Annotated in this window: 56 protein-coding genes and 1 tRNA gene (1 of these 57 only partly in view); 33 read left to right on the top strand and 24 right to left on the bottom strand. The window is 69.3% G+C overall.

Translation table 11 applies throughout. The features are described 5' to 3' along the window. The 4 genes in view from VM306_RS04815 to VM306_RS04800 are tightly spaced (at most 48 nt apart) and all read right to left on the bottom strand, a layout consistent with a single transcriptional unit that may run on beyond the window. On the bottom strand, positions 1-693 hold the 5' portion of the coding sequence (locus VM306_RS04815) for a nucleotidyltransferase domain-containing protein (RefSeq protein WP_325511277.1). It extends 291 nt beyond the left edge of the window; 693 of the gene's 984 nt are visible here — the first part of the coding sequence; it begins with the start codon at positions 691-693; the stop codon falls past the left edge of the window. A 48-nt stretch (positions 694-741) separates the two neighbouring features. After that, positions 742-1,899, bottom strand: a complete 1,158-nt coding sequence (locus VM306_RS04810; protein ID WP_325511275.1) for a GNAT family N-acetyltransferase — start codon at positions 1,897-1,899, stop codon at positions 742-744. 10 nt (positions 1,900-1,909) lie between these two features. Continuing rightward, on the bottom strand, positions 1,910-2,725 hold the full coding sequence (locus tag VM306_RS04805) for a 3-hydroxyacyl-CoA dehydrogenase family protein (RefSeq protein WP_325511273.1): 816 nt from the start codon (positions 2,723-2,725) through the stop codon (positions 1,910-1,912). After that, complete coding sequence (locus VM306_RS04800) at positions 2,722-3,039, bottom strand: EthD family reductase (protein WP_325511271.1); 318 nt, start codon at positions 3,037-3,039, stop codon at positions 2,722-2,724. Before VM306_RS04800 ends, VM306_RS04805 begins: the two co-directional genes overlap by 4 nt. Positions 3,040-3,113: 74 nt before the next feature. On the opposite strand from VM306_RS04800, the gene VM306_RS04795 reads away from it, so the two are divergent. Beyond that, positions 3,114-3,779, top strand: a complete 666-nt coding sequence (locus tag VM306_RS04795) for a histidine phosphatase family protein (protein WP_325511269.1) — start codon at positions 3,114-3,116, stop codon at positions 3,777-3,779. Here VM306_RS04795 and rpmF read toward each other — a convergent pair. From rpmF to VM306_RS04780, 3 genes are read right to left on the bottom strand one after another with little or no spacing between them, the layout of a single operon-like run. Further along, the gene (rpmF, locus tag VM306_RS04790; RefSeq protein ID WP_045311875.1) at positions 3,758-3,919 is read right to left on the bottom strand and encodes a 50S ribosomal protein L32; all 162 of its coding nucleotides are present in this window, start codon (positions 3,917-3,919) and stop codon (positions 3,758-3,760) included. The genes VM306_RS04795 and rpmF overlap by 22 nt on opposite strands. Beyond that, entirely contained in the window at positions 3,919-4,170 is a 252-nt protein-coding gene (locus tag VM306_RS04785) for a type B 50S ribosomal protein L31 (RefSeq protein ID WP_325511266.1), read from the bottom strand. The genes rpmF and VM306_RS04785 overlap by 1 nt, the downstream gene beginning before the upstream one ends. Beyond that, complete coding sequence (locus VM306_RS04780; protein WP_325511264.1) at positions 4,167-5,051, bottom strand: GTP-binding protein; 885 nt, start codon at positions 5,049-5,051, stop codon at positions 4,167-4,169. Before VM306_RS04780 ends, VM306_RS04785 begins: the two co-directional genes overlap by 4 nt. A 24-nt stretch (positions 5,052-5,075) precedes the next feature. On the opposite strand from VM306_RS04780, the gene rpmB reads away from it, so the two are divergent. Genes rpmB through rpsR form a run of 3 tightly spaced genes read left to right on the top strand, consistent with a single transcriptional unit; the run spans position 5,076 to position 5,767 of the window. Continuing rightward, positions 5,076-5,330 (top strand): 50S ribosomal protein L28, encoded by a 255-nt coding sequence (gene rpmB, locus VM306_RS04775; RefSeq protein ID WP_325511262.1) that lies wholly within the window; start codon positions 5,076-5,078, stop codon positions 5,328-5,330. After that, on the top strand, positions 5,330-5,497 hold the full coding sequence (gene rpmG / locus VM306_RS04770; RefSeq protein ID WP_325511260.1) for a 50S ribosomal protein L33: 168 nt from the start codon (positions 5,330-5,332) through the stop codon (positions 5,495-5,497). The genes rpmB and rpmG overlap by 1 nt, the downstream gene beginning before the upstream one ends. Before the next feature lie 39 nt (positions 5,498-5,536). Beyond that, positions 5,537-5,767: a 30S ribosomal protein S18 gene (rpsR, locus tag VM306_RS04765; RefSeq protein WP_325511258.1), complete on the top strand. Its 231-nt coding sequence runs from the start codon at positions 5,537-5,539 to the stop codon at positions 5,765-5,767. Here rpsR and VM306_RS04760 read toward each other — a convergent pair. After that, the gene (locus tag VM306_RS04760; RefSeq protein ID WP_325511256.1) at positions 5,715-6,071 is read right to left on the bottom strand and encodes a hypothetical protein; all 357 of its coding nucleotides are present in this window, start codon (positions 6,069-6,071) and stop codon (positions 5,715-5,717) included. The two genes, rpsR and VM306_RS04760, sit on opposite strands and share 53 nt — an antisense overlap. An 84-nt stretch (positions 6,072-6,155) precedes the next feature. Here VM306_RS04760 and bluB point away from each other — a divergent pair, with 84 nt between their 5' ends. The 3 genes from bluB to VM306_RS04745 all read left to right on the top strand — a co-directional run bounded on the left by bluB (position 6,156) and on the right by VM306_RS04745 (position 9,131). Next, entirely contained in the window at positions 6,156-6,782 is a 627-nt protein-coding gene (gene bluB / locus VM306_RS04755) for a 5,6-dimethylbenzimidazole synthase (RefSeq protein WP_325511254.1), read from the top strand. A 9-nt stretch (positions 6,783-6,791) separates the two neighbouring features. Next, positions 6,792-7,544 (top strand): glycosyltransferase, encoded by a 753-nt coding sequence (locus VM306_RS04750; protein ID WP_325511252.1) that lies wholly within the window; start codon positions 6,792-6,794, stop codon positions 7,542-7,544. An 87-nt stretch (positions 7,545-7,631) separates the two neighbouring features. Next, on the top strand, positions 7,632-9,131 hold the full coding sequence (locus VM306_RS04745; RefSeq protein WP_325511250.1) for a diguanylate cyclase: 1,500 nt from the start codon (positions 7,632-7,634) through the stop codon (positions 9,129-9,131). A gap of 19 nt (positions 9,132-9,150) precedes the next feature. Here VM306_RS04745 and VM306_RS04740 read toward each other — a convergent pair whose 3' ends face one another. Beyond that, entirely contained in the window at positions 9,151-9,798 is a 648-nt protein-coding gene (locus tag VM306_RS04740) for a response regulator (protein WP_030467690.1), read from the bottom strand. A gap of 439 nt (positions 9,799-10,237) precedes the next feature. On the opposite strand from VM306_RS04740, the gene VM306_RS04735 reads away from it, so the two are divergent. Beyond that, positions 10,238-13,438 carry a penicillin acylase family protein gene (locus VM306_RS04735; RefSeq protein ID WP_325511246.1) on the top strand — a complete coding sequence of 1,067 codons (3,201 nt, stop codon included), beginning with the start codon at positions 10,238-10,240 and terminating at the stop codon, positions 13,436-13,438. Positions 13,439-13,493: 55 nt separating this feature from the next. Here VM306_RS04735 and VM306_RS04730 read toward each other — a convergent pair whose 3' ends face one another. Beyond that, a complete protein-coding gene (locus tag VM306_RS04730; protein WP_325511244.1) occupies positions 13,494-14,231 on the bottom strand; it encodes an FkbM family methyltransferase in 738 nt (245 codons plus the stop codon). 10 nt (positions 14,232-14,241) lie between these two features. Beyond that, positions 14,242-15,087, bottom strand: coding sequence for a hypothetical protein (locus VM306_RS04725; protein ID WP_325511242.1), 846 nt, complete (start codon positions 15,085-15,087; stop codon positions 14,242-14,244). 184 nt (positions 15,088-15,271) lie between these two features. Here VM306_RS04725 and VM306_RS04720 point away from each other — a divergent pair. Further along, positions 15,272-15,347 (top strand) — tRNA-Arg (locus VM306_RS04720). 125 nt (positions 15,348-15,472) lie between these two features. On the opposite strand, the gene VM306_RS04715 is transcribed toward VM306_RS04720, so the two are convergent. Further along, positions 15,473-16,420: a hypothetical protein gene (locus tag VM306_RS04715; protein WP_325511240.1), complete on the bottom strand. Its 948-nt coding sequence runs from the start codon at positions 16,418-16,420 to the stop codon at positions 15,473-15,475. A 309-nt stretch (positions 16,421-16,729) separates the two neighbouring features. Between VM306_RS04715 and VM306_RS04710 the strand changes: the two genes are divergently transcribed. Together VM306_RS04710 and VM306_RS04705 are read left to right on the top strand one after the other, a co-directional pair. Continuing rightward, a complete protein-coding gene (locus tag VM306_RS04710) occupies positions 16,730-17,221 on the top strand; it encodes a SigE family RNA polymerase sigma factor (protein WP_325511238.1) in 492 nt (163 codons plus the stop codon). Beyond that, positions 17,218-17,967 carry a hypothetical protein gene (locus VM306_RS04705; RefSeq protein ID WP_325511236.1) on the top strand — a complete coding sequence of 250 codons (750 nt, stop codon included), beginning with the start codon at positions 17,218-17,220 and terminating at the stop codon, positions 17,965-17,967. Before VM306_RS04710 ends, VM306_RS04705 begins: the two co-directional genes overlap by 4 nt. Before the next feature lie 54 nt (positions 17,968-18,021). Here VM306_RS04705 and VM306_RS04700 read toward each other — a convergent pair whose 3' ends face one another. Beyond that, positions 18,022-18,501 (bottom strand): hypothetical protein, encoded by a 480-nt coding sequence (locus VM306_RS04700; RefSeq protein ID WP_325511234.1) that lies wholly within the window; start codon positions 18,499-18,501, stop codon positions 18,022-18,024. Between the two features lie 183 nt (positions 18,502-18,684). On the opposite strand from VM306_RS04700, the gene VM306_RS04695 reads away from it, so the two are divergent. The 3 genes from VM306_RS04695 (at position 18,685) to VM306_RS04685 (ending at position 24,131) form a co-directional block, all read left to right on the top strand. Further along, positions 18,685-19,518, top strand: coding sequence for an LCP family protein (locus tag VM306_RS04695; RefSeq protein ID WP_325511232.1), 834 nt, complete (start codon positions 18,685-18,687; stop codon positions 19,516-19,518). A 251-nt stretch (positions 19,519-19,769) separates the two neighbouring features. Next, positions 19,770-23,582 carry a hypothetical protein gene (locus tag VM306_RS04690; RefSeq protein ID WP_325511230.1) on the top strand — a complete coding sequence of 1,271 codons (3,813 nt, stop codon included), beginning with the start codon at positions 19,770-19,772 and terminating at the stop codon, positions 23,580-23,582. A gap of 51 nt (positions 23,583-23,633) precedes the next feature. Then, positions 23,634-24,131, top strand: a complete 498-nt coding sequence (locus tag VM306_RS04685) for a DUF2165 domain-containing protein (protein ID WP_325511228.1) — start codon at positions 23,634-23,636, stop codon at positions 24,129-24,131. Here VM306_RS04685 and VM306_RS04680 read toward each other — a convergent pair. The 3 genes from VM306_RS04680 to VM306_RS04670 all read right to left on the bottom strand — a co-directional run bounded on the left by VM306_RS04680 (position 24,106) and on the right by VM306_RS04670 (position 30,056). Next, a complete protein-coding gene (locus tag VM306_RS04680; RefSeq protein ID WP_325511226.1) occupies positions 24,106-25,794 on the bottom strand; it encodes a diguanylate cyclase domain-containing protein in 1,689 nt (562 codons plus the stop codon). The genes VM306_RS04685 and VM306_RS04680 overlap by 26 nt on opposite strands. A 723-nt stretch (positions 25,795-26,517) precedes the next feature. Further along, a complete protein-coding gene (locus tag VM306_RS04675; protein ID WP_325511224.1) occupies positions 26,518-28,839 on the bottom strand; it encodes a helix-turn-helix transcriptional regulator in 2,322 nt (773 codons plus the stop codon). A gap of 2 nt (positions 28,840-28,841) precedes the next feature. Further along, positions 28,842-30,056 (bottom strand): Hsp70 family protein, encoded by a 1,215-nt coding sequence (locus VM306_RS04670; protein ID WP_325511221.1) that lies wholly within the window; start codon positions 30,054-30,056, stop codon positions 28,842-28,844. A gap of 218 nt (positions 30,057-30,274) precedes the next feature. Between VM306_RS04670 and VM306_RS04665 the strand changes: the two genes are divergently transcribed. From VM306_RS04665 to VM306_RS04650, 4 genes are all read left to right on the top strand, one after another. Then, a complete protein-coding gene (locus VM306_RS04665; RefSeq protein ID WP_325511219.1) occupies positions 30,275-31,183 on the top strand; it encodes an IniB N-terminal domain-containing protein in 909 nt (302 codons plus the stop codon). Positions 31,184-31,374: 191 nt separating this feature from the next. Further along, on the top strand, positions 31,375-33,180 hold the full coding sequence (locus VM306_RS04660; RefSeq protein WP_325511323.1) for a dynamin family protein: 1,806 nt from the start codon (positions 31,375-31,377) through the stop codon (positions 33,178-33,180). Continuing rightward, a complete protein-coding gene (locus tag VM306_RS04655; protein ID WP_325511217.1) occupies positions 33,177-34,571 on the top strand; it encodes a hypothetical protein in 1,395 nt (464 codons plus the stop codon). Before VM306_RS04660 ends, VM306_RS04655 begins: the two co-directional genes overlap by 4 nt. Positions 34,572-34,663: 92 nt before the next feature. Continuing rightward, entirely contained in the window at positions 34,664-35,941 is a 1,278-nt protein-coding gene (locus VM306_RS04650) for a PhzF family phenazine biosynthesis isomerase (protein WP_325511215.1), read from the top strand. Here VM306_RS04650 and VM306_RS04645 read toward each other — a convergent pair. Next, positions 35,931-36,362: a nitroreductase family deazaflavin-dependent oxidoreductase gene (locus VM306_RS04645; protein WP_325511213.1), complete on the bottom strand. Its 432-nt coding sequence runs from the start codon at positions 36,360-36,362 to the stop codon at positions 35,931-35,933. The genes VM306_RS04650 and VM306_RS04645 overlap by 11 nt on opposite strands. A 182-nt stretch (positions 36,363-36,544) precedes the next feature. Between VM306_RS04645 and VM306_RS04640 the strand changes: the two genes are divergently transcribed. Further along, positions 36,545-37,495, top strand: coding sequence for a LysR family transcriptional regulator (locus VM306_RS04640; RefSeq protein ID WP_325511211.1), 951 nt, complete (start codon positions 36,545-36,547; stop codon positions 37,493-37,495). Between the two features lie 48 nt (positions 37,496-37,543). Here VM306_RS04640 and VM306_RS04635 read toward each other — a convergent pair whose 3' ends face one another. Beyond that, a complete protein-coding gene (locus VM306_RS04635) occupies positions 37,544-38,302 on the bottom strand; it encodes an NmrA family NAD(P)-binding protein (RefSeq protein ID WP_325511209.1) in 759 nt (252 codons plus the stop codon). A gap of 107 nt (positions 38,303-38,409) precedes the next feature. On the opposite strand from VM306_RS04635, the gene VM306_RS04630 reads away from it, so the two are divergent. The 10 genes from VM306_RS04630 to VM306_RS04585 all read left to right on the top strand — a co-directional run bounded on the left by VM306_RS04630 (position 38,410) and on the right by VM306_RS04585 (position 46,976). Continuing rightward, on the top strand, positions 38,410-38,724 hold the full coding sequence (locus VM306_RS04630) for a helix-turn-helix domain-containing protein (RefSeq protein ID WP_325511207.1): 315 nt from the start codon (positions 38,410-38,412) through the stop codon (positions 38,722-38,724). A gap of 355 nt (positions 38,725-39,079) precedes the next feature. After that, positions 39,080-39,937, top strand: coding sequence for a gamma-glutamylcyclotransferase (locus tag VM306_RS04625; protein WP_325511204.1), 858 nt, complete (start codon positions 39,080-39,082; stop codon positions 39,935-39,937). A gap of 66 nt (positions 39,938-40,003) precedes the next feature. Next, the gene (locus VM306_RS04620; protein ID WP_325511202.1) at positions 40,004-40,594 is read left to right on the top strand and encodes a DUF4232 domain-containing protein; all 591 of its coding nucleotides are present in this window, start codon (positions 40,004-40,006) and stop codon (positions 40,592-40,594) included. Positions 40,595-40,731: 137 nt separating this feature from the next. Next, positions 40,732-41,163, top strand: coding sequence for a hypothetical protein (locus VM306_RS04615; protein WP_325511200.1), 432 nt, complete (start codon positions 40,732-40,734; stop codon positions 41,161-41,163). 240 nt (positions 41,164-41,403) lie between these two features. Next, the gene (locus tag VM306_RS04610; RefSeq protein ID WP_053731857.1) at positions 41,404-41,664 is read left to right on the top strand and encodes a hypothetical protein; all 261 of its coding nucleotides are present in this window, start codon (positions 41,404-41,406) and stop codon (positions 41,662-41,664) included. Further along, entirely contained in the window at positions 41,664-41,915 is a 252-nt protein-coding gene (locus tag VM306_RS04605; RefSeq protein ID WP_325511197.1) for a hypothetical protein, read from the top strand. Before VM306_RS04610 ends, VM306_RS04605 begins: the two co-directional genes overlap by 1 nt. Next, positions 41,915-44,731, top strand: a complete 2,817-nt coding sequence (locus VM306_RS04600; RefSeq protein WP_325511195.1) for an FtsK/SpoIIIE domain-containing protein — start codon at positions 41,915-41,917, stop codon at positions 44,729-44,731. Before VM306_RS04605 ends, VM306_RS04600 begins: the two co-directional genes overlap by 1 nt. Then, a complete protein-coding gene (locus tag VM306_RS04595; RefSeq protein ID WP_325511193.1) occupies positions 44,731-45,174 on the top strand; it encodes a hypothetical protein in 444 nt (147 codons plus the stop codon). Before VM306_RS04600 ends, VM306_RS04595 begins: the two co-directional genes overlap by 1 nt. After that, on the top strand, positions 45,175-45,888 hold the full coding sequence (locus VM306_RS04590) for a GNAT family N-acetyltransferase (protein ID WP_325511191.1): 714 nt from the start codon (positions 45,175-45,177) through the stop codon (positions 45,886-45,888). It abuts the gene before it with no gap. A gap of 80 nt (positions 45,889-45,968) precedes the next feature. Beyond that, positions 45,969-46,976, top strand: a complete 1,008-nt coding sequence (locus VM306_RS04585) for an NADP-dependent oxidoreductase (protein WP_325511189.1) — start codon at positions 45,969-45,971, stop codon at positions 46,974-46,976. Between the two features lie 99 nt (positions 46,977-47,075). Here VM306_RS04585 and VM306_RS04580 read toward each other — a convergent pair whose 3' ends face one another. Next, positions 47,076-48,638: an FAD-binding oxidoreductase gene (locus VM306_RS04580; RefSeq protein ID WP_325511187.1), complete on the bottom strand. Its 1,563-nt coding sequence runs from the start codon at positions 48,636-48,638 to the stop codon at positions 47,076-47,078. Between VM306_RS04580 and VM306_RS04575 the strand changes: the two genes are divergently transcribed. Both VM306_RS04575 and VM306_RS04570 read left to right on the top strand, forming a co-directional pair. Then, positions 48,637-49,212 carry a TetR/AcrR family transcriptional regulator gene (locus tag VM306_RS04575; RefSeq protein WP_325511184.1) on the top strand — a complete coding sequence of 192 codons (576 nt, stop codon included), beginning with the start codon at positions 48,637-48,639 and terminating at the stop codon, positions 49,210-49,212. The genes VM306_RS04580 and VM306_RS04575 overlap by 2 nt on opposite strands. Next, on the top strand, positions 49,209-50,594 hold the full coding sequence (locus tag VM306_RS04570) for a glycerol-3-phosphate dehydrogenase/oxidase (protein ID WP_325511182.1): 1,386 nt from the start codon (positions 49,209-49,211) through the stop codon (positions 50,592-50,594). The genes VM306_RS04575 and VM306_RS04570 overlap by 4 nt, the downstream gene beginning before the upstream one ends. Before the next feature lie 53 nt (positions 50,595-50,647). Here the strand turns inward: VM306_RS04570 and VM306_RS04565 are convergent, their stop codons facing one another. From VM306_RS04565 to VM306_RS04555, 3 genes are read right to left on the bottom strand one after another with little or no spacing between them, the layout of a single operon-like run. Next, positions 50,648-52,348: a hypothetical protein gene (locus tag VM306_RS04565; RefSeq protein ID WP_325511180.1), complete on the bottom strand. Its 1,701-nt coding sequence runs from the start codon at positions 52,346-52,348 to the stop codon at positions 50,648-50,650. Further along, entirely contained in the window at positions 52,345-52,659 is a 315-nt protein-coding gene (locus tag VM306_RS04560) for a hypothetical protein (protein WP_325511178.1), read from the bottom strand. The genes VM306_RS04565 and VM306_RS04560 overlap by 4 nt, the downstream gene beginning before the upstream one ends. 19 nt (positions 52,660-52,678) lie before the next feature. Further along, positions 52,679-53,131 (bottom strand): YbaB/EbfC family nucleoid-associated protein, encoded by a 453-nt coding sequence (locus tag VM306_RS04555; RefSeq protein ID WP_325511176.1) that lies wholly within the window; start codon positions 53,129-53,131, stop codon positions 52,679-52,681. 129 nt (positions 53,132-53,260) lie between these two features. On the opposite strand from VM306_RS04555, the gene VM306_RS04550 reads away from it, so the two are divergent. Both VM306_RS04550 and VM306_RS04545 read left to right on the top strand, forming a co-directional pair. Beyond that, positions 53,261-54,169, top strand: a complete 909-nt coding sequence (locus VM306_RS04550; RefSeq protein WP_325511174.1) for an ATP-binding cassette domain-containing protein — start codon at positions 53,261-53,263, stop codon at positions 54,167-54,169. Continuing rightward, complete coding sequence (locus VM306_RS04545) at positions 54,166-55,347, top strand: ABC transporter permease (protein WP_325511172.1); 1,182 nt, start codon at positions 54,166-54,168, stop codon at positions 55,345-55,347. Before VM306_RS04550 ends, VM306_RS04545 begins: the two co-directional genes overlap by 4 nt. Here VM306_RS04545 and VM306_RS04540 read toward each other — a convergent pair. Further along, positions 55,337-56,578: a deoxyribodipyrimidine photo-lyase gene (locus VM306_RS04540; RefSeq protein ID WP_325511170.1), complete on the bottom strand. Its 1,242-nt coding sequence runs from the start codon at positions 56,576-56,578 to the stop codon at positions 55,337-55,339. The two genes, VM306_RS04545 and VM306_RS04540, sit on opposite strands and share 11 nt — an antisense overlap. A gap of 68 nt (positions 56,579-56,646) precedes the next feature. Next, a partial coding sequence (locus VM306_RS04535) for a citrate/2-methylcitrate synthase (RefSeq protein WP_325511321.1) occupies positions 56,647-56,802 on the bottom strand: 156 nt, incomplete at its 5' end.

The raw sequence follows: 56,802 nt of genomic DNA, 5'->3' as shown, positions 1-56,802 counted from the left end.
CAGGTCCGTGGTGCCGTACCTGCGGTCTTCCAGCTCGGTGACCGTCGCGAGTGGAGGGCCGGCGTCGAGCAGAGCGCGCGCCTCGGCACGCATGCGCTGGCCCGTGCCGTCGGCGTCGAGCATGAGAAAACCCTCGGCGCACATGTGCAGTAACGGAGGGCGCCGGTCCTTGGTGTCACGGGCGACGAAGTCCCAGAACGACTCGACCGTGTGGCAGAACAGCTCGACCGGCCAGCCGCGGTGCACCAGCGTCTCCCGGAACGCACCGGGCAGGTCGTCGACGATCACGACCATGTCGAGGTCCGAGTTCGCCGTGTAGGTGCCGGCCGCGACGCTGCCGCCGAGGAACGCCGCCCGCGCGAGCGGATACCGCTCGTCGAGCACGTCGCGCGCGGCCTGGACGGGGTCCTTGTCCCAGTCCAGCGGCTGCCCGGTGACGTAGTAGTCCTGGTCGGGGTCGAGCGGGCCGAGCACCTGCTCGACGCTGCGCCATGCCTCGGGCACGACCTGGTGCAGGTCGACGAGCCAGGGGTTGTCCTCGGCGTCGAAGTACGGCCTGATCTGGTCGAACTCGGCGCGCGAGATCTCCCGCACGCTGACCGGCGGCCCGCTGTGCCGCCTCGCGTAACCCTTGAGGCGCCACCCGATGTTGTCGCCGTAGGCATGCCTGACGTCGTCCTGGTCCCCCGCCACGCCCTCATTGTTACTCGACGAGGCCGCCGGGGTGAACAGCAAAGCGGGTCAGAAGAAGTCAGCGAGCCGCGGGACCCCCGCCGCGCCGACGAGCTGGTCGAGCACCACCGCGTCGGCCGGGTCGCCCTCCAGCAGGCCCGCGCGCCGCAGCGCGTGCGTGTTCTGCGCACCGGAGAACCACGGTCCGAGCGCTCGCGCGTGCAACCGGACAGCACCCGTGCCACCGGGCTCGACGCGCACCGAGCCGTCCTCCACGACGAGGCGTCGAGGACCCGCGTGCCACGGCGCGTGCTCGTCGACGACCTCCAGGTCGACGGCGGCGTTCGCGAGGCGGGGCCAGCCCCTGGCGGCCACCGCGGCGGGCAGGTCGACGACGCGCAGCATCCACGTGGCGGTCCACACGGAGTGGCGCAACGGGGTGCCGGCGAGCAGGTCCACCGTGGCGGGGTCGGTGATCCGCAGGTCGACCGCTTCGAGCGTGCCCGCCCAGGACGCCAGCGACGCCAGGAGGGTCAGCTGGGCCTCGGCGTCGACGGCGACCAGGTCGTGGACCTTGAGCCGGCCCATGTCCCCGCCGGGCTCGCGCGTCGCCGTCAGGTATCCGCGCAGGCCGTTCGGGCCGGGCAGGACGCTCACCAGGTCCATCTCGAGGACCTTCTCGACGGTGATCCTCGGCGGACGGCGGTCGGCCATGCCGTCGATCGTCCGCGCCACCTCGAGGTAGCAGTCGTGCAGCGCGCTGAGATCGCTCTCACGCGCGGGGCGCGACGGAATCCGTTCGGTGGGCTTCGGGACCGACAGCAGCCGGTCCATCGGCAGCTCGACCCACTCGAGGACGCCGGAGCGTTCCCAGCCACGTCCCCGGTACAGCGCCGGCACGGTCGCGTAGAGGACCGAGATCGCCTGTCCGTGCTCGCGCATGGCGGCCAGCGCGGCGTCGAGCAGCGCGCTCGCCACGCCACGGCCTCGCGAGGCGCCGTCGACGGCGACACCGCCGATCCCGCCCATCGGGACCGCGGCGCCGCCGTAGAACTGCGCGTACTCGCCGATGCCGAGCACACCGGCGATCCGGCCGTCGAGCTCGGCCACCAGACCGCGCGTGCCCGGCCTCATCAGCCGCTCCGGGCGATCGGTCGAGTTGAACGCGACGCGGCGCAGCCGGAACACGGCTTCGAGGTCGTCTTCGGTGTACTCCCTGATGTGCACGGCCCACTACCTACCAGGTGAAGAAGCCCTGACCCGACTTCTTCCCGAGCTCGCCGCGGGCGACCTTGTCCCGCAGCAGGGCGGGCGGGGAGAAGCGCGGCCCCAGCTCGGCGGCCAGGTGTTCGGCGATCGCGAGGCGGACGTCGAGCCCGACCAGGTCGGTGAGCTCCAGCGGGCCCATCGGCCAGCGGTAGCCCAGCTTCATGCCGGTGTCGATGTCCGCGGCGGAGGCGACGTCTTCCTCCAGCATGCGGATCGCCTCCATGCCCACGGCGACGCCCAGCCGGGACGTCGCGAAGCCGGGCGAGTCGCGCACCTCGATGACCGTCTTGCCCAGCTCTTCCGCCCACGTCCGCGCCTTGGCGACGTTCGCGGGGTCGACGCCCTCGTGGTGGACGAGCTCGACGAGCTGCTGCACCGGGACGGGGTTGAAGAAGTGCATGCCCAGCACGCGTTCGCCGGGAAGGCCGGCGGCGATCTCGGCGATCGAGAGCGACGACGTGTTGGACGCGAGAACCGCCCGCGGGCACCTCGCCGCCGCGTCGCCCAGCACCTCCTGCTTGAGCGGCACGTTCTCCGGCACGGCCTCGACGACCAGCTCCGCGTCCGCCGGCAGCTCACCGGTGCTCAGGTTCGCGAATACAGCACCGGCGTCGGCGAGCTTGCCCTTCTCCTGCGCCTTGTCGAGCGAGCGCCTGACGGCGAGCCTGCCCTGTTCGGCGCGCTCGGCGTCCGCCTCCGCCAGCGTGACCTCGTGGCCGCCCGCGAGCAGCACGTGGACGATGCCCGCGCCCATCGTGCCGCCGCCGATGACGACGGCCTTCACGCCACGACCTCGGCGCTGAACATCGCGACCAGCTCCATCCCGCCGATCTCGGCGAGGTTCGCGCCCGACGTGGCCCACTCCGGGGACTGGATGGCGGCCTTGAACGACGCCTCGGACTCGAAGTACATCTCCGCGACGAGGTGCGGTTCGGTCTCGCCGAGGAACCCCGCGAGGAACACCTGCTGCACCCTGGCGACCTCGGCGCGCACCAGTCCGGGAACCGAGTTCACGATCGGCAGGTGCGACTCGAAGTACTTCCTGTCGAAGCCCTCGGGGTCCGCCGGCCTCTTGTACAGCACGATGTACTTGATCATGTGACACCATCCTCCTCGACTCGCCGAGCACTGTAACGCCCCGGGCACTCGCGGAGCTGGGGCACGATGGTGAGGTGCGGATCATCCTGCTGCGCCACGGACAGAGCCTCGGCAACGTCGACGAGCTCGCCTACTGCCGCATCCCCGACCACGCCCTCCCGCTCACCGAGACGGGCGAACGGCAGGCCGTGGCGGCCGGCGCCACGATCAGGTCGCTCGTCGGCGACGGCCCGGTCGCGGCCTACGTGTCGCCGTACCGGCGGACGCAGCGCACGTTCGAGCTGCTCGGGATCTCCGCCGAGCGGATCGTCACCGAACCGCGGGTGCGCGAGCAGGACTGGGGAAACCTGCAGGACCCGGTGCAGCAGGAGGTGCTCAAGCACCAGCGGCACGCGTTCGGCCACTTCTTCTTCCGGCTGCCCAACGGCGAGTCGGGCGCGGACGTGGACGACCGCGTGGCGGCGTTCCTCGACGGGCTGGAGGTGCGGCTGCACAACGACCCGGCACACCCCAAGACGGTGCTGGTCGTGTCGCACGGCCTGACGATCAGACTGTTGTGCCGCAGGCTCTTCGGGTGGAGCATCGAGCTGTTCGAGTCACTGTCCAACCCGGACACGTGCGAGAACCGCGTGCTCGACCACGACGGCACGGGGTGGAGGCTGGACCGCCCCTTCGACCAGTGGCGCGACTCACCGGACGGAGCGGTCCAGCTCGCCCCTCAGAGAAGCCCGCGCTTGTAGGCCGCGACCAGACGGCGGGGCACGAGCAGCTCCTTGCCGTCGAGCGTCCGCACGCGCACGAGGTCCGGCGCGGTGGCCTTCCACTGCGAACGCCGGTGGCGCGTGTTGGAGCGCGACGTCCTGCGCTTCGGGACGGCCATCAGCGCTCCCGCTTTCCGTAGCGGCGGTTGAACTTCTCGACCCGGCCCGCGGTGTCGACGAGGCGTTGCGTGCCCGTCCAGAACGGGTGCGAGTCGGCGGTGATGTCGACGACCAGCAGCGGGTAGGAGTTGCCGTCCTCCCACTCGACCGTCTTCGCGGAGGTGGCGGTCGACCGGGTCAGGAACGTCCTGCCGGTGGACGCGTCCTGGAAGACGACGGGGTGGTAGTCGGGGTGGATTCCTGGCTTCACATCTCCAGCTTTCGGATCGAGTCCACGAAGGACAGTTCGTCGTCGGTGAGCAGCGCGCCGGCGAAAGCAGCCGTGATGTCGCCCGGCTCCCCCAGCGTGATCGCCACGATCTGCGTGGTCCTGCCGTCACGCGGCCCGCCGGGGCCGACGTGCAGCCCGCCTCCCGCGGACTCCAGGCGCAGCACGGCATCCGGCTCGTCGGCGACCCAGAGCCGTCCGCGCGACCGCACCACCGTGCCGTCGAGCAACGAGTCGAGCGCGTCGTTCAGCCGCACGGGGTGGAACGGCCGGTCGGCCGTGAAAACCGCTGTCGAGACACCGCTTTCAGGCGTGAGCGGCACCAGCCGCGGCCTCGCGCTCCTGCTCACGACCACCGCGTCCGGCGTGCAGCGGTGCGCGCCGGGAGCCAGCCGGTCGAGCACGGCGAGCGTGCGTTCGTCGGCATCCCCTTGCAGCACCAGCACGTCCGCGGCCTCGGCCTGCGCGACGACGACCTGCGCCACCGTCCGCTGGTCGCTGACCATCGACGCGTCGCCCAGGGCGTCGTCCAGCCAGCTCGCCGCGTCCAGCACGGTGATCACGCACTCGACGTCGACGCCGAGGTTGCGGCGCACCGCGTCCGGTTCCAGCAACGGGTCCAGGTGCAGCACGACCGTGTGGCCCCGGAAGGTGCCGAGCAGCTCGCGCAGGTCCTCCCGCACCGTGCAGGACACGCAGCCGTGCAGCAGCTCGACGTCGGTCGCGATGCCGTCGACCCACCGCCGCACGTGCGTTTCCGCGGCTATGTGGCGCACCAGCACCGATCCGGGCCGGTCACGCCACACCCGCACGGCGACGTCGTGGTCCGCCAGCCCCGCCACCATGACGACAACGGTTTCCATGTGGGGTACCGTAGATGAAAACGAATGTCGTTTCAATCTGGAGGTGCTGTGCGCTGCCAGCTGACGGGCCGTGAGCCCGGCTTCGGCAACCGCGTCTCGCATTCGCAACGCAAGACGCGGCGCCGGTGGAACCCGAACGTCCAGCGCAAGCGGTACTGGGTGCCGTCGCTGAACCGCTTCGTGGTGCTCACCCTGTCCACCAAGGGGATCAAGACCGTCGACAAGCTGGGCGTCGAGGCCGTCGTCGCCCGGCTCCGCGCGCAGGGGGTGAAGGTCTGATGGCCAAGGGCAACGACGTGCGGCCGATCATCAAGATGAGGTCGACCGCCGGCACCGGCTACACCTACGTGACCCGCAAGAACCGCCGCAACGACCCGGACCGCATGGTGCTGCGCAAGTACGACCCGGTGGCGCGCAGGCACGTCGACTTCAAGGAGGAGCGCTGACGTGGCGCCGACGTCGTCGAAGCAGAGGGCGAGCTGGTGATGCGGGAGCGCAACCCGGTGAAGCGCAGGCAGAATTTGCTCGCGAAGGAAGGCGTGACCGCCGTCGACTGGAAGGACGTCACGCTGCTGCGCAAGTTCGTCTCGGACCGGGGCAAGATCCGGTCCCGCCGCGTGACCGGCCTGACGCCGCAGCAGCAGCGCCAGGTCGCCACGGCGATCAAGAACGCGCGGGAGATGGCTTTGCTGCCGTACCCGTCACAAGGGCGATGACGCGGATCGCCGTGCTGGCCACGAACGCCAGCACGGCGAGCTGCACCAGCAACGCGAGCACCCAGGTCGTGTGTTCGTCGACGGTGAGGTCGCCGCGAACACCGACCAGGAAGGTCGCGTAGAGGCCCCAGCACTGCACCGCGACGAGGCCCGCTCCGACGATCGTCGTGCGCAGCGACACGGCCATGACGACGGCGGCGAGCAGGAGGAGTGCGAGCAGCGGCCAGGAGCCGGTGAACGTGGTCACGCCGACTCCGGCACCGAACCCGAGCGCGGAGCCGTAACCACCTCTCATTCTTCTCATCCGATCGGTCTATCCCCTCAGGTGAGATCAGCGCCACCTCTTCAGCGTCAAGTTGGTGCTTTCGAGTGAGGCACGATCGGTCGAATGAACCTGTACGAAGTGGTGCACCGGCGCAGGGACACGCGTGCCGAGTTCACCGGTGCGGAAATCCCGCCCGACGTGCTGCGACGAGTGCTCACGGCGGCGCACGCGGCACCGAGCGTCGGCCTTTCCCAGCCGTGGGACTTCGTGCTGGTGCGTGATGAATCGATTCGGCGCGCGTTCCGCGACCACGTTCAGGCGGAACGCAGCGTGTTCTCCGCCCAGCTCGACTCCGAACGCGCGGAGGTGTTCTCCCGCATCAAGGTCGAGGGCGTCATGGAGTCGTCCCTCGGCGTCGTCGTCACCTACGACCCGGACCGCGGCTCGCCGGCGGTGCTCGGCCGGCACGCGATCGCGGACGCGGGCCTGTACTCCGTGTGCCTAGCGATCCAGAACCTGTGGCTGGCGGCCACGGAGGAGGGTCTCGGCGTCGGCTGGGTGAGCTTCTACCGGGAGGACGTGCTGCGCCGCCTGCTCGACATCCCCACGAGAATCCGGCCGGTGGCGTGGCTGTGCGTGGGACCGGTCCGCTCCCTTCCGGACACTCCTGATCTGGAACGTCACGGCTGGCGCAACCGCATGCCACTCGAGGACGTTGTTCACTACGACACCTTCGGCCGACGAAACTGAAACATCGAGATGCGAACTATCTCCGTCGTGACGCCCGTCCATCCGCCGCACATGCGTTTCCTGCGGGAGGCGTACGAATCTTTGCGCGCGCAAGAACTTCCACGGGGGTGGCGCTGGGAGTGGCTGATCCAGCACGACGGAGAAGCGTCGTCGGAACTGTTCTCCGATGACGAGCGGGTCGGTTTTTCGTCGTCTTCGCCTTCGGGGCCGGCGGGTGCCAGGAACATGGCGCTCGCCCGGTCGACGGGGGAGCTCGTCCGGAACCTGGACGCGGACGACCTGCTGCTGGACGGCGCCCTGACCAGGGACGTCGAGGTGCTGCTCGCGCACGCCGACGTCGGCTGGACGACGTCGGCGGCACGTGACCTCCTCCCCACCGGGGAGGTCGTCTCGTGGGAATTCGACGACCCCGCCGAAGGTGTTCTCGAACCCGGCTGGATGCTCGACGCTTTCATCGCCGATGAATGGCGGTTGCCGGTCGTCCCGGGCTCGTTGTGCGTCCGCAGAGATCTTCTTTTGGCGCTCGGGGGGTGGATGGCGCTGCCGTCTTCCGAGGACACGGGCCTGTTGATGGCGCTTCAAACCGTGTCGCGCGGGTACTTCACCGCGACACCGAGCATGCTTTACCGCAAGCACGGCGTGCAGCAAACGTCGGGGCACGTTCACAACGACCCCGTTGACAAGGAGCTGCGCTACGGAATGATCGTCGATCGAGCCCAGGCGCTGCGCAACCTGTTGGCGCAACCGACTACCCCTCGGTGACGTCCTGCACCACCATCGGTACGGGGCGCTACCGGGCCGGTAGCCTGTGCAGGCCGCTCGGCGAGTCGGAACGGAGTCGATGAACGAGTGGAGCAGCGTGATCCGCTGGTAGCGGGCGAGGTACCGCAGCTGGACCAGGAGGTCCGCGCGTTGCTCAACGCCGGCCGCCTGCCGGAGGCGAACAGTCTTTTCGACGAGGTGGTCACCAAGGTGTCCCCCGGCGTCGACCGCTGGGTCCGTTCGGCCGTGCTGGTCAACCGAGCCATGCTGGCGTGGCGCCTCGGGCGCATCCCGCTCGCCCTGGAACTGGCGGCGGAGGGCTGGACGGATCTCGACGCCGACCGGACGGACAGCCCCGCCGTGGCCCAGACGATGGGCACGCTCGCCTATCTGATGGAGGGCATCGGCAACCGCAGGGCCGCGCTCGAGATGCTCCGGCTGTCGGTGCAGGTCGCGCGGCGCGCGGGTCACAGCGACACGCTGGCCCTCTGCCTGCAGCGCCTCGGTGGTTCGCTGAACTTCCGCGCGTGCGCCGGGCATCCCGCCGCCGCGCCGGCGATCTTCGAGGAAGCGTTGGCGTACCTCGACGAGGGCCTGGGCATCGTCAAGGACGAGAGAAACCGGCGCGCGCTCCTCGGCGCGTACGGACGGTCGCTCGCCGGCGTCGGCCAGTTGGACAAGGCCGAGGAGACCGGCGAGGAGACCCTGCGGCTGTCACGGGACGCCGACGACCTGTGGGGGGTCTCGGTCGGAAACTGGGTGCTCGCCGTCGTGCACCGCGAGCAGGGCATCCTCGACGAGGCACGCACGTTCGCGGCCCGTGCGGTGACGAATGCCGAACGCATCAACGACACGTCGCTGCTGCTGCGGTTCTCCACGGAGCTCGCGGACATCTGCCACGCACTGGACGACTCGGTGGGTGAGGCCGTGGCGTTGCGCAGGTCCATGCAGGCCGCGCGCACGGCCACGGAGACGTTGCAGGAGGGCCTCGGCCAGGCGCTGGAGCAGCGCCGGGTGGCCGTGCAGGCTCAACGGCTCGCGGTGGCGGCGCAGGAGGCCGCGGCGCGCGACCCGTTGACGGGCCTCGCGAACCGGCTCGGTCTCGAACGCGCCGCCGCGGCGTTGCTCGAGTCGACGGCGGCGCGCGGCAAGGTGCCGTGGCTGGTGCTGGTGGACGTCGACTGGTTCAAGAACGTCAACGACGACGCCGGGCACGCGACGGGCGACGCGGCGTTGCGCGAGATCGCGGCGTTGCTGCGGCGCGAGTGCCGGGCGGACGACCTGGTGGCGCGCTGGGCCGGTGACGAGTTCGTGGTGCTGCTCGGCGACACCGGACCGAACATGGACGTGGGCCCGAACGTGGCGGAGCGGATCCGCGCGGCCGTCGACGGGCACGACTGGACGATGGTGCTGGGCGCGGTCCGCCGCCCGACGGTGAGCATCGGTGTCGCGGCGGGACCGGCCAAGCTGGACCAGCTGTTCGCGGCCGCGGACATGGCGCTCTACCGCGCCAAGCGCCACGGCCGGAACAGGGTCGAGGTCGAGCCATCCGTGAACGAGGTCCCCGAGACCGTGGCGGGTACCTGAGGGTTTTTCTCCGGGCTTCCTAGGCGATCAGGCCACCGCGGTAGGCCACCAGCGCGGCCTGCACGCGGTTGACCGCGCCGATCTTGCCCAGCACGGACGAGACGTAGCCCTTCACCGTCGCCTCCGACAGGTGCAGGGTGCCGCCGATCTCCGCGTTGGACATGCCCTGGCCGATCAGCACGAGCACCTCGCGCTCCCGTTCGGACAGGCTTTGCAGCAGCCGGCGTGCCGGCTCCGCCATCCGTTCGCCGTCGGCCACGGCCGCGAGGACGCGTGCCGCGACTCCCGGGTCGAGCACAGCACCACCGCGCGCGAGGTCGCGCACGGCCTTGACCAGCTGTTCCGGCTCGGTGTCCTTGAGCAGGAAGCCCGCCGCCCCGAGCCGCAGCGCTTCCGAGACGTACTCGTCGACGTCGAACGTGGTCAGGATGCAGACCCTCGGCGGATCGGGCAGGGTCCGCAGCCTCCGCAGTGCCACGAGCCCGTCCGAGGTGCGCATCCGGATGTCGAGCAGGACCACGTGAGGACGGTGCTGGCGTGCCAGGTCGGCTACCAGGTGCCCGTCATCGCATTCGGCGACGACCTCGATGTCCCCGACGCTGCTCAGGATCATGCGAAGGCCGGAACGGACGAGGTCCTCGTCGTCGGCCAGCAGAACCTTGATCACGACGCCTCCCGCATTGGCGTTCCGCGCTCCCACATGTTCGTGATCTTCGCGTACAGACGCCGAAGCTCACGTTAATTCTCAGTTATCTCATCATGTGGTAACGGATTTTCGAGATCGGCGCGGACGTTCACAGTTACCGGAATTGGCCGCTGACTTCGCTGCGTAAGCACACCACCAGGAGTTGTGGGTGGATGACGGAACTCTGCGTGACCAAACGCGGATATCTCACTGGATGGAATGTGCGACCAGAAACACGGATACACGCCGGGTAATCCGATTCAGAACTTCTGAGTAGTTGTCGTTTTGATCCAGATGGTCTTCTAGAACGATACAGATGCTCGCGCGGGCGGCAGTAAACGCGAAGCTCTTTCGCAATAGCGGCAGCGGAAAGTAACGTGCGTCACAACAGCCCTGCCCTGCACGGAGAGGAGCTTCGCGCATGCGGAGAGCCAACCCGGTGACGTCCCTGCTGGCCACCGCCGCCGTCACCGCCTCCCTTCTGATCGTCCCGTCCGCGGCCCAGGCCTCGGAGCCGCGCGCGGCCGCGTTCGCCGCCGACGACTACTGCCTCGGCCAGTGCGGCGACGTCCTGCCGCCCGGCAACAACGGCAACGCGACCCTGGCCGAGATCCTCACCCACAAGGTGCTGGGCACGAGGCCCGCGCACTCGGCCGACCAGCTGGGCAAGTACGACGCCCTGGTCGCCGGGTACAGCGGTCTCACCAACGACCAGCTCGCGAACTTCTTCAACGACGCGTCGTTCGGCGTGGCGTCCGACCAGGTCGAGAGCACCGTGAAGCCGCGCGCCGACGTGACGATCGTGCGCGACAAGAAGATCGGCATGCCGCACATCACCGGCACCACGCGGTCCGGGACGATGTTCGGCGCCGGCTTCGCGGCCGCGCAGGACCGCCTGTGGCTGATGGACCTGTTCCGCCACCTCGGCCGCGGCCAGCTCTCCGGCTTCGCCGGCGGCGCGCCGTCGAACCGCGTGCTGGAGCAGAGCTTCTACAACCAGATCCCGTACACCGAGGCGGACCTGCAGAAGCAGATCGAGACCGCGGCGGTGAGGGGCGGCGAGCGCGGGCGTCAGGCCGTGGCCGACGTCGACGACTACATCTCCGGGATCAACGCCTACATCACCCAGTCCGTCTCGGCGCGGAACTTCCCCGGCGAGTACGTGCTGACCGGGCACGCCGACGCGATCACGAACTGGAACGACATCCAGCCGTTCAAGGCGACCGACATGGTGGCGATCGCGTCCGTGGTCGGCGGCCTGTTCGGTGCCGGTGGCGGTGGCGAGGTGCAGTCGGCGCTGGTGAAGCTGGCCGCGCAGAACAAGTACGGCGCCACCGTCGGTGAGCAGGTCTGGAAGGCGTTCCGGGCGCAGAACGACCCCGAGGCCGTACTGACCCTCCACAACGGACAGTCGTTCCCGTACTCGGCCTCGCCCGCGTCACCCCAGGGCGTGGCGTTGCCCGACTCCGGCAGCATCACGCCGGAGCGGATGGTCTACGACGAGGTCGGCGGCACCGGCACCGCCGTCGCCGTTCCCGCTCCTGATGACGTGGCTCGTGCGCGCGGGATCTTCGAGGACGGCGTCCTGCCCGCGGACCTGTTGAACAAGAAGCACGGCATGTCGAACGCGCTGGCGGTGTCCGGCGCTCACACGGACTCCGGCAACCCGATCGCCGTGTGGGGACCGCAGACCGGCTACTTCGCGCCGCAGCTGCTGATGCTGCAAGAACTCAGCGGTCCTGGCGTGCGTTCACGCGGTGTCGCGTTCGCGGGCGTCTCGATGTACGTGCAGCTCGGCCGTGGCGTCGACTACTCGTGGAGCGCGACCTCGTCGGCCCAGGACATCATCGACACCTACGCCGTCGAACTGTGCAACGCCGACGGTTCTCCCGCCACGAAGGCCTCCACGTCGTACGTGTTCCACGGAGCGTGCTTGCCGATGGAACGGCTGGAGCGCAAGAACGCGTGGAAGCCGACCGTCGCGGACGGCACACCCGCGGGTTCGTACACGTTGGTGATGTGGCGGACGAAGTACGGCCTCGTCTCCAGCCGAGCGACGGTCGGCGGCAAGGTCATCGCGTACACGGCGCTGCGCTCGACCTACATGCACGAGGTCGACTCGATCATCGGGTTCCAGGAGCTCAACGACCCCGGCGCGATCCGTTCGGCGTCGGACTTCCAGCGGGCGGCCGACAAGATCGGGTACGCGTTCAACTGGTTCTACGCCGACTCCCGCGACACCGCGTACTTCAACTCGGGCCTGAACCCGGTGCGCAGGTCCACTGTGGATCCGAACCTGCCGACGTGGGGCCGTGCGGAGTACGAGTGGGTCGACTGGAACGGCGACGAGAACACGTCCGCCGTGATGCCGTTCGCCGCCCACCCGAACTCGATCAACCAGGACTACTACATCTCGTGGAACAACAAGCAGGCCCGTGACTTCACGTTCGGCGGCTTCGGCCACAGCTCGGTGCACCGCGGCGACCTGCTGGACAAGCGCGTGCGGGCGTTGATCTCGTCCGGCCAGAAGGTCACGCGCGCGTCGCTGACCCGCGCGATGGCCGAGGCCGCCGTGGCCGACCTGCGGGCCCAGGAGGTGCTGCCCGAGCTGCTGCGGGTGGTGGAGTCGGCGCCTGTCGACGCGTCCCTGGCGCCGGTCGTGCAGAAGCTGAAGGACTGGCAGCGCTCGGGTTCGTTGCGCAAGGAGACCGCGAAGGGCAGCAAGACCTACGCGCACGCCGACGCGATTCGGATTCTGGATGCCTGGTGGCCGCTGCTCGTCGAGGCGCAGTTCAGAACATCACTGGGCGATGGTTTGTACGGCGCGCTGGTGAACGCGGTGCAGGTCGACGAGGCCCCGTCCGACACGCACGGTGCCGCGCCGCACAAGGGTTCCTCGTTCCAGTACGGCTGGTGGGGTTACGTGGACAAGGACCTGCGCCAGGTCCTCGGCGACCCGGTCCAGGGCGCCTTCCCGCAGACCTACTGCGGCGGTGGCACTCTGTCCGGTTGCCGCACGGCGCTCGTGGGTTCGTTGCAGCAGGCCGCGGCCAAGCCCGCCAACCAGGTCTACCCCGGTGACGCGGACTGCGCCGCCGGCGACCAGTGGTGCGCGGACACGATCATCCACCGCGCCATGGGCGGCATCACCCAGGACAAGATCCACTGGCAGAACCGCCCGACGTACCAGCAGGTCGTGCAGTTCCCGTCCCGCAGGGGCCAGAACATCACCAACCTGGCGTCGTCCGCCAAGGCCACCGCGTCGTCGCACGAAACGGGCTGGAACACCCTCCCGCCGTCGCACGTGCTCGACTCGGACCCCTCGTCCCGCTGGGCCAGCGATTGGAACGACGACCAATGGATCCAGGTCGATCTTGGCTCTGCGCAACGGATCGGTCGCGCTGTGTTGCGCTGGGAGTCGGCGTTCGGAAGTGGTTACCGCATCGAACTTTCCAATGACGGAACGAACTGGCGCAACGTTTTCATGACAAGTGGTGGCGATGGCGGCGACGATGTCGTAGCGTTCACGCCACAGGACGCGAGATACCTCCGGATGACGGGTACCCACCGGGCCACCCGCTACGGGTACTCCCTGTACGAGCTTGAGGTCTACGGTTCGTAGGCCTTCGAGATGAGGACGCCGATCCACCCCCAGGGGTCGGCGTCCTCTACTTTCATCACGCCCTGAACAGGTAGTTCCTGATCTCGTCGCCGATGGCGCGCGTGGGCACCCACTCCCCGCCGTGCCAGGTGCTCATCCGGTACCCGCGCTCGGTCAGGAAGTCGGCCACGTCCTTGGCCTGGTACCCGAACCGCGCGACGTGCCGTTCCTCGATCTCCAGCAGGAACGCGGGCTTGAGGCGTTCGATGGTCCCCTTGGCCCCCTCGAGCACCCGCAGCTCGGCCCCCTCGACGTCGGCCTTGACGAAGTCGAGCCGCCCGATCCCGTTCTCCTCGACGAAGTGGTCGAGCGTGTCGGTCTTCACCACCACGTCCAGGTGCTGGTCGAACTCGTCGTTGGACCCCAGCCCGTCGGCCCCCGCCGTGAGGAACGACCGCCCAGTGACGGGGTTCCCGTGCCGCACGGGGACGCTCATGACCTCCCGCCCGGACTCCTCGGTGCCGAGCGCCACGGAGTGCCGGCGGATGTTCCGCCCCTCCCGAGGCCGCAGGAGATAAGAGAGGGTCGGGTGCGCGAACACCAGGGGCTCGACGCTGTGCACAGTCCCTTGTGGACCGATAAGCCGGGACAGGGTGACCGTGTAGAGCCCCAGCGCGGCCCCCACGTCGACACAGACGTCCCCAGGTTTGACGACCTTGCGGAGCCCGAGGAGCTCCGCCTCGGCATAGGGCGTGAGCCGGGCAAGAGCCCGCAACCCGGCAACCACCGCGGCACTGCGAAGTTCGGTCAACACCCGAGCCAGCCTAGACGTGCCCGTTCGTGTGCTGACCATTCACGTGCTGTTCGCCGGCGGGCAGCCCGACCTGATCGGCGAACTCAGCCGCCACCCGCGACCCCCCGTACACGCTCAGGGCCTTGGCCAGGTGCTGCCGCAGATCGTTCCGATGCGCGTCCTCCAACTCGGGCAGGGCCCGCTCGACACTGCTGACCAGCGACTCGGCCCAGTGCGTCGAAGGCTGCCGTTGGGCGATCTGCACGAGCTCAGCCAGGTGACTCGACAGCTTCACGGCCTCCTCGACCTGGTACCCGTTGCGCTGCAACCACCAGATGGTGGCCGTGCCGACGTCCGTCAGCACCTCGTCCCGCAGGTACCGGATCTCAGCCCGTTCGACGTCCCGCTCGGCGAGCTTGAACGTGGAGTTCCGCAACAGCTCGATGTGCTTGCGAGCCATCTCGAGGTCGTCGTCCTGAACGCTGACCTTGACACTCTCAGCCCGAGCCCAGATGTGAGTGCCGGGCACCTGCCGTTCGACGGCGAGTTCATCCCCCAACTGCACCTGCAGGGCAGCGTGGTGCACCAGCATCGCCTTGCCGCTGATCTCCTTGGCCCGCTGCAGGACGTGGTGGATGGCAGCGCTCTTGGGCGAGTTGTGCCTTAGACCAGTAGCCAGGTCAAGCCGCCAGACGACCGTCATCTTCAGCTGGAAGTCGAGCCCGTACACCGCACTGACCAGCGGCGTCTCGAACTCCTGCTGATGGCTGCTGGACGGCGGCACGAACGTGAAGTCGTCCTTGGGCGCCCGTCGCCGCCACCAAGCCTTGACGGAGCCGAGCGGTCCAGGACGGAAGTCGGGCCAGGGTCTGCTCACGCCCTCTGCGTACCTGACGTTTCTTCACAACTGAAGGTGCTCTCGCTCACTTCCCTCCAACGGCGGCACACCTGTCGTTCGGTTCCTCACGGTGCGTGAGCACCGCGCCCGTTCTTGGTGCTCCGGCGCTTGATGGGGGCACTGGTCAACTCGGTGGCGGCGCCCCGGTAGACTGCTGTCGCCAGCCCTAGTAGCTCAGGGGATAGAGCATCGGTTTCCTAAACCGTGTGTCGCAGGTTCGAATCCTGCCTGGGGCACCACCTTTCGCCGGGTGAAATCAGGGCCTGACATGCTGAAACGCTGTCAGGCCCTGATCTTTTCGGTCAGTCACCGCCAGCGAGGATCTACCCTTGATCGACCGGCCCCGACTGGTGCTGTCACCCGGTCAGGGGGCGCAGTCCTTGTCTACCAGGCCCCTCGGAGCGCCGTTGGCCGGATAAGTCTGAAGCTCGTAGTTGTCGCCCCTGCCGTACCGGGAATCGTACGGATACCTGCCGTCGGCAATGCACAGCCGACCCGAAACCCGGAACGGCTGACCGCCGTCGTTGACCAGCATCTCCTTGATCTGGTCACCGATCTGGTAAGCGACAACCAGGTCGTACTCGTAAGCGTGCTTGTAGGCACGTGCGGTGATGACGACCTCGCTGGTCTCGCCGTTGGCCAGGTTGATGGTGTGACCGGGGAAGTAGGGACCACCCGGCTGCCTTTCCGCGGGGAGTCCCACCGACTCCCGCATGACCGGGAACGGCTCGTCCAGGAGCAGCAACACCTCGGTCGAACTCTCCTCGCCCTGGGTGCCGGTGGCCACGCTCGTCCCCCGCGGCACATCCCGTTTGTTTCGGATGACCGGTCGGATGTCGATCACTCGAACGGCGTGGTCGGCGGGCCCCTCCAGGTGGAGGCGGATGAGATGCTCCTTCTCCGGGAACGCGCCGGGAGTGGTGCGCACCCGTTTGATCAGCGCGGGTTGGGTGAGGCCCCTCGGCTTCGACAGCTCGGCGCGCAGTTCGGGGTCGGGGAAGTCGGGCGAGTCGCTGACGTAAGCCCAGGGACCCCGGTCGTTGACGGAGAGGTCGGCGGTCACACGGAGCTCCTGCGGCGGCGTCCCGACCCTCGTGGTGGTCGGCTGTGCCGAACCTGATTGGCCAGCCGCTGCCTGGGTCGGCTCCGCAGGACTCGGACCAGGCTTCTCGGGAGCCAACACGACCAGGGCGACCAGTAGCAGGAACACCGCCATCACCGCACTGCCGTACGCCCACAGCGCCGCGCGGTTGTCGTTCCCCAGGTGCACGTTGCCGTGGATGTCGCGAACCTGCAGAACAGTGCCGCTCACATCATCGGACTGCACCTCGTTGGACGACCCCAGCTGATCGCCTTCTTGGTCATTCCGCCCCATCCCTCACCCCTGGAACGAGGTTAGCGATCCGTCTCGTCACCAGGTCTGAGTCCGAGCTGAATCACCCGATCAGCACTCCGATCGCCGAGTCGGCGTTCAGCGGCGGACCACGTCCGGAGCAGCGCCAGGCACTTGATTCACTTCGCCGGAGGCCACTTCGAGTTGAGAGACCGGATGCAACGTTGGGAGTCACTTCTTCATTAGGGGTGGGAAATCGAGGTCGAGCAAGACGATCGGGAGTTGCCGGTGGAGTTCGCTGAGTACGTGGCAAGGCAGCGTCCCGCGTTGATGCGGTTCGCCACGGTCCTGACCTGCCGGACGTGGCTGGCCGAGGAACTGGTGAGCGACGTGTTGGGCCGGGCGTTCGAGCGCTGGGAACGGATCTCGGGGATGGACGAGCCGCACGCCTACGTGCGGCGGATGATCGTCAACGAGTACCTGGGGTGGCGCAGGAGGCTGACCCGCACTTCCCCGCGCGCCCAGGTCGAGCCGGCGGTGATCCCCGACGGCGCGGACGAGAGGGCCGAGCGGGACGCGATGATCCGCCGCCTCGCCGACCTGCCCAGGAAGCAGCGCGCGGCTGTGGTCCTGCGCTACTACACAGGGCTGTCCGACAAGGAGATCGCCGCGCAGCTGGGGTGCCGGGAACCGACCGTGCGCAGCCAGATCCATCGCGCCCTCAGAGCTCTGCGCATCGACCTCACCGCCAGCGCCCCCCACTTCCAGGAGACCTCATGAGTGACCTGCGCACCCTTCACGACGCCTTCGCCGAGTTGGATCGGCGCGCCGACGCCGCGGCCGCGTGCAGGGCCCCGGTCGTGCGGCGGCGCAGGACCGTGCGGCTGGTACCCGTTGCTGCCACCGTCGTCGCGGTGGCAGGCCTGGTCACGGGTGTGGTGTGGCTGGGGCCGGCCGACTCCGGCACGCCCGCCGCGGGCCCGCCGACTACGACCACGACGCGCGGCCCGGTCCCCACCTCGCCGGATGACCTGATCGCCCGGTTCGGGGTGGTGCTCGGTGACACCGCGACGTTCGAGGTGACCCAGAAGATGACCGTGCCGAGGACTTCCCCGTCCAAGCAACCGGGGCCGGGCGTGACGAAGCTGGACGGCATGGACGGCAGCGCGTTCGTCGTCGGGACCCTGACCTCCGCGGGCGTCACCGGGAGCTTCAGCCTGACGATCGACTCCATCGACTCCGAGCCCGGCGGGGCGTGCAGGAACTCCCACCCGGCGGACTGTGTCGTCAGCACGCTGCCCGACGGCTCCCGGCTGGCGATCGAGACCGCGCGGCTGGCTCCTGGCGCGGTGTCGTACATGGCGTGCCACAAGCGGGCCGACGGGACGATGGTCCTCATGCGCGTCAGCAACCAGGAGGACCCCATGGGTGCTGCGATCGGCTCGCCGGGCGGTCGGATCTATTCGCCGCAGTCGCCGCTGACCCCCGACCAGTTGAAGGCGATCGTCACCTCCAGCAAGTGGTGACAAGGTTTGATCAAGCCTTGACCTGCGACTACGCAGTCAAGGCTTGATCCGGCATCAGCGACCAGACCGCACATGACGGATGTAGGGCTCGTAAGCCGACAAGTCACGATGCGGCTCATAAGTGCTCAGGTAGTAGTAGTCGGCGATGATGTTGGCCTGCTGCTCGGAGTTGAAGTCACCAAAAGCCTTCCCACGCAACCCCTCCACCCCGCCGTAGTCGTAGAGCCCCTTCCGAAAGAACCCGGCGAGAGCGGTAGGCAGCAGACTCAGCACACTCCGACCGTGCTGGTACTGGTAAGCGTGGGTCAGCTCGTGCACCAGCCACCGCTCGTACCGAGCCTGATTCGAAGGCGAGGTCAGGACCCCGCGAGGAAACGTGACGAGCCGCGGCAGGGTGCGGGCCACCCCGAAGCTGCCCAGCAGGCCGCCTTCGGCCAGGCTCAGAGCGCTGATGTCCAACGCGTCACCGAACACCGAGCGGGCGATCTCGGCCTCGCGGGACTCCAGGTCGCGGCGGAACGCGGGTCGGAACACGGCGGGGCTCCCCTGCTCTGGCATCGGCCTGTCCCGATTCTAAGCAGGCAGGGCTGTGACGGAACCCTGACGAACCGCCGACGCGATCCGGACAAACGACCGGGACCGTAGAGAGGTATGAACGTCCACTTGAAACGATGGCTCACGGTCTCGGGGACCGCTGTCGTCATCGGCGCGGGCGTCGTGGCCGGGGGTTCGTACTGGCGGCTCGAGAGCAATCTCAAGACCGTCGACCTCTCCGAGGAGATCACCCATCCCAGGCCTCCTTCGACGCCTGGCCGGCCCCTCGGCATCCTCCTGCTCGGCAAGGACGACGGGCGGTCGGACACGGCCATGGTCGTCCAGCTCAACGCTCTGGGCGACCAGGCTCGGGTGGTGAGCATCCCGCGCGACACGATGGTGCCCCGGCCTCAGTGCGGGGTGAACCCGCCTGCTGCCATCGCCATGTTCAACAATGCCTTCTCCACAGGCGGGGCGGCGTGCACGGTGGCGACTGTCGAGCAGATGAGCGGGATTCGCATCGACCACTTCGTGCAGATCGACTTCACCGGGTTCCGCGACGTCGTCGACCGGCTCGGGGGGATCGACATCTCGTTGCCCGAGGCGATCGACGACGACAAGAGCGGGCTGCACGTGCCTGCCGGGCCCACCAAGCTCGACGGGACGCAGGCGCTCGCATTTGTCAGGACTCGGTACAGCATCGGGGACGGGAGCGATCTCAACCGCATCAAGAACCAGCAGTTGTTCATGCGCGCGTTGAGCGAGAAGCTGGCGAACGAGAATTGGCTCGCCAGCCCTCAGAAAACGCTGGAACTCGCTGACTTGCTCACGCGGTCTGTTGTGACGGACACCGGTATCGGGTCAATTCCTGAACTGGCGGATCTGGCGGGAAAGCTCACCGCGTTGAAACCGGACGCCATCACCTACGTGACGTTGCCGACCGAGACCTACCTGCCCGATCCGAACCGGGTCCAGCCCAAACAACCTGAAGCGGATGACTTGTGGAAGGCCGCCTGACCTAACAGGCCGCGCCCTGCCACTCGGACGGCCGAGGCCACGGCTGAGGAGACCCCCAGCGCTCCTCAGCCGCGGACACGATTCCCCAGTTGGCCACTACCACTGCGACGGTCTCCCGTTCTCGTGATGGACGTGGAGTCGAGGTTGTCAGACCACCTCGTTAGGGTGGGTTGCTGACGGCCTGTCCGGTGTGTGCGTCGCAGCTCAGACGGGCGGTCCGCGTTTTCCGGTCCGGACGAGGTGGAGGCGGCTTGGGACCCCGTGGCGTCTTCGCGGAGCGCTTCGCGCTGCTCTACGCGGAGGCAGGCGACCCGCCGCTCAAGCGGGTCACGGAGTCGGTGAGCCGTGCCCGCAGGACGGACGAGCAGGGGCGGCCGGTTCGCGTGCCGGCTCAGCGGGTCAGCGACTGGCGGCGCGGGCGCAACGTCCCCGCCCGGTTCAGCGGGCTGAGCGCCGTCCTCGAGATCCTCGTCGGGGAGGCCCGCAGGCGAAAGCCCCATCCGGCGATCGACGGTCTTTACGAACTGGATTCGTGGCGCTCGCTGTGGGAAGAGGCGCTCGCCAGTCCTGTCACCGATGCGGAAACACCGCCTCAGGAAGACAACGCGGTCTGCCCTTACATGGGGTTGAGCGCGTTCGGGCCGCAGGACGCCAATTGGTTCTTCGGACGGGAAAGGGCTACCAACGCCCTTCTCGAGCGGTTGAACGAGAACGGCATCACGATGCTCGTCGGCGCGTCCGGCGCCGGCAAGTCGAGTTTGATGAAAGCGGGCGTTCTTCCGCGTCTCGGCAAAGACGTCATCATCATTTCTCCCGGCACCGACCCGTTGAAGGAGTTCGCGCTCCAGGAGCCGGAGCTGATCCCCACGCTGGAGGCGGCGGCCGGCTGCGAGGTGTTCACCGGGTTCGCGCACGAGGTGCAGGTGGCGGTCGGCGACAGGGTGGTGATCGTCGACCAGTTCGAGGAGGCGTTCACCCTCGGCGGCGACGAGAACCGGCTGCGGATCTTCGTGCAGGCTCTGCACGCGGCGGCGGAGAAGACGGCGGTCGTGCTCGGTGTGCGGGCCGACTTCTACGCGCGCTGCCTCGACTTCCCCGAGCTCGCCGAGGCGCTGCAGAGCCGGCAGATGGTGCTCGGCGCGATGTCGGCCGCCGAGGTGCGCGACGCCGTGACGAGCCCGGCCAAGGCGGCGGGCCTGCAGCTCGAACCGGGGCTCGTCGACCTCGTGCTGCGCGACCTCGGCGCGCACAACCGCCGCGGCAAGGACGCCTACGACGCGGGCGCGTTGCCGCTGCTCAGCCATGCCCTGCTGGTGACGTGGCAACGGCGGCAGGCCGGCCGTCTCACGATCGCCGGCTACCGGGCGTCCGGCGGCATCCAGGGCGCTGTCGCCACCACGGCCGAGCGCGCCTGGTTCGACCTCGACGGACCGGCGAGGGCCGCGGCGAAGCAGCTGCTCCTGCGCCTGGTCAGGGTCGGTGACGACACCCAGGACACCCGCCGCCGGTCCAGCCGCCACAGCCTGCTGGAGGCCAGCACGAACCTCGCCGCGACCGAACGCGCGCTCGAGGTCCTCACCCGTGCCCGGCTGATCACGCTCGACGCCGCCGCCGTGGAGATCACGCACGAGGCGCTGCTGCACGCGTGGCCCCGGCTGCGCGGCTGGATCGACGAGGACCGCGCAGGCAACCTCGCCCGCCAGCGCCTGGAGGAGGACGCGGCCACGTGGTCCGCGCAGGACCGCGACTCGTCGTTGCTCTACCGCGGCGCACGGCTGGAGGGCGTGCGGCAGCAGCAGAACGTCACCACGGTCGCGAAGGAGTTCGTGCGGACGTCCGAGCGCCAGCACCGCAAGAGCGTCTGGCTGCGCCGGTCGGCCGTCGCGCTCGTGTCGGTCTTCGCGCTGATCGCCGCCGGTGCCGCCGTGATGGCCGTGCAGCAGCGAAACGACGCCCTGTACCGCCAGGTCGTCGCGGAGGCGGACCGCGTCTCGGCGTCCGACCCGTCGCTGTCGGCGCGGCTCTGGCTCGTCGCGCACCGGATGCGCCCGGACGACCAGGCCGTCAACGCCAAACTGCTCGCCACCCAGCAGGTCCCGCTCGCCGTGCCGCTCACCGGGCACACCGGCGCGGTCTACCTGACGACGTTCAGCCCGGACGGCACGCTCCTCGCCACCGCGAGCTACGACCGCACCGCCCGGCTGTGGGACGTCAGGGACCGCAGCAACCCCAAGCAGATCGCCGTCCTCACCGGGCACACCGACTGGCTCAGCTCGGCCGTCTTCAGCCCGGACGGCAAGCTCCTCGCGACCACCGGCCAGGACGCGACGATCCGGCTCTGGGACGTGACGAAGCCGGACTCCCCCACCGCGCTCAGGACCATCGAGACCGGCAACGGCACGTCCTACCTGCTGGAGTTCAGCCCGGACGGCAGGCTCCTCGCGGCGGCGAACGAGGACAGGTCCGCGCGCCTGTGGGACGTCCGCGACCCGGCGAACGCCAAGCCGGTCGGCGACCCGCTGCGCGACCACACCGCCGCGGTCCGCTCGCTCGCGTTCAGCCCGGACGGCAGGACGCTGGCCACCACGGGCGACGACCAGACCGTCCGGCTGTGGGACGTCGCCACGAGGACCAGGATCGGCAGGCCGATGGCCGGGCACACCCTCGGCATCCACTCGGTGGCGTTCAGCGGTGACGGCAAGCTCCTCGCGAGCGGCGGCGACGACAAGACCGTGCGGCTGTGGGACCCGGCGACGCAGGAACCGGTGGGGCAACCGCTGGCGGGCCACACGGGCGCCGTCTGGTCGGTGAAGTTCAGCCCGGACGGCCACGCGCTCGCGAGCGGCTCGGCCGACGCCACCGTGCGGCTGTGGAACCTGGCCGACCCGGCCGCGCCGAGCCCGCTCGGCCGCCCGATGTCCGCGCCGGGCGCGACGATCTTCGCGATCGGCTTCAGCCCGGACGGCGGCGCGCTCTCCACCGGTTCGGGGGAGAACGTCGTGCAGCTCTGGTCGTTGCCGGGGTCGATGCTGCTCGGCCACACCTCCCACGTGCCGACGCCGGCGTTCCGGAAGGACGGCAAGCTCGTCGCGACCGGTTCCGGTGACAAGACCGTGCGGCTGTGGGACGTCTCCGACTCGCACCACCCCGTGCAGGTCGGGCCACCCCTGACCGGGCACGAACGCACCGTGAGCGGACCGGAGTTCCGCCCGGACGGCCAGGTGCTCGCCACCGCGGCGGGCGACCGGACCGTGCGCCTGTGGGACGTGGCCGACCCCTTGCACGCCAGACAGCTCGGCGAGCCGCTCGTCCTGGACAACCGGTTCGCGGCGCAGGTGGCGTTCCGCCCGGACGGCCAGGTGCTGATGACCAACCACACCGACGAGTCGGTGCGGTTGTGGGACGTGCGCGACCCCGCCAGGCCGACACCGCTCGGTGAACCCATGACCGGCCACGACGGTTACGTCAACGACGCCGCGTTCAGCCCGGACGGCCGCACCCTCGCCACCGCGAGCAGCGACAGGACGGTCCGGTTGTGGGACGTGAGCGACCCGTCGAAGCCGCGTCCGCTGGGCGCGCCGATCCAGGACGCCCAGATCGTGCTGCGGGTGCTCTTCACGGCGGACGGCTCCACGCTCGTCTTCTCGGGGCAGAGCAAGGAGGTCCGCCTCTTCGACGTGCGCGACCGCGAGCACCCGGCGCAGATCAGCGAGCTGCGCGGCCACACCGGGACGGTCGGCGGGGTGTCGATCAGCGCGGACGGCCGGTTGCTCGCGAGCAGCAGTGCGGACAGGACGTTCCGCCTGTGGGACATCACGAACCCGGCCGAGCCGGCCTACCTCGGTCAGCAGATCACCGGCGAGTGGGCGGCGGAACCGCTCGTGCAGTTCTCGCCGCAGGGCCGGCTGCTCGCCACCGGCAACGCCGACGGGGTCGTGCGCCTGTGGGACCTCGACGTCGAGCACGAGATCGAGCGCATCTGCACGACCACGCGGGGCGCTCTCACCCCGGCGTTGTGGGAGGAACGCCTGCCGCAGCTGGAGTTCCAGGACCCCTGCGGCTGAGCCGTGCAAACGCGCCTCACCAGCGGCTGCCCATCGGTTACTGTCCGCGCCATGCGTCTTCTTGCTCGGGTCGGCAGCTTACGCGCGGTCGTCGCGGTGACCGTCGGGTTCATCGCTCTCAACATGCTTCTGGTGGTGCTCGGCAACATCACGGACTACGGCACCAACGAAGCGTTCGTCCAGCACGTCCTCGCCATGGACACCACGTTCGGCGAGGGCCTGAAGTGGCGGGCCATCACCAGTCCCGCGATCGTCACCGTCGTCTACGTCGCGATCATCGTGTGGGAGGCGATCTCCGCGATCCTGCTGACCGCGGGCACCGTCGCCTACGCCCGCGGCAGGGAGGACAGCGCACGCACGCTCGCGTCCGCCGGTCTGCTGATGGTGGTGGCGCTGTTCCTCGGCGGGTTCATCACGATCGGCGGCGAGTGGTTCGCGATGTGGCAGTCGAAGGACTGGAACGGCATCACCGCCGCCCTGCGCATGGTGACCATCGCGGGCTTCGCGCTGGTCCTCGTGCACCTCAGCCCCCGGCGGGCCACTCCGTAGTCGGCTCTACGCAGAACACCGGCCCGACCCCCGCGTCGGCGCCGAGCTCGGTCCACCACTGGCGTTGCTCAGCGTCCTCGATCGCGTCGATCACCACGACGCCACCGGCCTCGTGCACGAACCCGACGAGGTCGCTGAGCACATGTGACACCAGCTGGTCCGGTCTCTCGGAACGCCCCTTCACCCGCACGGCCGTGACACCGAGCGAGCGGACCAGCTCGATCTCCGCGGTCGACCCGGAGAAGTCGCGGGCACCGATGTGAATCCCCATCTCCGACAACACTTCGAGGTTGTCGGCGGCCTCGCTCTCCTCGTCCGCGAGCACGTGCACCGGGAACCCGAGCAACAGCCTCGACTCGTGCAACCCGGTGTCCGCCAACACCCTCCGCACGTCGCGAATGAGGTCAGGACTCTTCGCCAACCCTTCGGTGAGGCACACCGCGAGCATCTCGTCGTGCCCGCGCGCGGCCTCCGCGGCCCGCCGCAACATCCACTCGCCGAGCGGCAGCATCAACCCGGTGTGCTCGGCCATCGACACGCACTTCTCGTGGTGGATCAGCCCGGCGTCCCGGTGCCGCCAGTTGAGCTCGGCCTCGACGCACACCCGAGCCGACCCGTCGAGCTTCATGACGGGGTTGAACACGACCTCGATCTCGCCGCTCTCCCAGGCACCGGGCATGACGGCGGCAAGCCCGAACTCCTCCTGCTCCCGCTTGTCCTGCACGGAGTCGTGCAGCCCCCACTGCCGACGCCCACTGCGCTTGGCCCGCCGCAACGTCATGTCGGAAGCCCGCAACACCTCAGCGGGCCGGTCACCGCAGTGCAGCCGCGGCAGCACCCCGACGGTCGCCGACACAGCCACACCCTGCTCACCGAAGTAGACGGGCTCGCCCAGCTCCTGCTCGATCATCCGGATGGTCGTGTCCACGTCAGGCGTGTCGGCCCCGTTCTCGACCAGCACGGCGAACTCGTCACCCTCCAGCCGGGCAACCATCGCCTTCTCGTCGGAGAAGACGGCACTCAACCGCTCGGCGACAAGCCGAAGGACCTTGTCGCCGACCTCCCACCCCAGCCCGTCCGTGATGACGGCGAACGCGTCGAGATCAAGGTGGTACAACGTCACCCCGTGCTCGATGTCGCTGTGCAACAACGACTCCAGCCGAGTGGTGAGGTACTGCCGGTTGGGCAACCCGGTCAACGCGTCGTGCAACGACTGGTACTGCAACCGCCCGCCGAGCAACGTGAGCTGGCTGTCGTCGTCGATCATCAACACGTAGTGCCGAGGGTTGTCCTCAGCGTCCTTCTGCATGGTCGCAGCGAGCAAGACCCGGAAGTGCTCCCCATCCCGGTCGATCAACCGAGGCCGCTCCTCGACCCGCCGCATCCGCCCGTACCGAAGACTGGCCAGCGCATCATTGATCAACGGCAGGTCAGCAGGCGCGATCAAATCCGTGAGCGTCATCCCGGCAACGTCCTCACGCCGCAGGATGGCGCACAAAGCCTCGTTGGCCCGCTCCAACTCCCCGTCGAGACCGACCATCGCAATACCGGTGGACGAGTGCGCGAAGATGTCCTCGAACCGCTCCTCGCTGGCCCGCAGGTCGAGCTGCACAGCCCTGTTGGCCCGCAGCAGAGCCTGACTGACACTCTCCTGCTGCTCCAACACAAAAGCCTGGATAGCAGCCGTGTAAGCCGCCGAAACAGTCCCGATCACCAACGCGGCAGTGCGCGCGTCAGCCCCCTCCTGCACGACGAACTCAGCCAGCACCTCAACAGACCGGCTCAAACTCTCAGCACCAACGCAGTGGATCTCCACCAACCGAGACCCGACCACAGCGGCAACGGCAGGATCTTCGGCAACCGCCTCAGCCACGACGTTCAACAGCTTACGCAACTCTTCAGTGAGCTTGGCAGCAGACAGAGGAACGTAGGCGGTCCGCCCGATCTTGACCGCCCAGTCATGCGCGAACTCGTCACGACCCCGGGGCCGCGACGGTCCAACGTCGTCCTGGCTCGGCAAAACGATCCACCTGACCGGCTCGGCGAACAACGGTGCGGAAGCCTACCGCCAGCAAACCACACCGTCCCAATGCGCGGGGGTGTTCCCCCCATCGGGGGTACGACATTTCCGAGGGTTACACCCTTTACTCGCTCGATCGGAGCAACTTTCCCGAAAAAGGCGTAACCACCGCCCTCTTCCGGGACTCAAGACGACTTACGCCACACAGGACAAGCCAACAACCGCGAAGCCGAAGGCGAGCCGGCCAGGTCCGCCCTTGAGCGAAGCTCCCAGCGGCGCGGTCCCCCCGATCAGATTGCCGGAGGTCCGGGGGCAGCCCCTGGGTGAAAGCACGCAACAGGAACAGCCGCACGCATCCGGGGAACGCTAAGACGCAACCCCGATGATGTGCCGCAACTGAGCCAGCAGATCCGACCGGGACGTAGACCCCAACCGCTGCCTCATCCGAGCCATGTGGTGCTCAACAGTCTTGGCGGAGATGAACAACCGATCCCCGACCTGCTTGTAGGTCATCCCCTCCACCACCAACCGAGCCACCTCCCGCTCCCGATCGCTCAACTTCCCGGCATCCTCGACGACCGCGACATCACTCTCAACAGCGACCCGACGAGCAGAAACCGTCCGCCCCTGCAACAACCGGGCACAGTCCAGCAACCGAACCATCGCCTGCCGATCAGAAGTGCGGATGGCAGCCTGCCCTGCCAACCGAGAGGCGTCCCACCACAGCCCGACGGCGTGCAGGCCCCGAGCAGTCTCCTCAACCCGGTCAGCGTCGACCTTCCCGGCCACGACATCCAGCCAACACTCAGCAGCAGCAGAAACCACAGCGCAGTACCGGTTCCGCTCCCGATGAACAGCCAGTGCAGCCGCATGCTCCTCAGCAGCAGCGGTGTTCTCATCGATGATCGCGGCGTGCAACAGGCTCCAGTGCAGCTGAGTGGCCCACAACGGCGGATCGCCCAGCGAGCGCAGCAAAGCCCGAGCCTGAGCCAGATGAGGCGCCAACCGCCCCTGATCCCTCAACCGAGCAGCGGCAGCAGCGAACTCCCCCAACGGCAACAGGCTGAAGAGATCCACCGGGTGCCGAAGCACAGCCTCACAGGCCTGCTCCCAGGTCCGCCGCAAGGTGGCCAGGTCGGAGTTGCGCCGAGCCACCCCGACTTCCAGGGCCACAGCGAAAATCCAGTCCCGAGGCTCGAACGCCCCGCGAACGGACATCAAGGTCTCACGAGCAACGGCCAGGTTCCCGCGCAGCATGTGCACCCAGGCCTGCAACAACCGATGCCGCACGGACATCAGCACACCACCGGTACCGCTCTCCACAGCGCGGTCCAGCACGGACTCGGCAACGTTCGGCTCACCGCAGTGCACCGCGACCAGAGCGGCCAACGCAGCGGGAGAATCGGGCAGCAACACCGCCCCACCAGCGGGTTCGAGCATCGACGAAGCGCGAACCAGAGTGGACAGCGCAGCGGTCTCCGCTCCGGAGACCGACTGCCGAACCCCCTGCAACATCAACGAGGCCGCACCACCGAGCATGGTCGGCGGCTGCGGAGGCGTCTCCTCGAACCGGTGCCCGGTGCCGATCAACCCGATCCCGGCGAAAGCAGCCGCATAAGGCGTGGCGGCCCACCGGAACAGCTCAGTCGACCGGGCCAACTGCCCGCGGTGCGCCAAAGCCACCGCGGCGACCTCGGCGGCAGTACGCCGATGCGACGAGTCAGCAGCGCTGATCACCTGGTCGGCGAGCCGCAGGGCCCCGTCGAGGTCGCCGGCCATCGCCGAGGCGGTCGCCCACGACGCCGCGGTCTCGGCGGAAGGCGCCCCGCCACCGGTGGAGGCCTTGAACAGCCGGGCGGCCAACGCGGGATCGGAGGACAGCGCCTCACGGGCGGCGGCAGCGAAAACCGGCCCACCGATACCGGTGTCCAGCAACGGGCGCACCAGGTCCAGCACCGGACCACCGCGGTCGAGCTGCAGCTGGGCCAGCTTCTGCCGGACAGCGATCCGTCGCTCGGCCCGCGTCAACGCGCCCACAGCGCGTTGCGCGAGGGGCAGCAACGTGCCGTCCTCGGCGAGCATGCCGGTGGCGCGGGCGGCCTCGATGATGTCGCTCACCTCGTCGAAGTCCTTGTCCAGCAAGGACGACAGGAGGTCGAGACGCTGCGCGGTGCCGGCCTCGGCGGCCAGCAGGAACTTCTGCAGATCCGGGTCCAGCCAGTCGAGCTCGGCGCGAAAAGCGCCCAGAACCTCCGCGGACACCTCGGACACGGCACCAAGACGCTCGACGTACCTCGGCACGCCCCCGGTCTGAGCGAAGACGAAGTCCACCACGGGCTTCGGCGCGTGCAGGAACTCGCGGACCTGGTCACGGGTGAACGGCGCCAACGGCACGACGACAGCGCCACGGGTCAACTCGGCCAGCGCAGCGCGTCGCGGCCACGGCCGGTACGCCAGCACCAGCAACGGTTCAGCCGACAGCGCCGACAGGGACGCGTCGTCCAGCAGATGCGCGTCGTCGACCACGCGCACGGCCGAGTTGGTGATCTCCGAGAGCAGCGCTGTCTTGCCGCAACCACCGGGCGCCGCGACGACGACGCGCAGCGTTGTGCCCGCTGTGGCCCCGTTGATCCGGTCCAGGACACCTCGCGTGGAGTCGTCCAACACCAACCTGGCTCGCGTGGTCACGCTCAACGGCCGTCCTCATCATCGTCTCGGGAGTCGGATCGGGAGCTGGAGCGGCGTCCGGCGGGTTTCAGCGCGCTCGCCATGCGCTTCACCCGCCTCACCGGCAGTTCCAGCGGGGGCACGTCCACCGGCGGGCGGGGCGGTGGCGCGCTGAAGTCGTCGTCGTCCGGTCTCTCGACCTCGCCGACGGGGAACCGCAACGACGCTTCACGGGTGTGCACCAGAACGGAGGTCTCGAGCGGTTCCGGTTCGCTGTCGGGACCCATCACGACCAGCCGCGCGGCGACGGCGGCGCCCTTGGCCACCGAGTGCTCGGGGGCGGCCTCGCCCAGGACCCGGCAGTCGACGGACGCGGACAGCGCGTCGCCGATCGCGGGCGTCCGGCAGCCACCGCCGACGAGCAGCACCGCGTCGGGCTGCGCGGGTCCCAGCGCACGCACGAACGTGGACACCAGGTGGTCGACGGACGGGCGGATCTCCTCGACGAACTCTTCGCGGCCGATCTCCACCCCGCTGACCACCGCGGAGGGCCCGAAGGCCCGTTTCGCCGCCTCGCACTCGGCGGCGGACACGAGGGCGTCCTTGCCGAGCCGCCCGCGCACCAGGTTCAGCAGCAGGTCGTCGAAGTCGGCGCCGGTGTGGTGGTCGACGCCCTCGACGTGGTTGAGCAGGTCGAACGTCCGGTTCTGCGACCGCTTCACGACGGACGCGGAGAACGCGTGGCTGCCGAGCGAGAACACGGCCAGCGTCGAACCGGGCAGCACGCGGGAGCGCACGGCGTGGTTCTCGGCGGCCGCGAACGGCTCCGGCACGAGCGTCACGTCGTGGACGCCGACCGCCCGCAGGGCCGCGTAGAGCTGGCCCCGCCGATAGGGGCCCCACCCGGCCGGGTGAGCCACCGCCACGTGACGGGGCTGTTCGCCCTCCCTGGCGACGACCTCGGCGATGACCCACATGATCAGCAACGCGGTCAGCTCCTCGGCGGGGCACGTCTCCGGCCCCAGCGAGAACGGCACCGCGTCGCCGACCCGCCTGGCGAAGCCGACGGCCGTCCAGCCGGGCACGCCCCGCTCGCCGACGGAGAACGTCCCGGCGTCCGTGAGCTGCAGGGACGACGGCACCACGTAGGCGATCTCGGCATCTCCGCCACCGTCGAGACGGCACACGGCAGCCGTCGTGCGGGTGGTCCCGACATCGACTCCGAGTGTGTACGCCACGTCTCTTCCTCACCTGTTCGCAGTAGCGACCAGTACCTACACGGGTGAACAAGAGACGCTCAAGCGAAGCCCCTAATCCCCTAGGGGGTCAACGAGCGTCACCCAATCAGGGAACGGGGATTCACTGGGAGTGATCCCCGATGTTCCGGGGTACTCCGCCCTCTTACCTTGTGGCACATCAACTCAACTCTTCCGTGCCTCACCAGGAGTTCCCTCAGATGATCCAGCCCAGCACGCTCCACGACTTCGTGCTCAACCTGCTCAGCGACCCGTCCCTCAAGGCCGCGTTCGCCGCCGACGCTCAGGGCACCCTGGAGCAGGCCGGGCTCGCGGACATCACCGCTGTTGACGTCCAGGAAGTCATCCCGCTGGTCATCGACCTGCTCCCGGAGACCCCCGCGGGCCTGCCCGCCCTCGAGGGCGTCTACTTCGACGGAGTCGTGGAGGACGTCCTGGCGGAGGGGCCGCTCGGCGCCATCAGCCAGCTGCAGGCCGTCGCGTCCCAGCTGACCTCGTCGGGTCTGTCCCTCGACAACCTCACCACCTCCTCGGCCGGCCTCCTCGCCGTCGACGAGAACGGTCTGACCGTGTGGGCCGGCACGAACACCGCCGACGTCTACGGCGCCGGTGCCGTCAAGGTCGACGGTGACTTCTCCGTGGTCAACGACGTGACCTCGGTCCTCGACCAGACCGCGTCCCCGCTCACCGGCACGGTCCTCGACGTGGCCGACACCGCCACCGCGACCGTCGACGCGCCCCTGGGCGGCGTCGCCTCCGCCGTTCCCGGCGCCGACGGCATCCTCGGCCACCTGGGCGGCGTCACGGGCCTGGCCCACGACGCGCTGGGCGTGCTCGGCGGCAGCGACGCCGGTCTCGGCGCGCTCAACGTGACCGGCCTCGACAGCATCTCCGACGGCAACATCGGCCTGAAGACCGACGACACCCTCGGCCAGGTCCAGCACTCGGCGTCCGGTGTCCTCGACACCGCGTCGGGCGTGACCCACTCCGCCACCGGCCTGCTGGGCGACACCGCCGGCGTCGGCAACGTCCTGGGCACCGTCACCGACGTGACCCACAACGTCCCCGTCGTGGGCGACGGCCTCGACCTGGGCGGCCTGCTCGGCTGAGCCACCCTTCCCCGAACCGGCCCTGTCGCACCTGGACAGGGCCGGTTCGGCGTCTCCACGGCGTGATCGAACCGGTACGCACGGTGAGAAACGTCACCGTCCCCCCGAGCAGCCCGTCCTGACAGAACGAGACCGGTCTTGCGTTCGAGGCTTTCACCCAAGGGGGTGAACACGGCACTATGAGTCAGGTGATGGCACCGCCCTGGCTCGACGTGCTCGACGAGACGATCGGGGCCTGCGTCACGCACCGAAGGCCCGATCTGGAGGCCCGGCTGCGCGAGAAGCGGGCACAGCAACTGGATCCCAAGTTGCGCGTACTCGTCGTCGGCGAGTCCAAACAAGGCAAGAGTCAGCTGGTCAACGCGTTGCTCAACGCCCCCGTCTGCGCGGTGGGCGACGACATCACGACGACCGTGCCGACCTACGTCCAGCACGCCGAGACACCCTCGGCGGCGCTGGTCCGCAACGCGTCCGCGAACGGTTCGATCTTCCACACCCCGACCGAGCGCATCGCCGTCCCGATCGACCAGGTGACGAAACAGGCGACGGCCCAGTCGCAGCACGTCGTGCGCGCCGAGATCGGCATCCCCCGCGCGCTGCTGGACAACGGCCTGGTCCTCATCGACACCCCCGGCGTCGGCGACACCCGGTCCGCGCACACCGCCAGCACGTTCGCGACGCTCATGCAGGCGGACGCCGTGCTGCTGGTCTCCGACGCCACGGGCGAGCTGACGTCGGCGGAGATGACGCTGCTCAAGAAGGTCATGGAGGCCTGCCCCAACGTCACGGTGGTGGTCACCAAGATCGACCTCGTGCCGGGCTGGCGTGCCGTGGTGGAGCGCAACAGGGTCCTGCTGGCCCGCGCCGGCGTCCCCGCGAAGCTGATCCCGGTGTCGTCGGCCCTGCGGCTGCGCGCCGCGAAGACCGGCGACCAGCGGCTCAACACCGAGTCGGGCTTCCCCGACCTGCTGGCGTGCGTGCAGCGCGACATCGTCGCGTCCGCCGACCTGCTGGCCCGCCGCGCCGTCGCCGTCGTGGCGTCGAGCGCGATCACCCAGCTCGTCACGCCGCTGCGCGAGGAGCTGACGGCCCACGACTCGTCGCACACGACCGCGACCATCTCCACGCTGCAGGAGGCACAACGGCGCGTGGACGAGCTGCGACGGCGGTCCGCGCGCTGGCAGAACGTGCTGAACGACGAGATGGCCGACCTGGTCTCGGACGTCGAGTACGACCTGCGCGACAGGACCCGCAGGATCCTGCGCGAGGTCGACAAGACCTACGACGAGGCCGACCCCGCGGTCGGCTGGGACAAGTTCGAGCAGTGGCTGGAGGACAACCTCAACGAGGCCGCGACCACGAACTTCGCCTGGCTGATGGAACGCGCGGAGTGGGTGGCCGCGAAGGTCGCGAAGAACTTCCCCGTCTACCGCGAGGACCTGATCCCCGGTTCGGTGCTGCCGGACGACCTGCTGGAACCCGTCAGCAGGCTGGAGAAGCCGAAGATCGAGCCGTTCTCGGTCCCGCAGAAGCTCTTCACCGGCCTGCGCGGCTCCTACGGCGGCGTGCTGATGTTCGGCCTGGTGACCTCGCTCGCCGGCATGCCGCTGATCAACGTGATCTCGCTCGGCGCCGGCGCCCTCTTCGGCGGGAAGTCCATCCTGGACGAGAGCGACCAGCGGCTGAAGCGCCGCCAGGCCGCCGCGAAGGCCGCCGCGCAACGGCACGTCGACGACTTCTTCGTGAAGTTCTCCAAGGACGTCCGCGACTCGGGGCGGCACATCCAGCGCTCGCTGCGCAACCACTTCAGCACGCTCGCCGAGGAGCTCCAGGAGACGTTGCTGGAGTCGGCCCGCAGCGCCAAGCGCGCGATCCAGGACGACCAGACCGACCGCGAGCGCAGGATGCGGGAAGGCCGCAAGGAGCTGGACAAGCTCATCACCCTCTACAAGCGGGTGCAGGCGCTCGGGGGTCCCACCATGGAGCTCTCCGCGTGACATTGGACCGCGTCGTCTGGTCGATGCTGCAGGAAGCGATGGGCGTCTACCGCGACAGCCCGCGCGCCACGGCGTGGTTGCGCTCGCACGCCGAGCGCTACACCGAGCCCGTGCGGATCGCCGTGGCCGGACGCGCGCACATCGGCAAGTCCACTGTGGTCAACGCGCTGATCGGCGACGAGTTCGCGCCGCAGAGCTCGTTCGTCTGGTACCGCGGCGGAACCGAGCCGCGGGCGCACGTGTTCTCCGGTCCCGGCCGCCCGCACGAGGTCGCGATCGGCAGGCGGGGTGCGCGGCACCACGTCGAGACCGGCCAGTTCGACCGCGCGGACAAGGTCGTCGTCGAGTGGCCGTCGCGGGCGCTGCGGGACGTCGTGCTGATCGACACCCCGTCCGAGGCGACGCCGGAGCAGGTGCTGGGCGACGCGGACGCGTTGCTGTACCTGATGCGGCACGTGCAGGACGACGACCTGAGGTTCCTGCGGTCCGCCCACGACCACCCGATCGCCCGCACCGCCGCGATCCACACCGTCGCGGTGCTCGCGCGGGCCGACGAGATCGGGGCCGGACGGATCGACGCCCTGTCGTCCGCCAAGCAGATCGCCCGCCGCTACCGCCGTGACGTCGCCGTGCAACCGTTGTGCCAGAACGTGGTCTCGGTCGCTGGACTGCTCGCGGTGGCCGCGAGGACCTTGCGGGAGGACGAGTTCCAGGCGTTGCGGGTGCTGGCGTCCCTGGGGCGCGAGGAGCTGGAGGACCACCTGCTGTCGGCGGACAGGTTCGCCGGCGAGCAGTTCCCGCTGGCGATGGAACCGGTGGTGCGCCAGGCGTTGCTCGAGCGGTTCGGGATCTTCGGCGTCCGGCTGATCACCGCGTTGATCCGGCAGGGCTTCGACTCGCAGGTGAAGCTCACCGGCCAGCTGGTGCAGCGCAGCGGGCTCGGCGAGCTGCGCGACTCGATCGCCGTCCACTTCACCGAGCGCCGCGAGGTCCTCAAGGCGCGGTCGGCGCTGCTGGCGCTGGACGTGCTGCTGCGGATGGAACCGCGGCAGAACGCCCGCAAGCTGATGACCGACCTGGAACGGGTGGTGGCCTCCGCGCACGACTTCCGCGAGCTGCGGCTCGTGGCGGCGTTGCAGTCGGGACGCACCAAGCTGCCCGCCGAGCTGCAGGCCGAGGCGCTGCGGATCGTCGGCGCCGAGGGCACGGCACCGGCCGCCCGGCTGGGGTTCGAGTACGAGGCCGATGCCGGTGAGCTGCGGGAGGCGTTGCTCGACGCGCTGCTGCGCTGGCAGGCGCAGGCCGCCGACGTGCACGCGCCGAACGACCACCGCAGGGCCGCCCAGGTCGTGGTCCGCACCTGCGAGGGGCTTCTCCCGCAGTTCAGCTAGGCCCTGTCCTGTGAGTCCGTTCGATGAGGGCCACGGTCGAGAGTCCCGGAGGACAGGGCCTGGAGCCACGGCTTCTGGGGCACGATGGGGTCATGGAACTCGTGCCCTGGGGCGACGAACACTTCGAGCACTTCCTGCGGTGGGCGGCCGACCCGAGGATGACCACGTACATCGGTGACGGCAGGCCCTGGACGCCGGACTACGTGGACCTGCGGCACGAGCAGGCGCTGCAGCACTGGGAGGAACACGGCTTCGGCATGCACGCGGTCGTGGAGGACGGCGAGGTCATCGGCGTCGCGCAGATGCTCGACGGCGACCTGGGCGAGATCGAGATCGGCTACTGGATCGACCCGGGGCACTGGGGCCGCGGCGTGGCGACCCGGGTCGCCGAGCAGTTGCGGGACAAGGCTCTCGCCATCGCCGACCGGGTCGTCGCGGGTCATCAGGCCGAGAACGTCGCGTCCGGCCGTGTGCTGGAGAAGGCCGGGTTGACGTACTTCACCAGCAGGTACATGCACGGAAGGCTTCAGCACTGTTATGCGTTGCAGCGGGGTATGAACGACACGGGGGTACTGCGCTACAGCGCGTTCACGACGGATCCGGCAGGCGGCAACCCGGCGGGTGTCGTGCTGGACGCGTCAGGTCTGTCCGACGACGAGATGCTCGCCATCGCCGCGAAGGTGAACTACTCGGAGACGGCGTTCGTCTTCCCGCGCCACGACGAGCGGGTGTTCGACGTCCGGTACTTCAGCCCCAAGGCGGAGGTGCCGTTCTGCGGCCACGCCACGATCGCCACGGCCGTCGCGCTGGCCGAACGGATCGGCGACGGCCTGCTGACGTTCCACACGCCGGCCGGGGAGATCACCGTCGAGACCTCCGGTGGCACGGCGTCGCTGACCAGCGTGCCGACCAGCACGGCGCCCGCGGACCCCGCGCTGGTGGCGGCAGCGCTGAAGGCGCTGGGGTACGACGAGATCGGCGACGGGCCGGTGCACGTCGGCTTCGGCGGCGCGCGTCACCTGCTGATCCCGGTCCGCGACCGCGAGCAGCTGGCACAGCTCGACTACGACTTCGACGCGTTGCGCGACCTGATGCTGGCGCACGACCTGACGACGGTGCACCTGTTCTGGCGCGAGTCCGCGGACCTCGTGCACGCCCGCGACCCGTTCCCGGTCGGCGGCGTGGTGGAGGACGCGGCGACGGGTGCGGCCGCCGCGGCGTTCGGCGGCTACCTGCGCGACCTCGAAGGGCCGCAACGGTTCGTCATCAGCCAGGGCGAGGACATGGGCAGGCCGTCACGGCTGGAGGTCGACGCCACGCGGGAGGACCGGCGCGTTCGCGTGACCGGCGCCGCCGTCGTCATCCCTTGACGCGCTCCAGCACCACGACGGGGATCTCGCGGTCCGTCTTCCGCTGGTACTCGTCGTAGTCGGGCCAGACCTCGGTCATGAGCTCCCACAGCCGGTCCCGTTCCTCGGGGCCGGCCGTGCGGGCGCGCGCCTGGAACTTGTCCGCGCCGACCTGCACGTGGACGACGGGGTCTTCCCGGAGGTTGAGGTACCACGCGGGATGCGTGGGCTTGCCTCCCTGCGAGGCCACGACCGCGAAGCCGTCACCGTCGGGCTGGTAGATGAGAGCGGTGCGCCGCAGCTCGCCGCTCTTGCGTCCGGTGGTGGTCAGCAGGAGCGTGAAGACGCCCGGCCGCCACTCGTGCCCCTCGGCGCCGTCGGTCTCCACGTAGCGCTGGATGTGCTGGTTGACCCAGTCCCTGGGCGAGTCGATCACCGACATGGGTCCGACGCTACTGCCGTGGAGCGCAGGGTGCACGGCAGCAGCGTCGGACCGAGGGGTGCGCACCCTCCCGCACCGGACCCGTTGCGCTGCCGCAAAGCGCCGGGCCGGAAGATCGATCGAGGTCACTATGCCCCGATCGAAGGGTGGCGGCGCATTCAGAACGGGGATACAAGGTCTTTATGCCCGAGCTGGAACTCCGACACCTCCGTGCGGTGCGCACGATCGCCGAAGAAGGCAGCGTGACCAAGGCCGCGACGCGGCTCGGACTGACCCAGCCCGCCCTCTCCGCCCAGCTGCGCACGGTCGAGAGGCTGGTCGGCGGCCAGCTCTTCGACCGGACGCGCAACGGTTGCGTCCCAACGGACCTGGGGCGGCGGGTGCTGGGCACGGCCCGGCTGGTGCTCGACGAGATGGCCCAGCTGATGAGCACCACCCGGCCGGCGGACCGGCGCGGGCCGTTGTTCTTCGGCTGCATCCCGATCCTGTACTTCGCCCGGCTCGTGGAGGGGCTGCGGGAGCTCAACGCCGACGTGCGGGCGGAGGTGCGTCCGTCGTCAGCGGAGATCGTGGACATGCTGGAGGCCGGGCAGGTGCACGTGGCCCTGTTCGAGTTCTTCGACGGGATGCACGCCCGCGACCTGGCCGGGATCGAGCTGCGCAAGCTCGTGACGGAACCGGCGTTCGTGGCGCTGTCCGAGACGGATCCGCTGGCCTCTTCGGAGGAGGTGGAGCTGGCTCAGCTCGCGGACCGCGACTGGGTGACGCCGCCCAAGCAGCACATCGGGTCGCGGACCCAGATGTTCCAGGTGTGCGCGGACGCCGGGTTCGTGCCGCGGCTGACGCACCACACCGGTGAGGCGAGCATGGCCCGCGGACTGGTGGCGAGCGGCTGCGTGTCGTTCGCGGCGGCGCCGTCCCGCACCGGGGACGGCATCGTGATCCGGCGGTTGCGGGGGATGCCGCTGATGACCGACATCTTCGTGGCCATGCGCAGGGACTCGCCGGTGGCCGGGCGGGCGCACGAGGTGTTCGCGTGCGCCGCCGACGCCTACCGGTCCGTGCTGGACCGCAACCCGGAGTACCGGAAGTGGTGGGACGCGCACCCCGAGGCGCACCCGGAGTTCAACTAGTGGTGCGGCCCGAAACGCTGCCGCCCGCCAGCGGGCCGGGCCACGCCACTAGATCGCGATCGGACGGGAGGGACGGCCGATCAGCTTCTCCAGGTCCGGGCGCACCTCGGCGAACACGCCTTCGCGGATCGCCTTGAAGAAGTCCACGAAGAGCGCGGGCACGCCGGCCGAGATCAGGTCGTCGTCGCTCACGTCGCGGAAGCGGTCGCCGGCCAGTTCGGGGAACGACCAGGCGGTGGAGCCGGTGAGCTCGTAGACCTGGTTCTCGTGGCCCTCGGTGGTCAGCGCGACCGCCGCGGCGAGCGCGAAGTCGTCACGGGCGGCGCTCGCCACGCGGCCGTCCTCGGTGGAGACGGCCACGGTCTCGCCGGACAGGACGCCCAGGTAGTTCTCGTGGTACATGCCGTTGCGCAGGAAGGTGAACGGGATGCCGGTGGCCCGGATGGCCTCCTCGGTGGCCTTGTGCACGACGGCCACGCCGACGGTGGAGGTGTCGGCGTCGGTGATGCTGGTGTAGAAGATGTGGCCCACGCCGGCTTCCACGGCCTTGGCGACGGCGTTCTCGTGCTGCTGGATGCGGGTGCCGGTGTCGGGGGCCTCGCCGGACACGATCAGCAGCTTGTCGGCGCCGGTGAAGTCGAGGGTCTCGGGCTGCTCGAAGTCGCCCTGGCGGACCTCCACACCCCCGAGCGTGAACTTCTCCGGCGTGCGCACGGAGACGATGACCGGCTCGTCGGTGCGGTCGAGGACGTAGCGGACCACTGCGTTGCCGAGCTGGCCGGTGGCTCCGGTGATGAGGATCGTCATGGGCAAATCATGCGGTTAGCGCTAACCTGTGGAAAGTACCCACTTTGGAGTGGGGTACTTACTCGGAGGTGAGCATGCAGGTCACCATGTGTCCTGAGCGGGCGACCATGGAGCACATCACAAGCAAGTGGGGCGTGCTGGTGCTGCAGGTGCTGTCCGACGGCGGGTCGTGGCGGTTCAGCGCGTTGCGGCGCGAGCTGGCGGACGTCGTCAGCGAGAAGATGCTCACGCAGACGTTGCGGACGCTGGAGCGCGACGGGTTCGTGCACCGCGACGTCAAGCCGGTGATCCCGCCGCACGTCGAGTACATGCTGACGCCGCTCGGCAAGGGAGCGGCGCGTCACCTCACGGCGCTCGCCCACTGGATCGAGGCGAACCAGCCGGAGGTCTCGCAGGCGCAGCGACGCTATGACAACTCCTGAGCCAGGCCGGAGCATCCGCCGCCACTCATCGGATTTATCACCCGATTGCGCAGTGAACGTTCTCACTGTTTCTCCTGAAGTCCGAGAAAGACATCGGATGGGTCACGATTGAGGGGCGCCATCTGGGGCCCTGAACTGGCACAATGGACCAATGGCCCAACCGTTCACCGACGACAGCCATCCGGCAGAGCCCTATCCGGGCACTCGTCCAGACCACTGTTTCGTCCACGTCGACGAAACGGGCTGGCCAGTGCGACCGGACCTCACGATGGAGTCGGGATGGCGAGTCGAGCCTGAGAACATCGATCTAGACCAATGGCTCGCAAACCACGGTGAACCCCCGCTGGCTGCACGGATGCCGGTGCTCGGCTACGGCTCGAACGCCAACCCGAGCAAGCTCACCTGGCTTCGTGAGGAGCTCGGCCTCGAAGGCCCCGCTGTCGTGCTCCGCGCACGGTGCGAGGGCCTTTCTGCTGTCTGGGCCGCCGGACTGCGCATGCGCGACGGACAGCGTCCCGCCACTCTCGCGGGCGGGCCCGGCGTTGTCGAAGAGCACTCCATCTGGTTCGCCACGCCTGAGCAGTTGCGCGTGCTGGACCGGTGCGAGGGACGCGGTCTGCGCTATCGGCTCGTGCGGGTGCACTCGGGTCGTGTGGTGCTCTACAACGGTGGCGTCATCGACAGCGTGCTGGCCTACACGGCGGGCTCCAAGAAGCGGATGCCCGTGCTCTTCAACGGCCGCATGGTCCGGTGCGCGGACGTGTCGCAGCGGGACGCCCGCGTGCTGGGCGAGAGGCCCGCGACGACGGACGGGCTGGAAGTGACCGAGGTCCACGGCGCCCCGTCGGCCGACGCCTGGCCGGAGCTGCTGTTCGTCTACGGCACGCTGCAGCCGGGGGCGGGCGCCTGGCACCTGATGGAGCCGCACGTCGTGGAGTCGGAGGAGACCCACCTGCCCGGCACGTTGTTCGACACCGGCCTCGGCTACCCCGCGCTGCGTCCCGGCGCCGGCCTCGGCGTGCCCGGCTTCGTGCTGCGGCTCCAGTCGCCGGAGGACTCGCTGCCGTTGCTCGACGAGTACGAGGGCGACGACTACCGGCGTGTGCGCGTAGTGCTGCCCGACGGCCGGATCGCGTGGACCTACATCTGGACCGCGGCGGTGCAGGGCATGCCGGAACTTCCGGACGGATGGGGCGTCCACCAGATCCGGTGAATTTCCGGCACGTTGTGTGGCTTTCTGGAAACTTGGGCACATCCTTCGGTACAGGAGGTTGCACCCATGACTCGTCGGTTGATCGCATGTGGACTGCTGGTGCTCGCTTCCGTGACGGCCTGCGGGACGAGAACACCGGAGAACGCGTCGCAGACGTTGCCGACCTCGGAACCGACACCGTCGTCCAGCGCCAGTTCGTCTCCCTCGCCGGCGGCGGAGTCCGGCGCGGCGCTGGCCGCGGTGAAGCGTTGCGACTCGGCCTCGCTCCGCGGTGAGGTGACCCCGACGGACGCCGCCGCGGGCAACCGCTACGGCAAGTTCGTCGTCACGAACGCCAGCTCGGCGCCGTGCACGCTCAACGGCTACAGCGGTTTCCAGCTGGAGAACGCCTCCGGCGCGGTGCCGACCAAGCTGGAGCGCAAGGCGGACCCCGGCCCTGCCACCGTGACGCTCGCGCCGGGCGGCAAGGCCACGGCGAACCTGCACTGGGGCATCGTCCCGTCGGGCAACGAGCCCGTGGAGGGGTCGTGCCAGCCGGAGCCGTCGAAGGCCGCGGCGATCCCTCCCAACGAGACGGCGCCGCTCAGCGTGCCGTGGACGTTCGGATCGGTGTGTTCGGGCGGCAAGATCGAGATCAGTGCCTTCTACGCCTCGTAGGTACCGATCTGGACGGCTCGCCGGTCGTCCGGGCCGGACACTTCACCGGCGCTTCCGCTCGGCGTTCGCGGACGGCGGGGTCGTCACTCGGGTGCTGGAGTTCGTCCGCGGCGTCGTCTGACACCATTTCGGGTGTCATGGACGAAGACGACCTCGTGCTGCTGATCACCGTGGTGGTCGAGGCAGCGGACGAGCACCAGGCGCGTGCCGCGTGCGACGCGCTCATCAGCCGTGCGGGTGCCCAGATCGTGGACGCCCGTGACTGCTCCGACGAGGAGCCGGGCTGCTGGGCCGTCGTCATCACCCTGCCCAGCACCGAGAAGGCCACTCACAACGTCTCAGCGGCTCTGGCGAGGGCTGTCCGGACCTTCGTGCGCGGACTGGGCGAGGAGTTCGCCACGCCGCGTGTGGCGTGCGAACCGCCCACGGCGTGGACCGTTCTGGACGAGCCGGAGCTCATCACCGGTCTCGTGCCGGGCGCCGAACGCGTCCTGGTCGAGGCGTGGGCGGGCGATGACCCATTCGGTGCAGGCACTTTGCGTGACAACTCGCCCTCGAAACCGTCTTGATTCACCCGGCCGGTCGGCAGCTCCGCGCAACAGGCTGTAGGGGCTCGTGTGAGTGTCACTACACGTTCGGCCAAGGGGCCAGCGCCGCGCCTAACTGATCATTAAAGCAAGGCCCGTTCGAGTGGATTCAGGCATCTACCCAGTTAGCGCATCTTCGCTCTCAACTGTGAAAATCTGGGCACAATCTCTACAGAGGGTGGTTGTACGACCACTCTGTTCCGGGAGGGTTCGGGAGTCGACATGGCCAGCATCGAAGAGGTCCGTGCCGCAATTGCCCAGGCGATCGACAAGGCGAGCCAAAGCCAGTCGGCCCTCCAACAGGCGGCTGAGCTCGCCGAGGACGCGCAGCAACTGCTGACATCGGTGACACAGGGCTCCGTGCAGGCGGACGTCGAGACGACGAACGCGCAGTTCCAGCAGGTCGTCTCGGGTGTGAGCGAGCTGCAGAACTACCTCGGCGCCGGCATCTCCGGGGCCGAGGGCATCAACAGCAGGCTTTGATGGCCTCCATCGCCGAGGTCCGAGCCGCGCTCGAGCAGGCGAGCGAAATCCTGCGCGAGTCGTACCGGAGCGTGCGGTCCGCGCAGGAGGGCCTCGACGAGGCCGTCGCGATCCTCGCCGAGTCGAGCGAGAACCACCACGAGTCGCTGCTTCCAGTGGAGTTCGTGCGCGCCAAGGAAAGATTCCCCGATCAGCTGGAGCTGATGGTGGTAACCCTCGAGCGCATCCAACGACTCACCGTGGAGCTGTGATGAGCAGGCGGGACGACCGGCGGCGAAAGGTCGAGGAGGCCTTCGCGGAGTTCCAGCGCGCCGTTTCGGCCGCGCTGGGCTCCGTGGCGCGCGAGCACAGGGCGCTCGCCACCGAGCACGCGAAGGACATGTTCGAGTTCACCGTGCGCGGGATGGGCGTCGACAAAGCGTTGCGGGACACGGCTTTAAAGGACGTGACCCCGTTCCTCACGGTCGACGAGAAGCGCATCGGGAACCCGCGCAGGGCCCCGTTGTCGATGGCCGAGTTCCAGGACCGCCTCGCCCAGATCAAGCACGACTGGCAGCAGTCGTACCACGAGTGGACGACGACGGGCCCCGACCTGCTGACCGAGCTGGTGAACTCGGTGGCCCGCGGTCCCGCGTCGTTGCCGCACGAGTCGTGGCTCGGCCATCCCGGCACCCACGACGGCAGCGAGGGCGTGCCCGAGCTGTGGCGGATCGGCACGGGCGTCGTGACGTCCGCGCCGGCGGCCAAGCCGTTCCCCGTGGCCGTGCCGCTGCTCGACCAGTCGCACCTGCACATCTCGTCCACTCCGGACAGCCGGCAGGTCGCGGACACGGTGGTGGAGTCGCTGCTGCTGCGGGTTCTGTCGCACTTCCAGCCGGGCCTCGTGCACGTCCACGTGTGGGACGTCGGCCAGCTGACCGGGTCGCTGCCGGGGCTCTACCCGCTGACCCGCGCGAACCTGTTGACGGTGCACGACCCGGCGCGCCTGCACGAGCTGCTCGACGAGCTGTCCGAGCACATCCGCCAGGTGCACACCAAGGTCCTGGTCGACGGGCACCTGACCGTGCGTTCGGTCAGCGGTGAGGGCCGGCGCACCGAACCGTGGCGGATCGCCGTGCTGTTCGGCAACCGCAAGGCGTTGCGGGAGGAACACCAGCAGCAGCTGCAACGCGTGGCGCGCAACGGTTTGGCGTGCGGCGTGCAGCTGTTCATCGTGGACATTCCCATCACGGTCAACTCGCCGGTGGAGACCATCTCGTTGCGCGGTGACGGCACCGCGACCTGCACGATGACCGGCAAGGACGTGCGGGTGACGCTGGACCCGGCCTTCCCGCGGACGCTGGTGCCCCGTGCCTGTGCCGCCATCGCGGAGAAGCGCGAGGAACGCCGTGCGCGCATGGGCACGTTCGGCGACCTGCTGCCCGACCGCCCGTGGACGGAGAGCTCGGCGGCGGGCGTCATCGCGCCCGTCGGGTTCGACGACGGCGAACAGGTCTGCGTGCAGCTCGGTGACACCTCGCCGCACGCGTTGATCGGCGGGCCTTCCGGTTCCGGCAAGACGAACTTCCTCTACGCCATGCTCGGCTCGTTGTGCGCGCGGTACTCGCCGGACGAGCTGGAGCTGTACCTGCTCGACTTCAAGGAAGGCGTGTCGTTCGCGCAGTTCGCGCCAGGCCGCAAGGACCCGTCGTGGCTGCCGCACGCGCGTCTGGTCGGCGTGAACGTCAACACCGACCGCGAGTTCGGGGTGGCGCTGCTGCGGTTCCTGTCCGACGAGATGCGCCGGCGCGCGGACGCGGCCAAGCAGCACGAGGTCACCAAGCTGGAGCACCTGCGCGCCGAGGACCCCGGTGGCCGCTGGCCGCGGATCGTCGCGGTGATCGACGAGTTCCAGTACCTCTTCGGCGAACGCGACCAGGTGACCGCCGCCGCGACGCAGCTGCTGGAGGACGTGGCGCGCCGCGGCCGTTCGCAGGGCATCCACCTCGTGCTGTCGTCGCAGGACGTCTCGGGCATCGAGGGGTTCTGGGGCAAGTCGGCGATCTTCGAGCAGTTCACCGTCCGCATCGCGCTGCCCAAGGCCCGCCGCGTGCTGGCGGAGCCGCAGAACGACGCCGCCGTGGAGCTCCCGCGCTGGCACGCGGTGATCAACCACGAGTCGGGTGTCAAGCCGGGCAACGAGATCTGCCGCATCCCGGACTCGACGTCCAAGGGCACCATGGACTTCCTGCAGACCGAGCTGTGGCGCCGCGAGCCCGGCAGGGCACCAGGTCTGTTCGACGGCAGCAAGATCCCGCTGCTCGACGCCCTGCCTGACTTCCTCGACCTGCGGCCCGGCGAGGCATCGCCCACCGTGCTCCTCGGACAGGTCATCGACGTCGCGGGCAGCGCGGCACGTGTTCGCTTCGCCCGCACGCCGGGCCGCAACATCGCGGTGATCGGCTCCGTGGTCCAGGACGCGGCCGCGGTGCTCGGCGGAGCGGCCGCGTCGCTGGGCAGGCAGCACCACCCGCACGAGGCGGTGTTCACGCTGGCCTGCCTGGTCGAGGAGGCCATGCCGTCGGCGTTGCACCTGTCCAAGCGCCTGACCGCGGACGGGCACGAGGCCGAGGTGATCGGCGTCGACCGCATCCGCGAGGTGCTGGACGAGGCCGCGGCCCGGCTGCAGTCGATCGGCAAGGGCCAGCAGGACGCGCCGCTCGCACCGCACTACCTGGTGCTCTACGGCGCGGACGCCGCGCAGACGTTGCTGGAGCAGAAGGACCCGACGACGAGGATGTCCGGTGTGGACAGTCTGCGGACCGTGCTCAAGCACGGCCCGGAGAACCGCACGCACGTGCTGGGCTGGTGGCGCGGCGTGCAGAGGCTGAAGGCGGCCCTCCCACCCGGCGTGTACGACGACATCGGCGCCTGGGTGGCGTTCGACGTCCAGGGCAAGGAACTGCTGTCGCTCGGACCGGAACAGGTGATGGCGTGGTCGCCACGTCCGCGCCGCGGCCTGTTCTTCGACAGGTTCGAGCACTCGCGACCGCAAGTGATCATCCCGTTCGACACAGGAGAAGCGTGATGAACCCGATGATGACGACCATGTTCGACCCGGTCCCGTCGCAGCGTCAGAGCGAGGAGGTGATCGGAGTGCCGGCGTTGTCCGCTGTCGAGCGCTACAAGGAGATCATCGCCATCGCCACGGACGCCGCCGCCCGCCAGCGCAAGCTGGACGAGGTGCGGTGCGCGGAGCTGGCGGAGCGGATCGCGTCGATCCAGCAGCAGATCGCCGAGGTGCGCGACCGCGAACGGGTCGTGCGGATGGGCGCCCACCTGCACTGGGAGGCGGCGGCCGAGGAGCTCTGGAACGAGCGCTGGCTGCAGATGGTCCCCTTCCCGCTGCCGGACGAGACGGTCCTCCCCCGCCCGCAGGGCGAGTACAACAGGGCGATGGACAACGCGTACCAGGCGCTGGAGGACTCGCTCGCGAAGCGAACCCTGTTGCGCCGCAAGCAGAAGGACTGAGTGCGCCGCCTGCGCACCGCGGCCTGCGTGCAGGACGCCAGCGACGACCCCCTCGTCCGCTGGGCGGCCCAGGCACTGTCGGCCGGCGGTGCGGCCTGGGAGCACAACGGCGCCGTGGCCGTGCACGCCCCGCACCTGACCAGACGCCGCCGTCTGGTCCTGTCCGGCCCACCGGAGGGCGTGGCGTCCCTCCTGGCCGCGCACGGCCGGGGCGTGGAACTGCGCCCGCTGATGGAACGCCCACTGGCCCTGCAGGTCACCGAACTGATGCCCAGCCCGTGGGTAGAGGACAAACCCTTCGGCTGGATGGACCGCTCAGGCACCCTGGACCTCCCGCCGGAGGCCTGCTGGCTGCGCACCCCGGACGGCGTGGACCCCCTCCTGCGCGCCGCCAACCCGGACTCCTGGGCCTGGCCGGGCGAGAAGGGCGTCCGCCGCTGGGCGGGCGTCCACGAGGACGGCGCCCTGGTGGCCACCGCGGCCGAAGCCTGGTCGTCGGCGGACGTCGGCTTCATGATGGGCGTGGCCGTCCACCCCGACCACACGGGCAGGGGCCTGGGCCACCGCGTGTGCCAGTTCGTCACGTCGTCCCTGCTCTCCCTGTACGGCACCTGCGCCCTCTTCGTGGAGAACTACAACACCGCGGCCATCGCCCTGTACCGCAAACTCGGCTACGCCTACCGCGACATCACCACCCTTCTCCCTGCGCTGTAGCTCACAGTGCGGAACAGTCGACCTCGACCACCGGTTCAAACGGATAACTGATCCGCAAACAGGATGGAGATGGCTCGACCATGACCACCACCGCACTGGAAGTCCGGCTCGCCTCACGCCCGAACGGCTGGCCCACCGAGGACACCTTCGAGATCGCCGAGGTGGAGGTCCCCACCCCGGGCGAGGGCGAGATCCTGGTGCGCAACGTGTTCATGAGCGTCGACCCGTACATGCGAGGCCGCATGAACGACACCAAGTCGTACGTCGCCCCGTTCCAGGTGGGCGCCCCCATGGACGGCGGCGCGCTGGGCGAGGTGGTCACCTCCAACTCCCCCGGCTTCGCGGTAGGCGACCACGTCCTGCACGGCCTGGGCTGGCGCGAGTACGCAGTGGTGAACGCCAAGCACGCCGTGAAGGTGGACGGCTCCGCGGCCCCGCTGTCGGCCTACCTGGGCGTCCTGGGCATGCCGGGCATGACGGCCTACGCGGGCCTGCTGACCACAGCGGAGTTCAAGGAGGGCGACGCGGTCTTCGTCTCAGGAGCAGCCGGCGCGGTGGGCCAGGTGGTGGGCCAGATCGCCCGCCTGAAGGGCGCCTCCAGGGTCGTCGGCTCGGCGGGCTCACCCGAGAAGGTCAAGTACCTCATCGAAGAACTGGGCTTCGACGCCGCCTTCAACTACAAGGACGGCCCGGTGACCGAACAGCTGGCAGCAGCGGCCCCCGACGGCATCGACGTCTACTTCGACAACGTGGGCGGCGACCACCTGGAAGCAGCCATCGACTCCCTGAAGCTGCACGGCCGAGTGACCATCTGCGGCGCGATCGCCCAGTACAACGCCACCGAGCCCCCCAAGGCCCCGCGCAACCTGCACCAGCTGATCGCCAAGCGCCTGACCCTCCGAGGAATGCTGGTGGGCGACCACAGGGACCTGCAGCCGAAGTTCGTGCAAGAGGCAGCAGCCTGGATCGCCAACGGCGACCTGAAGTACTCGGAAACGGTGATCGAAGGCGGCATCCGCAAGGCACCGGAAGCATTCCTGGGAATGCTGCGCGGGGAAAACACGGGCAAGATGCTCGTGAAGCTGTGAGCGGAGCCGAAGGCGAGCACCACCAGAGCACTTGAGCGAAGCTCTGAGCGGTGGGGTCCCCCAGGGGTAGCGCCCCTGGGGGAAGCACGCGACAGGAACCTAAACCAACTTCCCGGGGTTCAGGATCCCAGTCGGATCAAGCCGCCCCTTGACGGCACGAAGCACATCAACCCCGAGAACCCCGATCTCCCTCTCCAACCAAGGCTGGTGGTCAAGCCCCACAGCATGGTGATGAGTGATCGTCCCCAACCGGGAGATGGCTTCGGAAGCCGCGATCTTGGCCCGCCTCCACTGCCCAACGGGATCAGAAAGATCCCGAGGCACCAGCACGGTGAAGTACAACGAGGCCCCAGTCTCATAAGCATGCGAGACATGGCACATGACAACGGGATCCCCGAGCTCCGCAACCAAAGCGGCCCGAACACCCTCGCGAAGCGCGGAAACCCTAGACCAGCGAGTAGCAGTCTCCAGGGTCTCAGCACAAACCCCGACATCCAGCAGGGCATCCCGCTGCCGAGGCCCGTTGAACCGCCCGTGCAACCAGGACGCCCCCATAGCCCGCCCAAGCCGAACAACCTTGTGCCGCCTCAACACCGACAAGGTCGCGGCACGAGACCGGCACTCCCACCCAAGGATCACCAGGCAGGGCTGCCGAACCCCACGAACCCGCAGGTACTTCTGGACAAGAGAAGCCTTGCCCCCAGCCATCTCCAGGGCAACCTCGGTCTCATCCACATCGGACAGACGAGTGACATCGGCGAGAACCCCAGCCTGAGCAAGAGCCCGGACAAGCGAAACCCCAGCCTCCCACCCGTCGACCACGAACCCCTCGTACCGAGGCGAGACCGGCCGAGGCCGAACCCGGACACCAACCTCGGTGATGACCCCGAAAACCCCTTCACTCCCCAGCACCAGCTGCTTCAGATCCGGCCCGGCGGCAGAGGCAGGAGCACCGCCAACCACCCACTCCCCCACAGGAGTGGCAACGCGGACGGACTCCACCATGTCCTCGAACCGGCCATACCCGGAAGAGGCCTGCCCAGCAGACCGAGTAGCAGCGAACCCACCGATGGTCGCCCGCTCGAAAGACTGCGGCACATGCCCAAGCGTGAACCCGTGCTCCCCCAGCAACCGCTCGGCCTCAGGCCCGGTAACCCCGGCCTGCAACACAGCAACCCGCGAAACCGGATCCACGGACACCAACGCCCCGAGCCCGGCAAGATCCAAGGCCACCACAGCGGACTTGTCCCCGCGCAAAGCCTCGACCCCGCCCACAACAGAGGTGCCACCACCGAACGGCACCACAGCGATGTCGTACTCGGCACAGACCCGCAGAACCTCGACGACTTCGTCAGGTGAAGCAGGCCGCACAACCGCGTCCGGAAAGACCAGAGACCCGTACCCACGGTGCCGCAGCAGGTCCAGATAGGAAAGCCCGCCGGCAAGCCCCACCCGGTCGGAATCATCGGCGGACACGGCGCAGACCGCCTCCAACGCAGTGAACGCGTCGGCCGACAAAGCCGACGGCGGGACCGGAACCGGCACCTCGGGCAGCGGCTCCCCCAGCCCGACGCGCGAGCTGAGCCACGACAGCGCGTGCGGCGGAAGCGGTGTGGTCTCGGCAGTCCATCTGGCCCTGGTCACTGCTACAGTGTTACACATGACGTCTCAACGTCACACCGACGACGCCCTGCTCGACGCCACCCGCGAGTGCGTCCTCGAGGTGGGTGTGCGCAGAACAACGCTCACCGACGTGGCGAAACGGGCCAACGTCAGCCGGATGACGCTCTACCGGCGCTTCCCGGACGTCGACCACCTCGTGCGGGCGCTGATGACCCGCGAGTTCGCCATGCTGATCGAGGCGGTCGAGAACGCCACCAGGGAGGGCAACGCGCGCGAACAGCTGGTCAGGCGGTCCGTCGACGCCATCCGGCTGCTGTCGTCGAACCCGCTGATGCAGCGCGTCCTCCAGCTCGACGCCGACCTGATGCTGCCGTACCTCACCGACCGCCTGGGCAGCACGCAGCGGCTCGTCGAGCAGTTCCTCGTCGGGCAGATCGAGGCGGGGCACGTCGACGGCTCCATCCGGTTCGGGGACGCCAAGACGCAGGCGCGCATCGTGCTGCTGACCACGCAGTCGATGGTGCTGTCGACGAGGCCCGCCACGTCCGGGCTCGACTTCATCCCGCTGATCGAGGAGCTGGCCAAGCAGCTGGACGGAGCGCTGAAGCCGTGAACACGTCCCTGAACGCCGCCCGCCGGCAGCAGGACCTCGAAGCGGCCCAGCGGGAGGTCGCCGACGTGCTCGTCGTCGGTGGCGGGGTCACCGGCGCCGGCGTCGCGCTCGACGCCGCCTCCCGCGGTCTGAAAACGGTGCTGCTGGAGGCGCACGACCTGGCGTTCGGGACCTCGCGGTGGTCCAGCAAGCTCGTCCACGGCGGCCTGCGCTACCTCGCGAAGGGCGACGTGAAGCTCGCCCACGAGAGCGCGGTCGAGCGCGGCGTCCTCATGACCAGGACCGCCCCGCACCTCACCCGCACGCTGCCGATGCTGTTCCCGTTGCACGCGAGCGCGAACCACTTCGTGATGGCCGGGCTGAAGGCGGGCAACGCGCTGCGGATCGCCGCCGGCACGCCCGCCTCGGTGCTGCCGCGACCGCGCCGGGTGCCGAAGCACGAGGCGCTGGCGCTGGTTCCGGGCCTGAACCCGGAGCAGCTCACCGGCGGCCTGCTCAACTACGACGGCCAGCTCGTCGACGACGCCCGCCTCGTCGTGGCGCTGGCCCGCACCGCCGCCGGGTACGGCGCGAAGATCCTCACGCGCGCGAAAGTCCTGACGCTGCAAGGCGACGGGGCCGAAGCCGAGGACACGCTCACCGGCACCGGGTTCACCGTCAGGGCCAAGGCGGTGATCAACGCGACCGGCGTCTGGGCCGGCACGCTCGCGCCCGTGCAGCTGCGTCCGTCGCGGGGTTCGCACCTGGTCGTGGACGCGAGAGCTGTCGGCCTCGGCGAGACCGCGCTGACGATCCCGGTGCCCGGCGAGCGCAACCGCTACGCGTTCCTGCTGCCCCAGGCGAACGGCCGCGCGTACCTCGGCCTGACAGACGAGCCCGTCGACGAGATCCCGGACGTCCCCGTCGTTCCGGAGTCCGATGTGGACTTCCTGCTCAGGACCGCGTCCGGCGTCCTGAGCAGGGAGCTGACCAGGGCGGACGTGATCGGCAGCTACGCGGGCCTGCGCCCGTTGCTGGAGGCGGAGGGCACGACCGCGGACCTGTCCCGCCAGCACGCGGTGCTGAAGGCGCCCAACGGCGTGGTCACGATCGTCGGCGGCAAGCTCACCACCTACCGCAGGATGGCGGCGGACGCGGTCGACGCGACGGGACTGACGCAGGTCCTGTGCCGCACCAAGGACATCCGCCTGGTCGACGACAGGCCCGCGCCGACCACGCCGATCGCACCCGGCGTGACCGAGGCCGACGTCGTCCACGCGATCACCCACGAGGGCGCGCTGGACGTCGACGACGTCCTGGACCGGCGCACCCGCATCGGCCTGGTGCCCGCGGACCGCGAGAAGGCAGCGCCGGAGATCGCGAAGCTCCTGGCCGCGGTGTGAGAAAAGCGGGGCGCCCCGTGAGGGAGGCCCCGCTCTTCAGCGCAAGAACCAGATCACTCGCCGATGACAGGCTTCGCGGCCTTGGGCGGGTCGACGAGGGCGTCGCCCTCGATCCGCACCTTCCGCTTGTGCTCGCCGTCGCCGCCCTGCTGGCCGCCGGCACCGGCGCCCATGGGCATGCCGCCCATCATGCCGCCGGCCGCACCACCGGGACCGCGCGGCGCGCCACCGGCGGGAGCACCCGCGGCCGCACCGCCCGCGGCACCCTGCGACATGACACCGGCCGCGCCACCGAACTGCGTCGCCGCGGTACCACCGGCGCCACCGCCACCGGCAGGACCACCGAGGCCGGCCGGAATGCCGCCGCCACCTCCGCCGCCCATGCCCTTGGGGATGCCGCCACCTCCGCCGCCACCACCACCGCCACCCGCCGAAGCGGCGGACGCGCTGTGGTCGGTCGTCGGCGGGCGGTACCAGTCGGCGTTCGCACCGGTCGTCGGCACGGTGCCGATGGCCGGGGGCTTGGTCACGCCGCCACCGGCCGCCGTCGTCTTGTCCGGCTCCCAGTGACCGGGCACCCAGCGGCCCGCACCGGTGCCGGTACCCGCTCCACCGCCGGCTCCGGAGCCGGGCGGGGTGTAGGGCGAACCGACCTGGCCGCCACCGGCACCGCCGCCGGCGCCACCACCGGCGCCACCGCCCTGTGAGGCGCCAGGAGGCGTGTAGATCGGGCGCACGGACGATCCGGCGCCGACACCGGGTCCCTGGCCGTAGGAGCCCTGCCAGCCGGTCGCGTCGCCGCCCTGGTAGCCGGGGCGGACGTTGCTGAGGCCGTCACCGCCGGTGTTGCGGCCGGGGGCGTTGCCGTCGACACCGCTCGTGAACGTGCCGCCGGCACCGCCGTGGGCCCGTTCCTGCTCGGAGCTGCCGAGGCCGTCGAAGCCGCCGGAGGTCGGCCGGCTGATGCCGCCGGCGCCGCCGGAGCCCTTGTTCGCCATCGAGGAGATCGCGTCGATGACCTGCTCGGCGATCTTCGCGATGTTGGTGACCTGCTTGATGAGGTTCATCAGCTTCTGCACGGAGCCGACGAGCTTCTGCAGGAAGTCGGCCAGCTTCTTCGCGTAGTTGACCGCGGTGGTGACGATGTCCGCGATCGCGCCCGCGATGGCCGCGCCGAAGGTGAGGAACGACGCCGCCAGCCACTGGATGATCTTCATGACCATGTCGGACACGGCCTGGCTGATCAGGTCCATGATCATCTTGCGGACCGTGCCGACGAGCTGGCCGGCACCCTCGACCGCGCCGGCGATGCCCTCGACCGACTTGGCCAGGGTCTCCAGGCCGCCCGCGTGCTTCTGGGCGGCGGCGCGGTAGCCGTCGGCCGCCCTGCCCTGCCACTCGCGGGTCTGCGAGACGCAGATCTTCTGGTACTCGGACGCGATGCCGTGGACCTGCTTGCCCGCGGACTTGAACGACTCGGCCATCTTGGAGATGGACTCGGGGCTGCCGAGCAGGACGTCGAACGGCTCGCGGAGGAAGTCGACGTGCTGGATCGCCCAGCTGAACCCGGCGGAGAGGAAGCCGCTCAGCGGGTTCGACGCCATGCCGACGATGCCCATGGCCGAGTTCGCGATGCCGAGGCCCGCGTTGACCCAGTCGCCCCGCTCGATGGCGGAGTAGGTGCTCGAGATGCTGGTGATCAGCTGCTGGGGGTCGGTGCCCTTGGCCTGGGACTGCGACGCTGGGGCGGTCATCCCCGGCCTCCCTTGAAGCCGAACATGGTGTCGAGGTCGACCTGCTCGTACTGCTCGATGGTCTGCTTGAGGCCCTGGCCCATGTCCATCAGCGAGTTGGCGGCCTTGCCGAGCCCGTCCTGCGACAGGCCGGCCTCCTGCAGGACCTTCTGGGCGAGGAACCCGAGGAAGACGCCGAAGGCCTCGGTCGTGAGCGCGCCCGGATCGCACGTCTCCGTGGCCTTGCGCATCCGTTCCATGAGCCGGTCCACGTTCGCGGCGTGGGATCTGAGCTCGTCGAGATCGATGTTGAAGTGTGATGACTGCTGCATCGCCTACCCCCTCCTGCACTCAGGCCATGACGTCGGGCGGGTTGGTGAAGTACTCGTCGTCGGGCCGCGTGTCCTTGCGCTCCAACTCCGACTTCGGTTCTTCCTCGTCGGTTCCGTCCCCCGCGTATCCGTTCGGCATCTGCGCCTTCACGAACTCGAGCGCGGGGCTGTCGCCGACGAAGTCCGTCATGATCTGGACGACCCGGCCGGAGGCGTCGCGCTGCGCCTTCGTCGAGGCGGCGAGCACGGCGGAGGCGATCTCGCCGGGGTCCATGCCGCGGGCCTCCGGCTTGATCTGGAGATCGGTCAGCACGCCCGTGGCGTTGACCGTCACCGTGATCAGGCCGTCCGGCGAGCTGGCGCTGCCACCCACACCTCCGAGCTGGTCGCGAGCCTGCTCGGCGTTCTGCTTCGCCTGCTCGATCTTGGCCCCGTACTGCGCGAGCCACTGGTCCGGATCGATGGGCTGCATGGTCACCCCCGTTGAGTGAATTGGTCGTTCGTTCGATTCGCCGTAGACGCCCGTATCGTTTCACCCGTTCCCTGCTCATCGATACTTTGAGTCGGATTACCGCCATCCGGACCAACGAAGGGGTTCACCGTGCCTGAGGGAGTGCTGGAGGTCGACGCGATCTCCAAGCGCTACGGGGAGGTCGTCGCCCTGCGGGACATGTCGTTCGACGTGCGCGCGGGCGAGCTCTTCGGGTTCGTCGGCAGCAACGGCGCCGGGAAGACCACGGCCATGCGCATCGCGCTGGGCGTGCTCGCGGCCGACTCCGGCGAGGTGCGGTGGAACGGCAGAACAGTCGACTTCGACACGCGCCGCCGGATCGGCTACATGCCGGAGGAGCGCGGGCTCTACCCGCGCATGAAGGTGCTCGACCAGCTGGTCTACCTGGCCGAGCTGCACGGCATGGGCACCAACGAGGCCCACACGAGCGCGGAGAACTGGATCGGACGTCTCGGGTTGCGCGACCGCCGCACGGACGAGGTGCAGCGCCTGAGCCTCGGCAACCAGCAGCGCGTCCAGCTGGCCGCCGCGCTGGTGCACGAACCGGACGTGCTGGTGCTCGACGAGCCGTTCTCGGGTCTCGACCCGGTCGCGGTGGACGTGATGAGCCAGGTCCTGCGCGAGAAGGCGTCGTCAGGGGTGCCCGTGGTGTTCTCCAGCCACCAACTGGACCTGGTCGAACGGTTGTGCGACCGGGTCGGCATCGTGAGCGCGGGGGCGATGGTCGCGAGCGGGACCGTGGACGAGCTCCGTTCCGGCGGGACGTCCCGTCTCGTCGTGGAGTCGCAGGCCACCGGCTGGGCTGCCACGCTGGGCGGTGTGCGGGTGATCGAGAAGAACGGGACGCGCTGCGTGCTCGAGCTCGCTGACGACGTCGACGACCAGGTCGTCCTGCACGCCGCGCTCGCCGCGGGCCCCGTACGCGAGTTCTCCCGCCAGCGCCCGTCGCTGGCCGAGCTCTTCCGCAACGTCGTGACCACCGAGAGCAGGAACGCATGACCTCGTCCCGAGCGGTCGCGCTGGTGGCGAAGCGCGAGTTCGTCACGAAGGTCCGCACCAGGTCGTTCCTCGTCGGCACGGCGGTGATCATCGCCGTGCTCGCCGGGTACGTGGTGCTGCAGTCGGTCCTGTTCGACGACCAGCAGCACAGCGTCGTGGGCCTCTCGGGGCAGGCGACGCAGCTCGCGGACCCGTTGCGGGAGAAGGCGATGTCGTTCGGCATCGAGGTCGAGACGCGCGACGTCACGACCGAGTCCGACGCCGAGCAGCAGGTCCGCGACGGCTCGCTCGACGCGCTGGTGACGGGCGCTCCGCCGGCGTTGAAGATGATCGTCAAGGGCTCCGGCGACCAGGTGCTGACGACGGCGTTGAACGACGTGCTGCGCCAGCAGGTGCTGGTCGCGCAGCTCGCCGAGGCGGGCATCACCCCGCAGCAGGTGGCGCAGACCCTCGCGAACGTCAGCGTGGACATCACGGCGCTGGAACCCGTTGACCCGCAACGAGGTCAGCGCCTCGCGATCGGGTTGGTGGTGGCCGCGCTGCTGTACTACTCGCTGCTGGTCTACGGCACGATGGTCGCGCAGGGCGTGGTGGAGGAGAAGTCCAGCCGCGTCGTGGAGATCCTGCTCGCGACGATCCGCCCGTGGCAGCTGCTGCTGGGCAAGGTGATCGGCCTCGGCGCGGTCGGGCTGCTGCAGCTGCTGACGATCTCGACGGTGGGTCTCGTGCTGTCGTCGGCGTTCGGGGTGGTCGACGTCGGCGCGCTGGGCGGGGCCGCGTTGCTGACGGGCGTGCTCTGGTACTTGCTCGGCTTTTTCCTGTATGCCACGGTGTTCGCGGCCGCCGCGTCGCTCGTGTCGCGGCAGGAGGAGCTGCAGTCGGTGCTGACGCCGATCAGCATGACGATCATCGTGGCGTTCGTGGCCGGCATCAACCTGATGATCGGCAGCCCGTCCGGCACCGCCGTCACGGTCCTGTCGCTGCTGCCGCCGTTCGCCCCGATCCTGATGCCGGGCCGGATGGCGCTGGGCGTCGCCCCCGCGTGGCAGGTGCTGCTGGCCGTGGTCCTCGCCCTGGCGGCCATCGCGGCGATCACCTGGCTGGGCGGCAAGGTCTACGCGAACGCCGTGCTCAGGACCGGCGCCCGCGTCACGCTCCGCGAGGCCCTCAGGACCTGATGGCCTGGTAGCGGTCGAGCGCGATCCGGCGTTCGACCGCGTGGTCCACGATCGGCGTGATCTCCGGCGAGTCCGGCGCGTACTTCTCGACGTACGCGCCGTCCGGGTCGAACTTCTTGGCCTGCGTGACCGGGTTGAAGATCCGGAAGAACGGCGCCGCGTCCGTGCCGCAGCCCGCGACCCACTGCCAGTTGTGCTGGTTCGACGCGAGGTCGCCGTCGACGAGGTGCTCCATGAAGTGCCGTGCGCCCCACCACCACGGCAGGTGCAGGTCCTTGACGAGGAAGCTCGCCACGATCATGCGCACCCGGTTGTGCATGAAGCCCTCCCGCAGCAGCTGCCGCATGCCCGCGTCGACGATCGGGAAGCCGGTGCGCCCCTGCTTCCAGGCCTCGAACAGCTCCAGGTCGTCGTCGTGCTCCATCCGGTCGAACTTGCGGTCGTAGTTCTCCCGCGCGGTCTCGGGCTTGTGCCACAACACATCGGCGTAGAACTCGCGCCAGGCGAGCTCGCTGCGGAACGTTCCGTCGCAGTCCTCCAGGAGTGTGCGGGGGTGCAGCACGCCCCACCGCAGGAACGCCGACATCCGGCTGGTCGCGTCCAAGTCGGGCCGGTCACGGGTCTTGTCGTAGTCCTCGAGCCGTTCGTCGCGGAACCTCTCCCAGAGCTCCAGCGCGTCCGGGAGCTTCTCGGCGGCCTTCGGGATCCTGGTGCCGCCCTTCGGCTCGATCCAGTCCACAGTGGAGGCATCGCTGCCGGCGGGCTTGCGCCAGCCGTGGTGCAGCCAGGCGTCGCGGAACGGCGTGAAGACCTTGAACGGCGTGCCGTCACCCTTGAGCACCCGCCCCGGCGCGACGGCGTAGGGCGAGCCGGAGCGGACGAGTTCGATGTCCCCCAACGCTTTCTCGACGGCCTCGTCCCGGCGGCGCCCGTACGGCCCGTAGTCGGCCGAGATGTGGACGCTGCCCGCGCCGATCTCCTCCGCGATGCGCGGCACGGTCGTCACCGGGTCGCCGTGGACGACCATCAACCGGCCGCCCAGCTCGTCGTTCACCGCGTGCAGGCACCGGTGCAGGAAGTCGATCCGCGGCTGTCCTGACGGTTTCAGCAACCTGTCGTCGAGGACGAACAGCGCGAGCGCGCGGGGCGACCTGTCCGCGGCGGCGAGAATGGCCGGGTGGTCGGACGTCCGCAGGTCGCGGCGGAACCAGACGAGCGAGGGAGAACTCACCGCTCGAAGCTAAGACGAGCGGGGCGCGCCTGCATGACAGGCGCGCCCCGTTCGGGTGAAGCAGAAGGTCAGCGGTTCTCCATCGCGATGAAGTCGCGCTCCACCGGGCCGGTGTAGATCTGCCGCGGGCGGCCGATCTTCGTGGCCGGGTCGTTGATCATCTCGCGCCAGTGCGCGATCCAGCCGGGGAGCCGGCCGAGCGCGAACAGCACGGTGAAGAACTT

It is taken from the genome of Lentzea sp., assembly GCF_035525475.1.
In the GTDB taxonomy this organism is placed as follows: domain Bacteria; phylum Actinomycetota; class Actinomycetes; order Mycobacteriales; family Pseudonocardiaceae; genus Lentzea.
The sequence above is the reverse complement of the archived record's forward strand: the minus strand, read 5'-3'. Positions and strand labels throughout refer to the sequence as shown.

Coding starts and splice junctions, on each gene's coding strand:
- VM306_RS04800 (WP_325511271.1), bottom strand. CDS start 3,039: ATGATCAAGTACATCGTGCTGTACAAGAGGCCGGCGGACCCCGAGGGC.
- rpmF (WP_045311875.1), bottom strand. CDS start 3,919: ATGGCCGTCCCGAAGCGCAGGACGTCGCGCTCCAACACGCGCCACCGG.
- VM306_RS04780 (WP_325511264.1), bottom strand. CDS start 5,051: ATGGAAACCGTTGTCGTCATGGTGGCGGGGCTGGCGGACCACGACGTC.
- rpmB (WP_325511262.1), top strand. CDS start 5,076: ATGTCGTTTCAATCTGGAGGTGCTGTGCGCTGCCAGCTGACGGGCCGT.
- rpmG (WP_325511260.1), top strand. CDS start 5,330: ATGGCCAAGGGCAACGACGTGCGGCCGATCATCAAGATGAGGTCGACC.
- rpsR (WP_325511258.1), top strand. CDS start 5,537: ATGCGGGAGCGCAACCCGGTGAAGCGCAGGCAGAATTTGCTCGCGAAG.
- VM306_RS04760 (WP_325511256.1), bottom strand. CDS start 6,071: ATGAGAAGAATGAGAGGTGGTTACGGCTCCGCGCTCGGGTTCGGTGCC.
- bluB (WP_325511254.1), top strand. CDS start 6,156: ATGAACCTGTACGAAGTGGTGCACCGGCGCAGGGACACGCGTGCCGAG.
- VM306_RS04750 (WP_325511252.1), top strand. CDS start 6,792: ATGCGAACTATCTCCGTCGTGACGCCCGTCCATCCGCCGCACATGCGT.
- VM306_RS04735 (WP_325511246.1), top strand. CDS start 10,238: ATGCGGAGAGCCAACCCGGTGACGTCCCTGCTGGCCACCGCCGCCGTC.
- VM306_RS04705 (WP_325511236.1), top strand. CDS start 17,218: ATGAGTGACCTGCGCACCCTTCACGACGCCTTCGCCGAGTTGGATCGG.
- VM306_RS04685 (WP_325511228.1), top strand. CDS start 23,634: ATGCGTCTTCTTGCTCGGGTCGGCAGCTTACGCGCGGTCGTCGCGGTG.
- VM306_RS04665 (WP_325511219.1), top strand. CDS start 30,275: ATGATCCAGCCCAGCACGCTCCACGACTTCGTGCTCAACCTGCTCAGC.
- VM306_RS04660 (WP_325511323.1), top strand. CDS start 31,375: ATGGCACCGCCCTGGCTCGACGTGCTCGACGAGACGATCGGGGCCTGC.
- VM306_RS04650 (WP_325511215.1), top strand. CDS start 34,664: ATGGAACTCGTGCCCTGGGGCGACGAACACTTCGAGCACTTCCTGCGG.
- VM306_RS04645 (WP_325511213.1), bottom strand. CDS start 36,362: ATGTCGGTGATCGACTCGCCCAGGGACTGGGTCAACCAGCACATCCAG.
- VM306_RS04640 (WP_325511211.1), top strand. CDS start 36,545: ATGCCCGAGCTGGAACTCCGACACCTCCGTGCGGTGCGCACGATCGCC.
- VM306_RS04635 (WP_325511209.1), bottom strand. CDS start 38,302: ATGACGATCCTCATCACCGGAGCCACCGGCCAGCTCGGCAACGCAGTG.
- VM306_RS04630 (WP_325511207.1), top strand. CDS start 38,410: ATGGAGCACATCACAAGCAAGTGGGGCGTGCTGGTGCTGCAGGTGCTG.
- VM306_RS04625 (WP_325511204.1), top strand. CDS start 39,080: ATGCCGGTGCTCGGCTACGGCTCGAACGCCAACCCGAGCAAGCTCACC.
- VM306_RS04620 (WP_325511202.1), top strand. CDS start 40,004: ATGACTCGTCGGTTGATCGCATGTGGACTGCTGGTGCTCGCTTCCGTG.
- VM306_RS04615 (WP_325511200.1), top strand. CDS start 40,732: ATGGACGAAGACGACCTCGTGCTGCTGATCACCGTGGTGGTCGAGGCA.
- VM306_RS04610 (WP_053731857.1), top strand. CDS start 41,404: ATGGCCAGCATCGAAGAGGTCCGTGCCGCAATTGCCCAGGCGATCGAC.
- VM306_RS04605 (WP_325511197.1), top strand. CDS start 41,664: ATGGCCTCCATCGCCGAGGTCCGAGCCGCGCTCGAGCAGGCGAGCGAA.
- VM306_RS04600 (WP_325511195.1), top strand. CDS start 41,915: ATGAGCAGGCGGGACGACCGGCGGCGAAAGGTCGAGGAGGCCTTCGCG.
- VM306_RS04595 (WP_325511193.1), top strand. CDS start 44,731: ATGAACCCGATGATGACGACCATGTTCGACCCGGTCCCGTCGCAGCGT.
- VM306_RS04585 (WP_325511189.1), top strand. CDS start 45,969: ATGACCACCACCGCACTGGAAGTCCGGCTCGCCTCACGCCCGAACGGC.
- VM306_RS04575 (WP_325511184.1), top strand. CDS start 48,637: ATGACGTCTCAACGTCACACCGACGACGCCCTGCTCGACGCCACCCGC.
- VM306_RS04580 (WP_325511187.1), bottom strand. CDS start 48,638: ATGTGTAACACTGTAGCAGTGACCAGGGCCAGATGGACTGCCGAGACC.
- VM306_RS04565 (WP_325511180.1), bottom strand. CDS start 52,348: ATGACCGCCCCAGCGTCGCAGTCCCAGGCCAAGGGCACCGACCCCCAG.
- VM306_RS04560 (WP_325511178.1), bottom strand. CDS start 52,659: ATGCAGCAGTCATCACACTTCAACATCGATCTCGACGAGCTCAGATCC.
- VM306_RS04555 (WP_325511176.1), bottom strand. CDS start 53,131: ATGCAGCCCATCGATCCGGACCAGTGGCTCGCGCAGTACGGGGCCAAG.
- VM306_RS04545 (WP_325511172.1), top strand. CDS start 54,166: ATGACCTCGTCCCGAGCGGTCGCGCTGGTGGCGAAGCGCGAGTTCGTC.